This is a genomic window from Candidatus Omnitrophota bacterium (genome assembly GCA_028716565.1).
Classification (GTDB): Bacteria; Omnitrophota; Gorgyraeia; order Pluralincolimonadales; family Pluralincolimonadaceae; genus Pluralincolimonas.
The window spans coordinates 1-57,671 of sequence record JAQUPL010000004.1 but is presented as its reverse complement, the minus strand read 5'-3'; the positions used below and the strand labels follow the sequence as shown (position 1 = coordinate 57,671).

The window sequence follows — 57,671 nt, the reverse complement described above, 5'->3', positions numbered from 1 at the left end:
TCGCTTTGATAAGCGCCGTTATCTGGGGGATCGTGATGGGCATACACGAGACGATAATGAAATCCGCCATCGCCGACCTTACTCCGATGAAGAGGAGGGGGACAGGATACGGCCTATTTAATACGGTTTACGGCCTTGCGATGTTTATCGGCAGCGCGGCCATGGGCGTCCTATATGACCATTCTATAATCGCGGTGATAGCGGTAACTGTCTGCTTGCAGGTACTTGCCGTACCCTTATTCTTTTTGATGAAGAAGGAAGCTTTTGCGGTATAATAGTCAACTAAAGACGGAGAAATATGGGACCGGATAAAACGATAGGAAAGAAGTTAAAGAATATAGTGATAGGCGGCGCGCATGACCCGCACGATAAGAAGATCTTCCATAAGATCTCGCTTATAGCTTTCTTCGCCTGGATCGGCATAGGCGCCGACGGCCTCTCTTCGTCATGCTACGGCCCCCAGGAAGCGTTCCTGGCGTTGCAGGGGCATATGTACCTGGGCATATTCGTCGCCCTGCTTACCGCCGCGACCGTCATTATCATAAGTACGAGCTATTCGCAGATAGTCGAGGTATTCCCGTCAGGTGGCGGAGGCTATCTCGTCGCCAGTAAACTGCTCTCTCCGAAGACCGGCATGGTTTCCGGCTGCGCCCTGCTGATAGACTACATACTTACGATAACCGTTTCTGTCGCGGCCGGCGCCGACGCGGTTTTCAGTTTCCTTCCCGAGAGCTGGCATCCTTATAGGCTTTTATTTGCCTGTCTTGTATTGTTCGGTCTTATACTGCTTAACCTGAGGGGCGTGAAGGAGTCGGTCATGACCCTTATGCCGATCTTCGTTATATTTATGATAACCCACGTATTACTGATCTTATATGCCCTCTCGATGCACGCCTCGAATTTCCCGCAGGTGGTCTCACAGACGAGGCTCGACGCGAGCAGTACCGCGGCTCAACTGGGTTTTTTCGGGATGATATTCCTCGTCCTGAAGGCATACAGCATGGGCGCCGGTACTTATACCGGTATAGAGGCTGTAAGCAATTCGCTTCCCGTCCTGAGGGAGCCAAAGGTAGAGACCGCGAAACGCACGATGCTCTATATGTCGCTATCGCTTGCTTTTATGGTCTTGGGTCTGATGCTCGCTTACGTCCTTTTTAAGGTGCATTTTCAGGGAGGGAAGACATTAAATGCCGTGTTGCTGGAGCAGGTGACCGGCTCATGGAGCAAGAGCTGGGGAGTACCGTTCATCCTGATAACGCTCGTCTCTGAGGCGGTGCTGCTTTTTGTGGCGGCGCAAACCGGTTTTATCGGCGGGCCGATGCTCCTATCTTATATGGCGCTTGATAAATGGGTGCCGACAAGGTTCGCGACGTTAAGCGACCGTTTTGTCACGCTGAACGGTGTTTTGATAATGGGCGCCGCGGCATTAATACTGATGATAGTCACCCGGGGTTCGGTCGCGTTCATGGTCGTCCTTTATAGTATCAACGTTTTTATAACCTTTACACTCTCGCAGGCCGGGATGGTCCGCCACTGGTGGATAGAGCGTAATAAATTATCATCATGGCGCAGGAAGTTCGCGATCAACAGTATAGGGTTGGTCTTGACCGCTTTTATCCTCGTATCCATCATCGTAGTCAAATTTACCGAGGGAGGATGGATAACGCTGATCGTGACCGGGACGCTGATCCTGGCCGTGGTCTTAATAAGGAAGCACTATGACAATACGGCGAAATTATTAAAGAGGCTCGACGCCCTGGTCATGGCTGCCGGTTATTCCAGTTCCGAGGAGATCCCGGGCATAACGAAGAAAGAGATGGGGGAATTCGATCGCGAGGCTAAGACAGCCGTCCTGCTTGTCAACGGGTTTAACGGGATGGGGCTCCATACGCTCTTTAATGTCTTCCGGCTCTTCGGGGATTCGTTCAAGAATTTCGTCTTTGTCCAGATCGGCGTAATAGACGCGGGGAATTTCAAGGGTGCGGCCGAATTGGAACATCTGCAGGCCCAGTCGAAGAGCGAGATCGACCGTTACGTCAACTTCGTCGAACAGCACGGTTACCATGCCGAAGGAATGTTCTCTCTCGGCACTGATGTTGTCGAGGAGGCGTCGAAACTTGCCCCGCAGATAACCGAAAAATACCCGCAGGCCGTCTTCTTCGGAGGCCAGATAGTCTTCCCGAAAGAGACCTTCCTTACCAGGCTGCTTCACAACTATACGGTATTCTCGATGCAGAGGAAATTCTACCACGAAGGCATCCCTGTCGTCATCTTACCGATAAGAGTTTAATAAAAATGGTGACAGTATACTTATCTCCCAATAATTAAGTATACTGTCACCAAATTTTTTATGGTGCCGGGGGAGGGAGTTGAACCCTCATGCCCTTACGGACATCAGTTTTTGAGACTGACTTGTATGCCAGTTCCAACACCCCGGCACGACAGAGGCGGGCCGATCCCGGTTAAAGGATTATTTCATCGCTTCCTTGGTGTTCTTGACGAACGGCTCAAGGAGGTTCATAAATTCCATCGGGAATATATATTTTGTCGCCGGGCTCTGGCCCAGAGCCTTTAACGTCTCAAGATACTGGAGCGAAAGCGTCTTCGAGTCGACGTTCTTGGCGACCGAGAATATCTTATCCAGCGCCAAAGAAAAACCTTCCGCCCTCAATATTGCCGCCTGCCTGTCACCCTCGGCCTTAAGTATCTCCGACTGTTTCTGGCCTTCGGCAACGGTTATAGCCGCTGACTTTGTACCTTCAGCCTCCGTGACTACAGCACGGCGCGTTCTTTCCGCCGACATCTGCCTGATCATGGCGTCGGAAACATCCTTGGGCGGCATGATCTCGCGTATCTCGACGGTGGTGACTTTTACGCCCCAGCGCTCGGTGACTTCATCGAGCTTCTGGCGCAGGACTTGGTTTATCTGCTCGCGCTTGGACAAAACTTCGTCGAGGCCGAGGTCGCCTACCACAGCCCTTAAGGTCGTGGTCGCGATGCCCTGTGACGCGGCGGCGAAATTGCCGACCTGCACGACGGTGCGCTCCGGATCGACGACCTTCCAGTAGATAAGGAAGTCGATAGATATCGGCGCATTATCCTTGGTGATACATGTCTGCTGTGGAATCTCGAGGAAGAGCTCTCTTAGGTCCACATTCGTGGCCTGGTCGAGGATCGGGATAAGAAATATTATACCCGGGCCCTTCTGGCCGATCGAACGTCCGAGCCGGAACACCACAAGGCGCTTGTATTCCCTGACTATCTTTATCGAATTCGAAAGTATTATAAAACCGACAATCAGTAAAAAGAAAATGATCATTCCGCCGGTAGCCATCTTTTACCTCGCTTTCTCAACTTTAACGATTAACCCTTCGACAAACTTCACTTTGACCTTTTCGCCGCTTTTTATAGTCCCTTCCAGGGATTCCGCGTACCAATCCTCGCCTTTTATGTGCACTATCCCTTTAGGGACGAGGTCCGTCTTCGCTTCGCCTATGTTATCCGCGAGGCTCTCGGTGCCCGAGGAGGCCTTGCGTTTTTGAGCTTTAAGGATCAACGGCAGCACGAATGCCATAAGCCCGGTCGTGCTTATGACCATTGCCGCTATAAGCGCTTTCGATAGTTTCGCGAACTGCGGGTCGGTCTTAAAAAGTATGAGCGAACCGAAAGTCAGCGCCAGTATGCCGGCGACGGTCAATATACCGTGCGTCGGCGCCTTGACGTCGAGCACGAACAGCACAAAGCTGAGCAGCATAAGGATCAGGCCGGTATAATTTACCGGGAGCCCGCCCATCCCCATAAAAGCGAGGGCAAGGCCTGTGACGCCTATGACGCCCCCAACCGAAACGCCGGGCGTCGCTATCTCGAAAATTATCCCGTAGAACCCTATGATAAGGAGGAGGTAGACAATATTTGGGTCTTTTAGCCCGTCCAAAAGCCCTTTAAGGGTACTTGCGCCTTCTGCCTGTGCGAAAAGCGGGGCTGCCGCCAGCGCAAAAGACAAAAAGAGCGCGGCTGAAAGCAATTTCCTTTTCATTTCCGCCTCCACGGTTAGGTATGTAGGAATATACCATCACGGCAGGGTAATGTCAATCCTTCGATTAGCTCAGGACAAGCCTTAAAGAAGGGTTGACGGCGGGGCGCTTAAGTGATATTATTTTAACCCTATCCAAGAGGGAATCTATGCGTGGGGCTGTAGCTCACCCGGGAGAGCGCCTGCATGGCATGCAGGAGGTAAGGGGTTCGATCCCCCTCAGCTCCACCATTTTTTTTGAAATAACCTAAGGGTAAAATGACCAAGATCTGCTCCGAGTGCAAAAGGGAATTCGGCGCGTTCGAGAGTTTCCGGCTCTCTTTCGACGTCTGTCCTGACTGCGGGGGCGCGGTCGTGCCGAAAGAGGCCGATATATGGGATTCGAAATATGTGACCATATTCGTCGCCGACGGAAGGGGCGAAGCCGAAGAGGTAAGGCGCAGGCTGGACATAAACAAGATACCGTATGTCACCCGCGGCGACTGGGAATCGCAGAAAATTTATATAGATTTTCTTGTGAAGGAAGACGAGGCAGAAGAAGCAACAGCCCTTCTTAAAGATATAATAGATGCCGAGGCCGTTCCATCGGCGCCAAAGGCGATCTTCTACCAAAGCCAGACTGACGACGAAAGGCCGAACAAAGTAACGCTCCTGATACTCGCTTTTGCCGTATTTGCCTTACTGGTGATATTGTTGAATTACCTGGTGAAAAAATGAAACTCGGCGTCCACGTATCCATAGCAGGGCATATCTATGAGGCGGTCGACAGGGCAGCCTCGCTCGGCTGCAACACGTTCCAGATGTTCAGCCGCAACCCGCGCGGCTGGGAAGCGCTCGCCCTTGTGCCTGCCGACGTAGAGGAATTCAAGAAGCGCCGCAAGGAAAAGAAGATATCCCCGGTCGTAGTCCACATCCCTTACCTTATAAATCTCTGCTCGGGCGATGACGCGCTCTGGAGAAGATCGGTCGACGCTTATATAGAGGATATAAAACGCGCCGATACGCTCGGGGCGGATTATTTCGTCACGCATCTCGGGAGCCCGAAGGAGAAAGGCCGGGATTACGGCGTAGACCGGTTCTCGAAAGGGATAACCGAGGCGGTAACAAAAGCGAAGCCCAGGCTCATGATACTCCTGGAGAATACGGCCGGCGGCGGCGATTCGATCGGCTCGAAGTTCGAAGATATCTCCGAGATATTGAAAAACGTCAAGGCCGGGACCGGGGTCGATGCAGGGATGTGCCTCGATACCGCGCATACGTTCGAGGCGGGTTTCGACGACAGCACGAAGGAAGGGCTCGAGGCGACCTTAAAAAAGATTGATTCCACCGTAGGACTTGGTAAGATAAAGGTCGTACACTTTAACGATTCCCTTAGCGAAATGGGTTCGCACAACGACAGGCACTGGCATATCGGCAAGGGAAAGATCGGCGCCGACGGCATGAGGCGCATAATAAACCATCCGAAGCTGAAGGATTGCGCCTTTATACTCGAGACGCCGAAAGAGACCGAGGACGCGGACAAGAAGAACCTCGCGGCCGCCAGGAAGATGAGAAAGGATTAGATGTACGATTTCAAGGCAATAGAAGAGAAATGGCAAAAAGAGTGGGAGAAGAGCGGCGCTTTCAAAGTAAAGGCCGATCCCGCCAGGAAAAAATATTACCTCCTCGAGATGTTCCCGTACCCGTCGGGCCGCATCCACATGGGCCATGTCCGCAATTACACGATAGGCGACGTAGCCGCCCGCGTCAAGATAATGCAGGGATATAACGTCCTGCACCCCATGGGCTACGACGCGTTCGGCCAGCCGGCAGAGAACGCCGCGATAAAAAACAAAAGCCATCCCGAGACCTGGACGTTGAGTTGTATAGACAATATGAGGAAGCAACTCAAGAGGATGGGCCTCTCATACGACTGGGACAGGGAAGTCTCGACGTGCCTTCCGGATTATTACCGCTGGAACCAGTGGATATTCCTGAAGATGTTCGAGAAAGGCCTGGCCTACAAGAAGGCCGCCGTCGTCAACTGGTGCCCGGATTGCGAGACGACGCTCGCCAACGAGGAGGTCATAGACGGGAAATGCTGGCGGTGCAAGAAAGAAGTAAAGCAGGAAGACCTCGAGCAGTGGTTCATCAAGATCACCGCTTATAAGGAGAGGCTGCTCGGCGACCTCGAGGGATTGAAGTCCTGGCCCGAACGCGTAATCACGATGCAGAAGAACTGGATCGGGAAGAGCGAGGGGGTCGAGATATTCTTCAAAGAAAAAGGGACCGGCGAAGTGATACCCGTATTTACGACCCGCCAGGATACCATATTCGGATGCACCTATGTCGTGCTCGCGCCTGAACATCCGCTCGTCAAAAAGCTCATAAAAGGCAAGCCGCAGGAGAAACAGGTACTGCAATTTATAGATAAGGTCTCGAAGGAAAGCAAAGTCGTCCGCGTGGCCGCGGACGTCAAGAAAGAGGGTATTTTTACAGGCGCGTATGCCGTTAACCCGGTCAATAATGAACCGGTCCAGATATGGGTCGCCGATTACGTCCTGATGGAATACGGGACCGGCGCGATCATGGCCGTCCCGACACACGACCAGCGCGATTTCCTCTTCGCGAAAGAGCACGAACTTCCGATGCGCGTCGTCATCCAACCTAAAGATGAGGCCCTTTCGGTAGATAAGATGGCCGAGGCGTATGAGAATGACGGCGTGCAGGTGAACTCGGCGCAGTTCGACGGGCTTCCCAATAATGAGGCGAAGAAAAAGATCGCCGAATGGATGGAGAAGACGAGTATCGGCAAGCGCACGGTCAACTGGCGGCTCCGCGATTGGCTTATCTCGCGCCAGCGTTATTGGGGGACGCCGATACCGGTCGTATATTGCGAGAAATGCGGGGTAGTCCCAGTGCCCGAAAAAGACCTTCCGGTAGTCCTTCCGAAAAAAGTCGAGTTCACAGGCAAAGGCGGGAGCCCGCTGGCCTCGGTCAAAGAATTTACCGACGCGAAATGCCCGAAGTGCGGAGGCAAAGTGCGCCGCGAGACCGACACGATGGCGACATTCATCGATTCGTCGTGGTACTTCTTGAGATTTTGCTCCCCGAAGTACGATAAAGGGCCGTTCGATAAGGAAGACGTTAATTACTGGATGCCGGTCGACCAGTATATCGGCGGGATAGAACACGCGGTATTGCATCTTTTATATTCGAGGTTCTTCACGAAGTTTCTCCAGGATCTCGGCCTCCTTGGTTTCGGCGAACCTTTCCAAAAGCTGCTGACGCAGGGCATGGTCTTAAAGGACGGCGAGGTGATGTCGAAGTCGCGCGGAAATATCGTCGATCCCGATGAGATAATCGCGAAATATGGCGCGGATACAATGCGGTTATTCATACTTTTTGCCGCACCACCCGATACGGAACTCGAATGGGAAGAGCGCGGCACCGAAGGCGCGTTCAGGTTCCTGAACCGGGTCTGGCGCATCAATGAGAACCTGAAAGATAAGGCCGGCCCGGAACTCATAAAGCTGACCCACAAGACGATAAAGAAGGTCACCGAAGATATAAACGAATTCAAATTCAACACGGCGATTGCCGGCATGATGGAGCTGGTGAACGCGATTTACCAGTCCGGCGCCGATAAAGAAGTCTTCTCGGCGCTCGTGCTGATGCTTTCGCCGATAGCCCCGCATTTCTGTGAGGAGTTATGGCAGGTCCTCGGCAATAAAGGAAGCATTTTAAAAGCCGGCTGGCCTAAGTTCGACCCGAAGATGCTCGTTGAAGAGAATATCACGATAGTCATACAGGTAAACGGCAAGGTCCGCTCCAAGATCGAGGTGCCCGCTGATATTGCCGACGAGAAACTCAAAGAACTTGTCCTTGCCGACGAAAAAGTAAAACCGTGGCTCGGGGACAAGCCCGCGAAGAACATCGTCATCGTCCCAAAGAGGCTGGTAAGCATCGTTGTTTGACCTCACCGTGCAGGAGAAGAAGGTAATAATAGCCCTTAGCGCGTTCGCCGTCCTGGGGCTCGCGGTCCTGGCTTATAGGACCTATTTCGCGGGGCCAAAATTGCATGTTATCCATTCCTCGGATTATAAAAAGACCATAGAAAGCCAGAGCGCGGTAAATATCAATACCGCCGATGTCTCAGGGCTAGAGACGCTGCCCGGCATCGGGCCGAAACTCGCGAAGGAGATAGTGGAATACCGGACAGGACACGGCCTTTTCTTCCTGAAAGAAGACCTTAGGAAGGTCAAAGGGATCGGACAGGATAAATTTGACAGGATCAGGGATTTGATAGTGCTTGAATAAGCCGGTTTGGTGTGATATATTATGGCCTTATTCTGCGGACCCCACCGAAAAAAATAATAGAAAGGAGTAGCACGATGTTAAAATTAAGGATAGTTGCTGTATCGGCGGCTGTCTTCACCGCCATAGCGCTTGCGGGCTGCAATGCGGCGAAGAAGCCCGAGGTAGGAGGGACCGCGGCTTCCAAGGCCGAGGCCCAGGCGCCGGCTCCCTCGGCCGCTAAAAGCGGGAAGGTCGTAGCCGAGATAGGCAACGAGAAGATAACCCTCGACGACGTGAACGATATGATGAAGACCGTCCCCGAGCAGTACCAGGCCGTGGCGCAGGCGCATAAGGATATGCTGCTGGACAGCATGGTAAACCAGAGATTGCTCTATTCCGAAGCCTCAAAACTGGGTTTCGACAAAGATCCGTCCGTCAAAAAACAGCTGGATGACCTCAAGAAAGAGTTGGTGATAAAGGCCTACCTGAAAAAAGAGATAGAGGACAAGGTCACGGTCACGGACGAAGACGCGAAGAAATACTACGAAGCGAATAAGGATAAATTCAAGGAACCCGAGAAGATAGCGGTGTCCCATATATTGGTGGACAACGAGGCCGAGGCCAAGGATATCCTGGCTAAGCTCAAGGGAGGCGCCGATTTCGCGGCCCTCGCGAAAGAGAAATCGAAGGACCCGAGCAAAGATAGGGGCGGGGAACTCGGTTTATTGAGCAAAGGCATGACCGTCCCCGAATTCGAGCAGGCCGCGTTCGCGCTCCAACCCGGGCAGTTAAGCGGTGTAGTAAAGACCCAATTCGGTTACCACATCATAAAAGTGACCGAGAAACAGCCTGAGAAGTTGATGGCTTATGATGATATAAAGGACCAGCTGAAGCAGATGCTGCTCTCCGATAAGCAGAAGGAGCGCTTCGAGGCCCTACTGAATGACCTGAAGGACAAGAATAAGGTCACGATCTATAAAGATGTCTTGATACCTCCCCAGCCAAAGGCGGCACAACCTCAGGCAGGGACACCCGCGGCCCCGGCAGCACCGGCAACACCTGCATCGACGATGCCGGCAGCGCCTGCGCCGGCACAGCAGGGGAAGTAACAGGCTCTTTACAAATAAGCAATAGATGAGATCACCCTTAGCCTGGGCGGCATTTTTCTTATCTCTGGGGATCTGGATAAGCAATATTATCCGGGTCCCCTTTTTATTTATGTTTGCCGCCGTGGTATTTTTTCTTATAGCCTCTTCAGTGACGATAAGAAAAAATACCACTTCGCTCGTATGTTTATCGGCCGCGTTGCTGTTTACCGGCTGCATTCTTTTCCAGGCGAGGCAGGCGCTTCCGGTAAATCATATCAAGAATTTCACGGCGCCGGAACCAAGGGAAGTTTGCGCGGAAGGGATAGTCGCAGACGATCCTGTTTCCGGAGAGACCTTCTACGGCGGAAAGAAGGTGACCCTTACCCTGGAAGCGGAGCGTTTGGAGGACCAGGGGATAAAATATGAAGTCGCCGGCAGGATAAAGGTCTACCTGACCGGGGAACCGCGCCGGCCGGAAACGAATACGCCGTCATACGGCGACAGGATCCTTGTCAAGGGAAGGCTCTCAAGGCCAGCCGGACCGGGGAATCCCGGGGATTTTGATTACGCAGCCTTTCTCGCGCGCAACCGCGTATTCTCGATATTAAGCGCGAGAGCGCAGGATGCCTCCATCCGCGAAAAAGGGAAAGGCAACCCGGTCGTAAGCCTCGCGTATATGGCGAGGGGAAAAATAGAAGGCCTCATCTCCGGGAACCTTCCCGGAGAGAGCGCGAATTTCCTGAATGCCATACTCTTAGGCCTGAGGCAGGGCATGGGCAGCGGATTAAATGACGCGTTCATGCGGACCGGCACCGTCCATCTTATAGCGATAAGCGGCCTCAATGTGGGGCTAATCGTTTTTCTCGTCCTTCTCGTTTTGAGCGTCATCAGGATCCCGAAAAAGGCCGGTATTATCCTCACGATAGCCTTCCTCGTTTTTTATGCCGTTCTCACTAACGGCACGCCTTCGGTGGTGAGGGCGACGGTAATGTCCATAGCGCTTTTGTTCGGCCTGCTGCTGGAAAGGGAGAATTCCCTTTCGAATTCCCTGGGGTTGGCGGCATTGGTCATACTTTCCTGCGATCCCGGCGTGCTTTTTGACATAGGGTTCCAGCTTTCGTTCGCGTCGGTCATCTCGCTTCTTTATCTGACCCCGAAGATCGAGAAGTTTTTCAATTTCGAGCGGAAGATAGCCGCGCGATTCCTGGCAAAATGGAAAAGATATACGCTCGAGGCTTTCTTCGTCTCGCTCGCCGCGTGGATAGGCGTTATGCCGCTCACCCTGTATTATTTCAATATAATCACGCCGGTATCACTCGCCGCGAACCTGGTCGCCGTGCCGCTCTCATTCTTGATAACCATGGCCAGCGCCCCTTTCCTCGTCTTCGGCCTTATCTTTCCGCCCGCGGCGAAGGTCTTCGCGGCATCGGTATGGTTTTTCTGCGGGACTCTTTTTGCCGCTAACGGTTTCTTCTCAAAGCTCCCGTTCGCGTATATCTACCTTCCCAGGCCCCCGCTGTTCTTGATAGCATTGTATTATCTTTTTGTAGTCGCGTTCGCGGAACGGGAACGGCTTAAGCTCTCCCCGCTGAAACTCTCGGCCGCGGCGCTGGCAGTCCTTAACGTAATTATATGGGCCGGGGCTTTACGGCCGAATGACGGGAAGTTCAGGGTTACTTTCCTGGATGTGGGCCACGGAGATTCAATCTTCGTGGAGTTTCCCTACGGCGGCAATATGTTGATAGACGGCGGCACCGGGAGCGGGGAGGACCGGGATTCCGGCAGGGGAACGGTTTTGCCTTTCCTCAGGCAGAAAGGGGTGCAGGTTCTGGACGCGGTAGTCCTTACCCATCCCGACATCGACCATGTCGGAGGCCTCGCCTCGGTCCTGGAAGGGATGAAGGTGAGGTATCTATTCGACAACGGGGCGGGATCCGATACTTATGCTTACAGGCGTTTCAGGCGGGCGGAGAAGAACCTGCCGGGGTTAAGACGTTTTATCTTGGAACGTTATGATTCGATAGAAGGGATGAAAGGCGTCAGCATCCTGTGTTTCAGCCCTCCGGTTGTGTGGGTAAAGGATGCCAAAGTCGCGGCAAACGATGCCTCCCTTGCCCTGAGGATGGGATTCGGGGATTCGGTCATGCTGTTTTGCGGCGACATGGGGGTAAAGGCCGTATCCGAGGCCATGTTCACCTCGCCCCGGCTCCTTAAGGCAGACTTATTGATGCTGCCCCACCATGGCGAGAAGATGGACGCCGTGAAAGAGGCTTTTGTCGAATGGGTCAAGCCGTCTTACGCCGTGATCTCCCAGGGGAGAGCTGCCGGGGAGGTTGCCCGTTCTAAAGAGCTCTCCGATCTCCTTTCCGCCAAGGGGATAGAGGTCTTCAGGACCGGAAAGGGAGGGGCGGTCTTCGCCGTCACCGACGGTAAAGACCTTTCCGTCGGTAATTTCGAAAGTAAGTATACAATTTCACGTTGACAAATAGCACTTTGAAGTATAAAATTGATTCTACGAAGGGGGAATAGATGTATTGGAATGATGATTTCCCTGAGAGAAGGCAGCAGCAGAGAGTCAATATGACTATGTCTGTGCAGTACAGAGGGATAAGGCAGGCAAATAACTCTGTTGTAAACGCCATATCGAGGGATATTTCCAGCGGCGGCGCCCGCCTTTTGGTGAACGAATTCATCTCGGTATTTACGCGCCTTGTCCTGGAGATATCTGTTCCTTCCGCGCCTAAGCCGGTCAGGGCGGTCTCGAAGATCACCTGGGTGCGCAAGAGGCCGTATGGCGAACAATATGAAGTCGGAGCCCAGTTCATGGAGATGTCGGAAGAAGACAGAAGGGGCGTAGCCGACTTCATAGAAAAGTCGGTCCCCAGGACATAGGCCCGTCTTTATACCGAAGGTAAAACACGAGATAAACGATGAGAAAATATATCTTTGCGGTCACTGCAGCGGCCCTGTTCCTTTCGACGGCGCCGTCGCTGCACGCCTACTGGATCTGGACGCCTCAGACCGGGACATGGATCAATCCCAAATGGGCGGTTAAGGATACGCCCCAGGAGCAGTTTGACTGGGCGATGAAATTCTTTAAGGCGAAAGATTACAAAAAGGCGGTGGAGGAATTCCTGAGGCTCGTCCGTTTTTATCCGCAGGCCGAACTCGCCGCCGAGTCGCAGTATTACGCCGGGCAGGCTTACGAGGCGTTGGAGGAATACGAGCAGGCGTTCTACGCCTACCAGAAGGGGATCGAGACGTATCCGTTCTCTAAGCGCCTGGATGAGATGACCGAACGCGAATATCAGATAGCCGGAAAATTCTATGCCGGGGAGAAGGTCAGGCTCTGGGGCATACCGACGTTCCCGTCGGTATATAAGGCTATCGAGATGTACCAGAAAGTTGTGGATAACGCTCCGTACGGGAAATACGCCGATCAGTCCCTATTCAAGATAGGGGAATGCTACAAGAAGGCGCGCGATTACCAGCAGGCGAGGCTCGCGTTCCAAAAACTGGTCGATGAACATCCTGAGAGCAAGCTTTCCGAGGAAGCCAATTTCCAGGTCGGGCTCTGCGCTTCCCAGGCGTCCCTGAAACCGAGCTACGACCAGTCTGTCACCGACGAGGCGCTCAGATCGATAGAGGATTTCGCGAAACGCCATCCTGAGTCGAAGCTTACCGGCGAAGCGGATAAGATGCACCAGTCGCTGCGCGAGAAGAAGGCGGAGAGCGACTACACTATCGCGGAATTTTACTGGAAACAGAAATGGTATGACTCGGCCGGGGAATACTACAAGAACATAGTGACTAATTTCCCTGAAACGGAGACGGCCAAGAAGGCAGAGGAAAGGTTAAAGATAATAGAGAGGAAGCAGAAAAAATGAAAAAGCGGCTCATATTCCTATTGGCGATCTTCTGCGCCGCCTCGCTCGCGGGATGCGGTTACGCTACCCATACCACCGCCTATAAGAAAGCCACCAGGATATTCATAAGACCTTTTGAGAACAAGGTCGACCTGAACATCGAAAGGGAATATTCGGACCGCAACCCTTACAGGTTATACCGCGCCGGGATGGAGACGAAGGTGACCGACGCGATAATAGACAGGTTCCTCGTGGACGGGTACCTGAAGGTCGTCTCGAGAGAGGACGATGCCGACTTGGTCTTGAGCGGCGCGCTCATCAATTTCGACAAACAGCCGTTGAGATACGACCAGAAAAGCGAGAATGTCGCCGAGTACAGGGCCAATATCATAGTCGATATGTCGCTTGAGAACGTGTCCCAGGGGAAGAAAACCTGGAGCGAAAAGGGATTTGTGGGTTTCTTCGAATACAACCAGTCCGGGCCGAATTCCGTATCCGAAGACGCCGCTATTAACAACGCGATCGCGGACCTGGCAAAAAGGATCGTCGAAAGGACCGTCGAGGATTGGTAGGTATTTTCCTCTTTTTAGGAACAGAGAACGCCCTTAAGGAAGAGACCCTCCGCGAACTGAAAGAAAAGACCCTCTCCGGAGGGAATCCCGACCTCAATTACAATATATTCTATCCGGACCAGTTTGACCCCCACACTTTTCAGGACGCCGTAAATACGAACCCGTTCCTCAGCCCCGCCCGTTTCGTCGTGATAAGGGACATAGATAAACTGCCGCAGGAAGGAAAAGATTCGGTGATGAGTTATGCCGGGAACCCGTCCGGGACCACTATCCTGGTAATGACGGCCGGCCTGTCGCCCAGGGATGCGGCCGGCGACCCTTTCCTTTCCGGATTATCAAAATTAGCCGAAGTCCGGGACTTCGAGAACTTAAGCGGGGAAAGTCTCAGGCGTTATATCCTCGGGAAGGCCGCCTTTTACAAGAAAGATATGGGCCGCGACGCCGTCGAGTTGATCATTTCGAAGATCGGGAGCGACCTGCAAAAGTTGCGCATGGCGGTGGATAAACTGGCGAATTATACAGGTGACCGCAAGGCTATCGAAAAGAAGGATGTGGAGGCGCTCGTAGGAAGGTCGCTCGACGAGACGGTTTTTGACATGACCGGGGCGATGATGGACGGACAGGCGTCGCGCTCCCTTTCGATATTATCCGGACTTTTAAGGGAATCGGTGCGCCCGGAGAACGTCATAGGGGCGATGGCGGCCGCTGTAAAGCGCGCCGCGAGGTCGAAAGGCTCTCCGGACAGGGCCAAAAAATGGCTTAAAAAGGCTCTCTCTTACCTGGCCGAGGCGGACCGCGACTGCAAAAACAGGGACCTCGATAAAAGGGTTATCCTGGAATCTCTTGTGGTGAGATTATCTGAGCTTGGCGAGCTTGCTTAAGATGCGGGCTCTCTTGCGAGATACCGTATTTCTGTGTAACATGCCCTTGGAGCGCGCCTTGTCAAGTTTGGAGACGAGGGAAGCGCCGAATTTTCTGGCTTCGTCGTTCTTTTTCGCGGCCAGAGCCATCACGAACTTCTTGGCTAAGGACTTGATCTCGGTAGCGACCTTCTGGTTCCTCGCGCGTCTCTTCTTGTCCTGGCGTATAGCTTTAGATGCGGATTTTATATTAGGCAATCCTGTTTCTCCTTTCGAATTACGATTGTGTAAAAATACCATATAAGGCGGGAAATGTCAATACATAAATCTCTGGCTAGATCGGCGGGGGTGATAGGGCTGGGGATATCCGCTAGCCGCATCCTGGGCTTCATAAGGGATATCATCATAGCCGCCATGTTCGGGACCACGCTGTACGCGGACGCCTTTTTCACCGCCTTCAGGATACCTAACCTCTGGCGCGACCTGGTCGGTGAAGGGGCCGCGAACGCGGCTTTCGTGCCGGTCCTCAGCGGGTATGCCGCCAACAAGAGCAAAGAGGAATTCTGGGAGCTGGCGCGCATAATCCTCAACGTCATGGTGATCGTCCTGGCCGTGATAACGCTCCTCGGCATCATCTTCGCCCCGCTTATAGTCTCGGCCATCGCGTGGGGGTTCCTCGGCAATCCCGAAAAATTCAAACTTACCGTTACTCTTACGCGAATGATGTTCCCCTATATCTTCCTGATAGGCCTGACCGCGTATGCGACCGGCGTGCTCAATTCCCGGAAACTGTTCGGCGCGACATCTTTCAGCCAGCCGCTGTGGAACTTAGTCTTTATATTGAGCGCGATTTTCATTTGCCCTCTGATGAAGGAGCCGGTCACCGGACTGGCTATAGGCGTCCTCCTGGGCGGGATAGTGCAATTGGCCGTCCAGTTGCCTCCTTTAATGAAGATGGGCATGGGCTGGCCGCGTTTTGACAGGTTCAAGCATCCGGCCTCGAACGAAATAGGCAGGCTTCTTTTGCCCAGGGTATTCGGCTCGAGCGTATACCAGCTTAACGTATTCTTGGATACCGCGCTCGCCTCGCTTTCGGATATAGTCGGGAAGGGCGCCATATCCGCCATCAATTACGCGAACAGGCTCTGGCTCCTGCCCCTGGCCATATTCAGCACCGCGTTCTCCCAGGCGATGCTTCCGACGCTCTCCGAGCACGCCGCGCGCAACGAGATGGAAAAATTCAAGCAGGCGCTTTCATTCTCGCTCCGGGCGGTCTTTTTTATAACCATACCCGCGGCCGTGGGGCTTATGGCGTTGTCAGAGCCGATAGTGCGGGCGCTCTTCCAAAGGGGCTCTTTCGACGCCTATTCGACGAGCATAACCGCGCCGGTGCTTTTTTATTTTTCGATTGGCCTGTGCGCTTACGCCGGGGTAAAGCCGCTCGTCTCGGCGTTCTATTCGCTTAAGGACACGCGGACGCCTGTAAAGAACGCGGTGATGGTCTTCCTCCTGAACGCCGCGCTCAACTTCATATTGATGTTCCCGATGAAGGTAAACGGGCTGGCGCTCGCTACGTCGCTCGCCAGCATCTTCAATTTCTTTTCTTTGTATTTTCTCCTGAGGAAGAAGATAGGCCCGCTCGGCGGCCGCGAGATATTCGTCTCGTTCGTGCGCGCCGCTATTCCGGGCGCCATAATGGCCGTCGTCCTTATCCTGCTCAACGTTAACCTGCAGCTCAGGCCGGTGCCGAAATTGGCCGTTATCATCCCGGCCGGGGCAGCCTCGTTCTTTATTGCCTGCCTCGTATTTGACGTGAAAGAGTTCAAGGGATTCGTGAAATGGATATTAAGGAGAAGCTGAGGGCGCCGGTCCTGATGAAATTCACCGAATTTCTCAGGGATATACCCGACCAGCCCGGCGTTTACATATTCAAGGGCGTCAGCGGGGAAATATTATACGTCGGCAAGGCGTCGTCGCTACGTGACAGGGTGCGCTCGTATTTCCAGAGGTCGAAAGACCACGGCCCGAGGATAGGCGCCCTCGTGAAAAATATCAGCGGCATCGATTGGGTCCCGACCGCGACAGAAGCCGAGGCGCTGCTCTATGAATCCAACCTCATAAAAGAACACCAGCCGAAATACAACGTCGACCTCCGCGACAGCAAGACTTACCCGCTTATAAAGATAACCATGGCCGAGGAATTCCCCCGCGTAATGACCGCCCGCGGGAGGAAGAGCGACGGGTCTCTCTATTTCGGGCCGTACACCGACGCGGCGCTATTGCGCGCGGCGATAAAATCCATCCGGAAAGTGTTCCCGTTCTGCACGTGTCCCTCTCTTCCATGGAAGAGAGGGGCGTGCAGGCCGGTTCCAAAAAAGGCGTGCATCTATCACGATATGGGGTTATGCCCGGCGCCTTCCGAGGGGAAGATATCGAAGGAAGATTATCTTGAAAATATTAAAGGGATAATCCTTTTTATTGAGGGAAAGAAAAATGAATTGGTAAAGAGTCTCTCCGGGAAGATGGAACAGCTGGCCGCCGAAAAGAAGTTCGAGGAGGCGGGGAAGGTCCGCGACCGGATCGAGGCGTTAAGCGAGATGATAGCGAAACGGCCGAGGCACGATTCGGCGGTCCAGTTGGGCGAGCTCAGGTCGGTCCTCGGCCTTAAAGAGGAGCCGAAATATATAGAGGCGTTCGATATATCCAATATCAAGGGAGAGGAGGCCTGCGGCTCGATGGTCACGTTCAGTGGCGGCAGGCCCGAGAAATCGAAATACAGGATGTTCAAGATACGCGAGGTCGAGGGCCAGGACGATTACGCGATGATGCGCGAGGTGGTAAGGCGCAGGTATACGGGCTCCTTGAAAGATAAATTACCTAAGCCCGACCTGATAATCATAGACGGGGGAAGGGGCCACCTCTCGGCAGCGGCGCAGGAGATGAAGGCGGCCGGCCTAAAGGGCGTCCCAATTATCGGTATTGCAAAAACCTTCGAGCACATATATACTTTAGACAAGGATATACCGGTCGCGCTTCCGCCGTCATCGAAGGCGCTGCAGTTGATACAGCGGATACGCGACGAGTCGCATAGGTTCGCGATAAGGTACCATCATATTTTGAGGCGAAAGGCGCTGGTCGGTGAAAAAAGAACGAAGAGGCTCCAAAGGCGCGTGTCCCGTTAGAAAAAATTTTTCTAACGGGGTAAAAAAGTCCGAGCTGTTTGACGGATGCACGGAGTTTGAGGTCTGCGTCTATAAGTGCATCATGAAGATACCCTCCGGCGAGACGCGCACCTACGCGTGGGTCGCCGAAAAGATCGGCAAGCCTAAAGCCACACGCGCCGTCGCGCAGGCGCTCCACCGCAACCCTTGGCCGTTGTTCATCCCCTGCCACCGCGTAATAGAATCGAACGGAAAGATCGGCGGCTATGCCTACGGCATAGAACTTAAGCGGCTTTTCCTGTCAATGGAAAAGAAGGGCGCCTCTTTTTACGTCGGCTCCGACCTCCTGCCTAAAAATAAGTAATTAAGTATACTGTCACCAAAATCATATATATTATATGGAAGGAATAATCTGGGGATGAAACAGCTTAAAGCAATATTACCACCGCTAGGAATTTATTTTATTACCGTACTTATTATAGCCTCCATTTGGGGTTTTAATGCAGAGGCAGCAAAAGTCTTAATATTTTTTACTTTTGTACCTATTATCGTAGGGCTGCCTTTATATATAGTCATAAAAACTTTCACTAAAACTTACATTTTAACTATCCTTATCCCTGTATTACTTATAGTAACTATTAGTTTGATTCAAGGTATGATTAAAAATGAACTGGCGAGATGCTTAACATGGTTACCTTTAGCCGTTTTTTTTATGTTTATAGGCTTTCCTATTATATCGCTGCCACTACTAATGTTAATTAGAAATGTCCTCACTTTATTACATTTTAGAAATCAACAATATAGATAGTTGCACAAAATTATTAACTAATACAATTTGTAAAAGAACCATATAACATTTCACTCCAGCGGACGGCGCTGGCATCCTGTTTTAATGCCGCCGCAGCTGAGTTCAAACGTTAATAAATAACGATGCCATCCCCCAATGGGACACCATAGGTAGTTCGTAGCCGATAGCTCATGGCGTATATAATTTGGGTCGCTTTCAAATAGAAGACGGCCCTATTTTTTTGAAAGAAAATCCCTTCTTTCATCGTCTATTATAGTAAAAGGAGGGATTTATTATGTCCGAAATAGTTGCACGGGAGTTAATTGAGCAGAAGATATTCTGGATAAGGGGAAGGAAGGTGATGCTGGATAAGGATTTGGCGGAGCTTTATGGTGTTCCCACTAAAAGGCTTAAAGAACAAGTAAACAGGAATATGGCAAGGTTCCCGGAAGATTTTTTGTTCCAGCTTACTTGGCAAGAGGCGGAAATTTCAAGGTCGCAAATTGCGACCTTGAAGCAAGGCAGGAACATAAAGTATCTTCCATACGCTTTTACAGAGCAAGGCGTCGCTATGCTATCCAGCGTCCTTAACAGTGAAAGAGCCATAGAGGTAAATATCACCATTATGCGCACTTTCGTCAAAATGCGCCGGCTCCTTGAAACCCATAAAGGACTATTGCGCAAGATCGAAGAAATGGAGAAGAAGTACGATTACCAGTTTAAAGTGGTATTTGAGATCATCAAGAATTTCATCAAAGAGGAAGAAAAACCCAAGCGCAAGATAGGGTTTCGTATAGGTTAGATTTCAGGGTGTTCCCTTGTAGGATGGCACCGGTTATGGTATAATTTTAATCCTGTAAATACCTTACGGAGGAGTACTATGCTTGAGGAGCTTAAGAAAAAAATAAAGCAGGCGCAAGAGACATTAGCCAACCTGCGGAGGTATCTTTGACCTCGATGCCGCAGGGAAGAATATAGCGGAATTTGAAGGGAAGATGGCCGCCCCGGGCTTCTGGGACGACCAGCAGAAGGCCAACAAGATAATCGCCGAAATGAAGTCGCTCAAGGGCCGCCTTGATCCCTGGCAGGCGTGCAGCAAGGAGATCGAGGAGCTTTCAGGGCTCGCCGAGATAACCGAACCTTCAGACGAAGCCTCGATATCCCAGCTTTCAAAAGACCTGGACGCCTTAGCGAACAAGATAAGCCGCATCGAATTTACCGCTTTATTCTCGGGAGAACACGATAAATCCGGCGCGATACTTTCCATCAACGCCGGCGCCGGCGGCACCGAGTCGTGCGACTGGGCGGCGATGCTCTTCAGGATGTACACCCGCTACGCGCAGAACAAGGGTTATAAGATAGAGGTCCTCGACTACCTGGCCGGCGAGGAAGCAGGCGTCAAGAACGTCACGATGCTGGTTAAGGGCGATTATGCCTTCGGCTACCTGAAATCAGAGCGCGGCGTCCACCGTCTTGTAAGAATATCACCGTTCGATTCTAACAAGAGGCGGCACACGTCGTTCGCCTCTGTCGACGTCATCCCCGAGGTCGAGGAGGAAGCGGATATCCAGGTCGATGAGAAGGACCTGCGCATAGATGTCTACCGCGCATCCGGTCCCGGCGGGCAGGGCGTCAACACGACAGACTCGGCGGTGCGCATTACCCATATCCCGACCGGGCTCGTTGTCCAGTGCCAGAACGAGCGCTCGCAGTTGAAGAACAAGCATTCGGCGATGAAAGTGCTGAAGGCGCGGCTCTTCGAAAAGAAACAACAGGAGCAGGAAGAGAAACTAAAGACGATGTATTCGGAGAAACAGAAGATAGAGTGGGGAAGCCAGATACGCTCTTATGTGCTGCACCCGTACATGATGGTAAAGGACCACAGGACGGAACACGAGACCGGAAAAGCGAACCAGGTGCTCGACGGCGAACTTGACGAATTGATAGAGGCGTATGTTAAATTTTCAGCAGGTAAAGTCCCGCCGCAGCGGGAAAAAAATAGGAATATAGAATGATAGGAAAGATACTTTCAGCGGTTGTGGGTACCCATAACGACAGGGAGCTTAAGCGGCTTAAGCCCAAGATGGAGCTTATTACTTCACTTGAGCCGAGGATCTCCAAGCTCTCCGATGCCGAACTGCGCGCGAAGACCGCCGATTTCAAGGCGAAGATCAAAGAACGGCTCAAGGATATCGATCTCAAGGGTCTCGAGAAGGCCGAGCGTCGCAAGACAGAGACTGAGGTCCTTGAGGAGGTATTGCCCGAGGCCTTCGCGGTCGTGCGCGAGACCAGTAAGAGGGTTACCGGGATGCGCCATTTCGACGTCCAGCTTGTCGGCGGCATCGTCCTGCACGAAGGAAAGATAGCGGAGATGGCTACCGGCGAAGGAAAGACGCTCGTCGCCACATTGCCGGCATATTTGAACGCCCTGACCGGGCTCGGCGTCCATATCGTCACAGTGAACGATTACCTCGCGAAACGCGACAGGTACTGGATGGGGCCGATATTCGAGTTCCTCGGGCTGACAGTCGGGATGATCCAGCACGACATGAACGACAGGGACCGCCAGGCCGCGTATAATAGCGATATAACCTACGGCACGAATAACGAATTCGGTTTCGATTACCTGCGCGACAATATGAAGTACCGTCTCGAGGACATGGTCCAGCGGCCGCTGCATTACGGCATCGTCGACGAGGTCGACTCGATACTTGTCGACGAGGCGAGGACGCCCCTCATAATATCCGGCCCTGCCGAAGAGTCGACCGACAAATATTATAAAGCCGCGAACATCGTAAGGGGCCTCGAGAAGGGCGAGAAGGACCAGGAGACGAAGGAAGAGTCCGGCGATTACATAGTCGACGAGAAAGGCCACAGCGTCTGGATGACCGAGCAGGGCGAGACGAAGGTTGTCAAGGCCTGGGGGCTCAAGGATATGCATTCGATGGAATCTGTCGAGGAGCGGCATTGCGTCGAGAAGGCGCTCCTTGCCAAAGAGCTCTATAAGCGCGACGTGCAGTACCTCATCAAGGACGGCGAGGTCATAATCGTCGACGAGTTCACCGGCCGCATGATGCCGGGCAGGAGATGGTCGGACGGGCTGCACCAGGCGGTCGAGGCGAAAGAGGGAGTGAAGATCGAGAGGGAGAACCAGACCCTCGCTACGATAACGTTCCAGAATTATTTCAGGATGTTCGACAAGCTCGCCGGCATGACCGGCACGGCCGCGACCGAGGCGAACGAATTCAGCCAGATATATAAACTCGACGTAGTCGTGATACCGACTAACCGGCCGCTTATAAGGACGAACCATCCGGACAGCATTTATAAATCCGAAAAAGAGAAATTCAACGCCGCTGCAGACGAGATCGCGCAGTTATACGAGAAGGGCCAGCCGGTGCTGGTCGGAACGATCTCGATAGATAAATCCGAACGTTTGAGCAATATGCTGCAGCGCCGAGGCATACCACACCAGGTATTGAACGCGAAGTATCACGAGTCGGAGGCGCACATAGTCGCGCAGGCCGGGCGGTATAAGGCGATCACCATCGCGACGAACATGGCAGGCCGCGGCACCGATATTTTGCTCGGCGGCAACGCGGAATACATGGTCTATGATTATTTCAAGCAGAAAGGGATCGAGCCCGAGGCGATCGACCCGAAAGAAAAAGCCGAGATGATGGCGAAGTTCAAGTCGAAAGTCGAAGACGAGCATAACAAGGTCATCGCGGTAGGAGGCCTGCATGTCCTCGGCACCGAACGCCACGAGGCGCGGCGCATCGATAACCAGCTCCGCGGCAGGTGCGGACGCCAGGGCGACCCGGGTTCATCGAGGTTCTACCTCTCGCTAGAGGACGACCTGATGAGGATATTCGGCTCGGACAGGATAAAGTACATAATGGAAAAATTGGGGATGGAAGAGGGCCAGCCGATAGAACATCCCATCGTCTCTAAATCGATAGAGACCGCGCAGAAACGCGTCGAGGCGCATAACTTTGAGATAAGGAAGCAATTGCTCGAATACGATAACGTCATGAATAAACAGAGGGAAGTCATCTACTCCGAGAGGCGCGCGATACTCGAAGGCAAGGACATCAAGGAATATATTGCCGCGATGATAGAGAACGGCCTAGATTCGGCGATGGATATTTACCTGAACGAGAAGACGCACCCTGAGGAGTGGGATGCCAAGGGATTTTTCGAGTGGTTCCGCGGCAAGTTCGGGTTCGGCCTCCCGGCGGACCAAGGCGGGTTGTTTGCCGGCCCGCGCCACGACATAAGGGCCAGGCTCCTCGATATAATAAATAAGTTTTACGAGAAGAGGGAGTTCGTCCTCGGCGCGGACGTGGCCAGGCATATCGAGAAGACGATACTGCTCGACATGATCGATTCGAAATGGAAGGACCATCTTTATACGATGGACCTGCTAAAGGAAGGCATAGGCCTGCGCGCGTACGGACAGGTCGACCCGCTCGTCGAATACAAGAACGAGGGCTTCGCGATGTTCGAGGAGATGATGAACAGGATACAGGATGACGCCCTCGAATTTATCTTTAAGGTGCAGGTGGCGACCCAGGAGAAGCCGAGGGGCGTCTTCGAATCCGTCCCCCAGCAGATGATACACAGGGAGATGGGTTCGCTTGCCTCGAGGATACCTCAATCGCAGGGCGGAGAACCGGTCGAGGCGAGGCCGCCGGACGCGAAACAGGCGCCCCTCGAAAGGGAAGCTCCGAAAGTGGGCAGGAACGACCCGTGCCCGTGCGGGAGCGGAAAGAAATATAAAAAATGCTGCGGCGCTTAGTTTTTTTACCGTTACTCTCTGCATTATTGCTGACGTTGTCGTATCCGGCGTTCGATTTCTCATTTTTGGCGTGGTTCGCTCTGATACCGATGCTTATCGCGATCCGCGGCGAGAAACCGTGGCAGGCATTCTTTACCGGCTGCATAACCGGGTTGTTATTTTTCGGTGCCACGCTATACTGGGTCGGCTACGTCGCGATAATAGGTATAGTCGTCCTGGCGGTATACCTGGCTTTCTTCTTCGGGATATTTGCCGTCGGCGTCGACATACTCGCGATACAGTTCGAAAAACCGCGCTTAAGGTTCGCGTTGCTCGTGAGCTGCCTCTGGGTGGCGGTTGAGTTCCTTAGGAGCCACCTCTTTACCGGCTTCGGGTGGGCGCTGCTCGGGCATACGCAGTGGGAGACGCTGCCGATAATCCAGATAGCCGATGTGACCGGAGCGTACGGCGTCTCGTTTTTGGTAGTCTTTACCAATGTCCTCATATCATCGAAGATAAAGAAGAAGATGAAGGGCCATAAGCCGGAGCCGAGATACCTGGCTCTGCTGGTGATAGCGCTTATCATCGTCGCGGTATACGGATATTACAGGGTCGACCGGAAGTTCGAAGGCGAGACAGTCAAGATATCGGTAATACAGGGGAACATCCCGCAGTCGGAAAAATGGGACGAAAGATATGCCGACGCGATATTGAATAAATATATAAACCTTACAAAAGAGGCGGCAAAGGACAAGCCGGACCTGATAATCTGGCCCGAGACGTCTGTCCCGGGATTCCTCGAGACCGACCAGGCCCTGCGCGACAAGGTCACCGCCCTCGCGAAAGAGGTCAATACATACCTGTTGGTCGGGACGCAGACCGAGAAAGTGCCGCAGAAAGTGCGTTATTTCAACAGCGCCGTCCTGGTATCGGACAAGGGCGAGATAGTCCGGCGCTACGATAAAATACACCTAGTGCCGTTCGGCGAATATGTGCCGCTGGGCAACAGCTTCCTCTCTTTCATAAAGAAGCGCTACGATATGGGCGAGGATTATACGGCGGGGAAGGATTACACGATATTCGAGATACCGGCGCATAAAGGCGAAGTCCTGGGCGAAGCACAGGGCGGGACCGTCAGGTTCGGCGTCCTGATATGTTTTGAGGATGTCTTCCCGGAGATATCGAGGAATTTTGTGCGGCTGGGCGCGGACTTCCTGGTCGTGATAACCAACGACGCGTGGTATATGAAGACCGCGGCGCCGTTCCAGCACGCGCAACCCTCGGTCTTCCGCGCGGTCGAGAATAGGGTCAACGTGGTAAGGTGCGCGAATACCGGCTATTCATGTTTTATAAACCAGGCCGGGAAGATCACGCAGGAGGTGAAGGATCTTAAAGGGGATAAGATATTCGTGACGGGTTTTGCGGCCGCGCATATAACCCCCGGAAAGGCCCGGACCCTGTATTTGAAATACGGGGATGCCTTCGCCTGGCTATGCACCGGGGTTTTTTTGTTTGACTTAACCCTTTATTTTATTTATAATTATGTCAAGTCTGCGCGACAAAGGCGGAAAAATTGGAAGAAATAAACGACCTCATAAAACAGAGATTGATCAAGCTCGAGAACCTGCGGGCGAAGGGCATAAACCCTTACGGCGGGAAATTCTCTAAGTCGGCCAATATCAACGAGTTATTGGCGGATTTCGAAGATGCGGCCGCCCAATCCAGGGAAGTCACGGTCGCAGGCCGGGTAATGGCCGTGCGTTCGCACGGAAAGTCCTGCTTTATCGACGTCAAGGATTCGACGGCGAAGATCCAGAATTACATAAAGGCCGCCGAGCTTTCAGAGGCCGGCAGGACAGCCTTCGAGAACCTCGATATCGGCGACATCGTCGGGATAAAGGGCAAGGCCTTCAAGACGAGGACCGGCGAACCGACGCTGCATGTCGAAGAGTTCACGATGCTGTCGAAATCGATAAGGCCGCTCCCGGAGAAATGGCACGGGCTAAAGGATATAGAGACGCGTTACCGCCAGAGATATGTCGACCTGATCGTCAACGAAGAGGTCAAAAAGGTCTTTGAGCTGCGCATTAAGATGATCGCGCGTATAAGGGCTTTCCTCGACGGCAAGGGTTTCCTCGAGGTCGAAACGCCGATGATGCAGCCGATGCCGGGCGGCGCGACCGCTAAACCTTTCAAGACGCACCATGAGGCGCTCGGTATAGACCTCTATATGAGGATCGCGCCCGAGCTTTATTTAAAAAGGCTTTTGGTCGGCGGCTTCGAGAGGGTCTACGAGATAAACAGGAATTTCAGGAACGAGGGGATATCGCCGCGGCATAACCCCGAGTTCACGATGATAGAAGTCTACCAGGCCTACGCCGACTGCGGGGACATGATAGACCTGACCGAGGAGCTGATACTCGACGCCGCGCAGCACCTCTTCGGGAAGTATAAAATAGCGCACGGAGACGGGGAACTTGATTTATCGCCGCCTTGGGACAGGATACCTTTCCGCGAGGCGATATTGAAGTATACCGGGATAGATTACAAGAAGGAGAAAGACCTGAGGAAAGTCGCGAAGGAGATGGGGCTCGATATAAGGGACGCGAAGTTCGACGAGGAAGTCGCGAACAAGATATTCGAGAAGACGGTCGAGCCGAAGCTCGCGAAACCCACGTTCATAATAGATTACCCGGCGATACTGTGCCCGCTCTCGAAGAAGAAACCCGGCGAGCCGGACCTGACAGAAAGGTTCGAGTTGTTCATATCGGCGCAGGAACTGGCGAACGCGTATTCCGAGCTTAACGACCCGATAGAGCAGAAGTCGAGGTTCGAGGACCAGGCGAAAGGTCCGGAGGCGGAGATGAAGACTGTCGACGAGGACTTTGTCCGCGCGCTCGAATACGGCATGCCGCCGGCCGGCGGGCTCGGCATCGGGATAGACAGGCTAGCGATGCTTTTCGCCAATCGCGACTCTATAAAGGACGTGATACTCTTCCCACAGCTGAAACCGGAACAGCAGTAACCAAATAAATTTTTAGATATGCGTTACGAATTGTTGGTGGCCTCTAGATACCTCCTTGCTAAACGCAGGGAGAAGTTCATATCGATAATCAGCCTGATCTCCGTGCTGGGCGTCGCGGTCGGGGTCTGCGCCCTCATAGTCGTCATCGGGGTGATGACCGGTTTCGACAACGAGTTGCGCGATAAGATAATCGGCGCGAATTCGCATGTCATCGTCGAACAGGAAGGCGGGATCGAGGATTCCGCCGCGCTTATCAAAAAGATAAAGACCGAGCCCCACGTTGTTTCCGCTTCACCTTTCCTCGACGGACAGGCATTCATCAGGGCGAAGGATACGATGCAGGGCGTCTCGATAAGGGGCATCGTCTCCGCCGATGAAGCCGGGGTCTCGAAGCTCGGCTCATATGTAAAGTCCGGCTCCATGTCTGCGCTCAAGGCCGGCGGCATGCTGATAGGCACCGAGATGGCGCGGAGGTTCAGCCTCAGGCTCGGCGACACGGTCTCTGTCCTCTCGCCTCTAGACGGCTCGTCGAAAGATTTCAAGGTAGCGGGGACGTTCAATTCGGGTTATTACGAATATGATTCTTCACTCGCTTTCATAGACCTGAGGGACGCGCAGGAGCTTTTCGGCGCCGAGGGCAAGGTGGGGGGGATCGGGATAAGGATAGACGACGAATTACTCGCGCCGCAGGTCAGGGTCAGGTTACAAAAAGAATTGGGTTTTCCTTTTTACGTAAAGACATGGATCGACCTGAACAGAAGCCTCTTCTCGGCGCTTAAGCTCGAGAAGCTGGCGATGTTCTGGATACTTGCGCTGATAGTCACGGTCGCGTGCTTTAATATTGCGGCGACGATGATAATGGTCGTGATGGAGAAGACGAAAGATATCGGCATACTAAAGGCGATAGGTGCTGCCAATAATTCCATAAGGCTGATATTCACCCTCCAGGGATTCATAGTCGGCGCGATAGGGACCGCGCTCGGCGTGGCCGGGGGGCTCGGCCTCGGGTATCTCCTCGAGAAGTACCAGTTCATAAAGCTCCCGAGGGACATCTATTACATAGACAGGTTCCCCGTGGATATACAATACACGGATGTGGCCGCGATAGTCGTCGCGGCTCTGGCGATAAGTTTGCTGGCTTGCCTCTATCCAGCGTGGCAGGCGTCCCGGCTCAACCCGGTCGACGCGCTGAGGTACGAATGAGATGATAGAGGCCAGGGCACTGCGGAAGGTCTATAAGAACGGAGCGAAAGAGCTCGAGGTGCTTAAAGGCGTAGACCTCAAAGTCAAAAGGAGCGAGGTCCTTGCGGTGCTCGGGCCGTCCGGAGCCGGCAAATCGACCCTGCTCCATCTTTTAGGCGGCCTCGATTCGCCGACTGCCGGCGAGGTCCTGATAGGCGGCACCGATATATACTCGCTCGGCGACAACGAGCGCGCGAAAATAAGGAACAGGAAGATAGGTTTCGTTTTCCAGTTCTATCACCTGCTCCCGGAGTTCGACGCGCTGGAGAATGTGATATTGCCGCTGATGATAAAAGGCGGCGGAAGGGACCTGAGGGAGAGGGGAGCCGGATTGCTTAAGGCCGTAGGGCTCGAGGACCGGATGAACCACAGGCCGGGGCAGTTATCCGGCGGGGAACAGCAGCGCGTGGCGATAGCCAGGGCGTTGATAAACGAGCCGGAACTCCTCCTTTGCGACGAGCCGACCGGCAACCTCGATTCCGAGTCGGGAGAAAATATAATTGAATTGTTGTGGGAACTCAACAAAAGTCGTAAAATGACATTAATGATAGTGACCCATGACGCGCAGATAGCCAAGGCCGCGCAGAGGGTCCTGCACATAAGGGACGGAAAAATAATCCAATGACAAGGAGAACAAAATGGCACTGAAAATCTATATCGACGGTAAATTCCACCAGAGCGAGGACGCGAAGATCTCGGTCTTCGACCACGGACTGCTCTACGGCGACGGTGTCTTCGAGGGCATCCGCACCTACGACGGGCTTATTTTCAAGATGAAGGAGCATATCGACAGGCTCTACCAGTCGGCGCACGCCATCATGCTTGAGATCCCGATGTCCAAGGAAGAGATGACCGAGGCGGTCAAGAAGACCCTGCGAGAAAACCAGCTGAAGGATTCTTATATCAGGCTTATCGTCACGCGCGGCATCGGCGACCTTGGGCTCGACCCGAGGAAATGCCCGAAACCGACCGTCGTCATCATAACCGACAAGATCAAGCTCTACCATCAGGAATTATACGAGAAGGGCCTTGAGATCGTGACCATCTCGACGCAGAGGAATATCCACGAGTCTGTCAACCCGCAGATCAAGTCGCTAAATTACCTTAACAATATCCTCGCCAAGGTCGAGGCGATCAACGCGGGCGTCGAGGAGGCGGTCATGCTCAATTCCGAGGGTTATGTCGCGGAATGCACCGGAGATAATATCTTTACCGTCAAGGACGGCTCGCTCTATACCCCGCCTATCCACAGCGGCGTCTTGCGCGGTATCACTCGCGGCGCGGTCATCGATATCGCGCACCTGAAAGAGATCCCCATCCGCGAGGAGGTCCTGACCAGGTACGACCTCTTCAACGCGGATGAGATGTTCCTTACCGGGACCGCGGCCGAGATCATTCCTGTCGTCAAGATGGACAGGCGCAAGATCGGCGACGGCAAACCCGGGAAGATGACGGCGAAACTCATAACGGAATTCCATAAGCTGACAAAGGTCGACGGCGTGAGGTTTTGATGATCTGCCAGGTCTGCGGCAAGAACGAGGCCACGGTCGAGTTCACTGAGATAATTGATGACGAGGTGAAACAGCTCCACCTTTGCGCCGGGTGTGCGAAGGAGAAGGGCATCGAGATGGAGCAGAACTTCAGCATCTCCGACCTTCTTGCCGGGATAAGCGGCCTCGGAGAGAAGCCGTCCGGCGGAGAGCCTCTGTTAAAATGCGGCAAATGCGGCATGACATACACGGACTTCCAGAAGATAGGCCGGCTCGGCTGCGGCGAATGCTACAGTGCGTTCAGGACGAACCTCCTGCCGCTTTTGAAACGCATCCACGGCTCGACCAGGCATATCGGGAAATCACCCAAAGAGATCGACGAGACAGACGGGAAGAAGAAGATATCCGAGGCGCAGGAATTGCGGCAGAAGCTCCAGCGCGCCATCGATATGGAGGAGTTCGAGGAGGCCGCCAGGCTCCGCGACAGGATAAGGGCGCTCGAAAAGAAGGCGAAAGACAAACCATGACGCTCGGCGAGCTCTGGGGCCAGACAGGTGAATGGCTTAGAGGCACCGGCCCGGACACGGATATAATAATGTCCTCCCGGATAAGGCTGGCCAGGAACCTGGCCAAGTACCCTTTCCCGCACTGGGCTTCGGCAGAACAACTAGAGGGTGTCATCTCGGATTTCGAGGGCGCCTATAAGAAGGCGGATTATTTTAAAGGAGCCTTATTTTTAAGGATCGATGAGCTCGACAGCATAGAAAAGCAGATGCTTATCGAGAGGCATCTTATAAGCAGGGAGCAAATAGCCAATCCCGAGCATAAGGCGGTCCTCATAAGCGAACGCGAGGTAATAAGCATCATGGTAAATGAGGAGGACCATCTCCGCATACAGGTCCTCCAGTCGGGCTTCAACCTGCACGACACGTGGAAGCTCGCGGACAAGATAGACGAGGAATTGGAGCAGAACCTCGAATTCGCCGTCTCATCTGACCTGGGTTACCTGACATGCTGCCCGACCAACGTAGGGACCGGATTGAGGGCGTCATGCATGGCGCACCTCCCGGCGCTGGTAATGACGAAACAGGCCGGCAGGATCATTCAGGCGATAAGCAAACTCGGGATGACGGCGCGCGGCCTCTTCGGGGAGGGGACCGAGGCATACGGGAATTTTTTCCAGATATCGAACCAGGTCACTCTCGGGCATTCGGAGGAAGAGACGGTCGACAGCCTCGAGAGGATAATGAAACAGATAATAGAGCAGGAGAACACAGCCAGGAATTCCGTCTTCGCGAACCAGAAACTGCTTTTGGAGGACCGGATATCGAGGTCGCTGGCCGGACTGAAGAGCGCCAAGCTCATAAGCAGCGAAGAGGCGCTGAACCTGCTTTCGATAATAAGGCTCGGCGCGGATCTAGGGATGATAAAGGGGCCGGACCGCAACATGCTAAACGATCTTTTTATACAGATACAACCCGCCCACCTCCAGAAGAAGGAAGGCAAGCGCCTTTCGGCCGAGGAGAGGGACGCGGTGCGCGCGGAATTTATCTCGAGGAAATTCAATATCTAGCCGGTATTTTCAGGAGGATGGTCGATGAACATGTTTTCAAGATTTACCGAAAGGGCGAGGAAGGTCATAATCCTCGCGAAGGAAGAAGCCAAGAGGTTTAATCATGATTACATCGGGACAGAACATATACTGCTGGGGCTGATAAAAGAAGGCGAGGGCGTGGCCGCCGCCGTATTGCAGAATCTCGGCCTTAGTTTAGAGGCCATACGCCTCGAGGTCGAGAAGATAGTCCAGCCCGGCCCGCCGACCGTCGTCTCCGGAGATATCCCTTTTACCCCGAAAGCGAAGAAGGTCATCGAACTCGCGACAGACGAAGCCAGGAACCTCGGGCATAACTATATCGGCACGGAACATTTGCTCCTCGGCCTCATACGAGAAGGTGAGGGAGTGGCGAGCCAGGTCCTCACAAACCTCGGCCTCGACCTCAACAGGGTCAGGCAGGAGGTTATGTCTCTTCTCGGCTCCGCTTCCCCTGGTTTTACGCAGCAACAGGCCCAGGCGAAGACCAAGACCCCGTCACTGGACGCGTTCGGCAGGGACCTGACGACGCTTGCCCGCGACGGGAAGCTCGACCCGGTAATCGGCCGTAAAGACGAAATAGAACGCGTCATCCAGATACTCTCGCGCAGGACGAAGAATAACCCTGTCCTCCTCGGCGAGGCAGGCGTCGGCAAGACCGCGATAGTCGAGGGGCTGGCCCAGAAGATCATAAAGGGCGATATCCCGGAGGTCCTCCGCGACAAGAGGGTGATAATACTCGACCTCGCGATGATGGTGGCCGGCACGAAATACAGGGGCCAGTTCGAGGAGCGCATAAAGGCCGTGATGGACGAGATAAAGCGGTCGGAGAATATAATCATATTTATCGACGAGCTGCATACGCTGGTAGGGGCCGGAGGCGCGGAAGGCGCGATAGACGCGTCAAATATCCTTAAGCCGGCGCTCTCGCGCGGCGAGATACAATGCATCGGCGCGACGACCCTCGACGAATACAGGAAGCACATAGAGAAAGACGCTGCGCTGGAGCGCAGGTTCCAGACTATCATGGTCGAGCCGCCCAGCGTCGACGAGACGATAGAGATATTGAAGGGCTTGAGGGATAAATACGAGGCGCACCACAAGGTGAAATTTACCGATGAGGCGCTAGTGGCTGCGGCCAAGCTTTCCGACCAGTATATATCCGGGCGCTACCTCCCGGATAAGGCGATAGACCTGATAGACGAAGCCGGTTCCCGCGCGCGGTTGAACGTGATGACCACCCCGCCCGACATCAAGGAAGTCGAGAAGGAGATGGACCAGATACGGAAAGAGAAAGAGGCTGCGGTAAAAGGACAGGACTTCGAGAAGGCGGCGGGGCTGCGCGATACGGAACGCGAATTGAAGGCCCGGCTCGAGAAGGTCCGGAAGGAATGGTCGAAATCGAAGGCCGAGGCGTATCCGCAGGTCAGCGAGGAAGATATCGCCGAGATAGTAGCGAAATGGACAGGCATCCCTATAGTGAAGCTCGAGGAGAAAGAGAGCGTAAAACTCCTCAAGATGGAAGAGGACCTACACGGGCGCGTCATCGGGCAGGATGAGGCGATAAACGCGATAGCAAACGCGGTCAGGCGTTCGCGCGCCGGCCTCAAAGATCCGAAACGACCCATAGGCTCGTTCGTCTTCCTCGGGCCGACCGGCGTCGGAAAGACCCTTCTCGCGAAGGCGCTCGCCGGGTTCATGTTCGGCGATGAGGACGCTATAATCCAGGTCGACATGTCCGAATATATGGAAAAGTTCAACGTCTCGAGGTTGGTCGGAGCCCCTCCAGGGTATGTCGGATATGAGGAAGGGGGACAGCTTACCGAGAAGGTGAGGCGCCGCCCGTATTCGGTCGTCCTGCTAGATGAGATCGAGAAGGCACATCCCGACGTATTCAATATACTTTTGCAGGTCCTGGAGGAAGGCAGGCTCACCGATTCTTTCGGGAGGCGGGTGGATTTCAAGAATACGATAGTTATCATGACCTCGAACCTCGGCGCCGAGATGTTCAAGAAGCAGGGCTCGCTCGGGTTCAAGTCCGAGAAGGAAGAGTTGACCTACCAGACGATGAAGACGAAACTCCTCGACGAGGTCAAGAGGACTTTCAAGCCCGAGTTCCTCAACAGGGTCGACGATATAATAGTATTCAAGCCGCTCACCAAGGACGACCTCTATAAGATCGTGGAGCTGGAAGTCGCCGAGGTGAAGAACAGGCTCAAGGAGCAGCACGGCATAATCATCGATCTCAATAAAGGGGCCATCGATTTCATGATCGAAAAGGGGTTCGATCCCGTATACGGCGCGAGGCCGATAAAGAGGACTATACAGAGGTTCCTCGAGGACCCTCTTGCCGAAGAGATAATCTCCGGCAGGTTGCAGAAGGGAAGGACCGTTAAGGTAGGCGCGAAAGCAGGCCATCTGACTTTTGAGTAAACCGAAAGCGGTGTCGATTTGAGACACAGACCAAGGCCGGCGCTGGTCATCCTGGGATTGGCGGCGCTGGCCGTGCTCGTATTCATAGATCTGCAGGGCAGCTATTTTTTCAGGGAATTCAGGGCCAGGTCCCTCGCCATGATGAGGGAGAAGATCGGGCTCGAAGGCGAGATAGCCGGCCTCGAGGGAGGGATATTCAGAGGTATCATCCTCAAGGACGTCAGGCTCTACGGCGCGCCTCCCTCGCAGGCTAAACGGGTCTTCTTCTCTTCGGAAGCGATCGAGCTTAATTACCGGTTATGGGACATAGCCCTCGGGAAATACGGCAAGCTGGAGAAGATAACTTTCGTATCGCCTAAGATATATTTTTTCGGGGCGGAGAATAAGCTGCCTCCGGTCCCGAAGGTTTTCGAGCCGGCGTGGAAAAAGATGGCCGTGTCGATAAAGGACGGCTCTTTTTATAATGCACAGGAAGTCCCGGTCGTAACGGAGGTGAACGGCGATTTCAGGTTGAGCGAGCGCGGCATAGAATCGCAGAACATGGCCGCCAATATCCTGGGGCAGAGGTTAACGGGAAAAGGCAGTGTCGGCTTCCCGGTAGAGAGGTCGGCGGTAAAGATGGAGGGCCTGATAAAGGGCCAGGGTTACACGCTGAAGCTCCAGCTCGACGGCGTCCTCGACAAAGTGTTCGCGCGCGGCTCTTTTGATATATTCGATAAGCTGAACCTGGATTTCTCGGGCAGTATCGCCAAGACCGACGGGGCGCTGGCCTTCAATGATTTCAAGTTCGGACCGGAAGCGATAGTAAGCGGCGTCCTCCAGATGGAGGAGAAGGGTTTTCGCATAAACTTGTATCCGGAGGACGTAAGCGGCAACGCTACGGCGATGGGGGAGGTCAGCAGGTTCTGCATATCGGGGGACTTCGCGAAATTTCCCTATTTTACCCTGACGGTGAACGCCAATCATCTCAAGGCGATGGGATTCGATATCCTGTCGAATTGTTACATTACCGGCAGGCTTAATTATGACGCGAACAATAAACTCGGGTCGGTGACCGGCGATTTCAGCACTTCCGGTTCGGTGATAAATTACGATCCGGTAAGGGAGGTAAAGGGTGCGTATGAATTCAAGGACGGCGTAGTAAAACTGACCGGCGTCAATTACGGAGATGTCGTTTACGCGAACGGCACCGTCGGCGCAGGAGAGAAGGGCGGCCTCGACCTCCATTTTAAATTCAAGGGGGCGCAGCTCGAAGGCCTTACCGACCTCGCGATGGAGAAGGGGGCGGTATCCGGGCTCGTTTTCGGCGATATGAACATCAGTGGCGGCGTCGGCAAGGAGACGAGTATTGACGGCCAGCTCGAGTTCCTTAACGGTAACATAAGCACGGTGCTATACAATTCCGCGAAGATCACTATAAGGGGAAAGAGTTCTGCTATTGAATTTATCGATTCAAAAGTCTATACTGGTGATCAGGTCCTTTTATTCGAAGGAAAGGTGGACCTGCGGGATGTCGGGACGCCGCGCCTCTTCCGCAACGTCCTTATAAAGGCCGACCCGAACACGATCGTGTGGGCGGGTGAGAGTACGATGAAATCGCCGGCCGGCGGGGAATACGCGGCCGGGGCGGACGCGAACGAACAGTTCAAGGTCAACCTGAAGACTTACGAGTCCCAACAGGGCAACCAGGTGCCGCGGCAGGGGACGATGGACGCGGAGACTAAACTCGCGAACCAGGCGAATACGAAATTGAAGATGAAGGAGAACGAGGATTTCTTCGGGGTCGAACACAAGGTGAGGTTCTGATAGTATGAACGGTTGGATAACGACGTTGGGTGAAAGGTTCCTGAATTTTATCCGTTACGCCGGCGGGATATCCGTCCTCTTCGTGCGGACGGTGTTCTGGGTATTCGTGCCGCCGTTCAAGCGCAGGCAGATCCTGGACCAGATGGTCAAGATCGGGGTAGACAGCCTGCCGATAGTCTTCCTCACAAGCCTTTTTACCGGCATGGTCCTGGCCTTACAGAGCGCTTACCAGATGCAGAAGATGGAGGCGAAACTTTATATAGCGAGCCTCGTAGCGCTCTCGATCACGAGGGAATTGGGGCCGGTCCTGACCGCGCTTGTGGTCGCGGGGCGCATCGGCGCTTCGATAGCCGCCGAACTCGGCACTATGAAAGTGACCGAGCAGATAGACGCGCTCGAGACGCTGGCGACGAACCCGATAAAATATCTCGTGGTGCCCAGGTTCATCGCGCTCTTTTTCATGCTGCCGCTGTTGACTATATACGCCGACATCGTAGGCATATTCGGCGGGTATATGATCGGTGTCTGGAGGCTGAACATACTCCATAACCTTTACTGGGACATGACCTGGAACCCGCTTCACATCAAAGATATCGTCACCGGCATCATCAAGGCCTTTGCTTTCGGCGTCATAATATGCATAGTCGCCTGTTACGAGGGCATGAGGGTCGAAGGAGGCGCCGAGGGGGTCGGGGCGGCGACGACTAAGGCGGTCGTCATCTCGTTCATACTCATAATTGCTGCCGACTGCCTCTTTACCGCGTTGTTCTATTTTGGGTTTGCATTTTAAATGATGGCTTGGGTTATGGAGCGAAGCGAGATAAACCCAATGCCAGAATTTAATCCCCGAGGGGATTAACATATGATAGAATTGATAAATGTAAGCAAATCGTTCGAGGACCATGTGGTCCTCGACAATATGAACCTGACGATACAGGACGGCGAGACGATCGTGATCATAGGCCGTTCAGGCATAGGGAAGAGCGTTACCCTGAAACATATAATCGGCTTGATGAAGCCCGATTCCGGGCAGGTCATCGTCGACGGACAGGATATAACCAGGCTCGACGCGAAGGGCCTGAATCAATTGAGGCTGAAATTCGGCATGCTGTTCCAGGGCGCGGCTCTCTTCGATTCCCTGAACGTGCGCGATAACGTGGCATTCAATCTTATAGAGCATAGCAAGATGGACGATAAGGCCATAGACAAGAGGGTGGCCGAATGCCTGGAACTCGTAGGCCTGCGGGGCATAGAACACCTGAGCCCGGCGGAGCTTTCCGGCGGTATGAGGAAGCGCGTCGGCCTCGCCCGCGCGATATGCATGAACCCGAAGATAATCCTTTATGATGAGCCGACGACCGGCGTCGATCCGATAATGGCGGACGCGGTGAACGACCTCATCAAGGACCTTCAGGCGAAGCTGAAGACCACCGCGGTCGCTGTCACGCACGATATGACCTCGGCCTATAAGATAGCCGACAGGATCGCGATGCTCTACAAGGGAAAGATCGTCGAGAGCGGCACGCCGGACGAGATAAAGAACACCAAGAACCCGGTTGTAAAACAGTTCATAACCGGCGCGGCCACAGGGCCGATAACAGAGGACTCATGATGATCATTTTTTCGAGGAGGCTCAGATGAGAAAGATGGACTTGGAATTCAAAGTCGGTATCTTTGTGGCGATAGGCATCGCTATACTGATGTCCATGATCTTTTCGCTGAAGGAGCTCAAGTATGCCCAGCAGAAATATACGATAAAGGTGCGTTTCGGTTTTGCCAACGGCATCGAGGTCGCCGCGCCGGTAAGGGTCGCGGGCGTCCAGGTCGGCGAGGTAAAGAATATCGAGATCGTGGAGAACAAGGAAGCCAACAAGATGGCCGTCGACCTGTATGTCTGGCTCGATAAGAAGATAAAGGTCGAGAAGGACGCAGAGGCGTTCATAAACACGCTCGGGCTCATCGGGGAAAAGTATGTGGAGATCCTTCCGGGCACCCCCGGAAGCGAGGCGTTAAAACCGGGCGAGAGACTTGTGGGCAGGGAGTCGGTGCCGATAGAGAAACTGACCGAGAAGGGCTACGAGATAGCGACCGGTTTGGGCGATACGATAAAACATTTCAATAAGCTTATCGGCGACCCGGAGACGCAGGCTGCGTTCAAGGCGACGATGCTCGACCTCAGGAAATTCATGGCGTCGGCGAACACGGTCATGGACAAGGTCAAGACCGGGGAAGGGACCGTCGGGAAACTATTTATGGACGAGGGCCTGTATAACGAATTGGATGCTTTCGTCAAGGATATTAAGGCTCACCCCTGGAAATTGCTTTCGAAGCCCAGGGGAGAGAAGTAATAAAATAACAAGGGAAGGGAGGTGAAATAAAAATGACATTTACGATCGTGCGCGCTTTTTTTGTGCTTCTTTGCGGCCTGATGGGTTTCGGGATGGGCGATATCTTCAAGACCACGTTCGGCGATCTCTCGCCGGTAATCGGGATATGCCTCGGCGTATTGCTCGGCCTTCTTATAATAGTGCTCGAATTTACATCGAAGAGGGTCTCGGTAAAAGGCCTCTCGGCCGCGGTATTCGGGATAGTTTTCGGTATATTATTCGCCCGGCTTATAATCGAGGTCTTCAAGCTTATGAGCATGCCGGAAGACGTCAACGGCGTTCTTATAGTCATTTTCGCTTATCTGGGTATGGTCATGGCGTTAAGGGGAAAGGACGAGTTCAACATAATAATCCCTTACGTCAAACTTAGGAGGGAGGACCAGCGCGAGGAGATCATAGTCCTCGATACATCCGTAATCATAGACGGCAGGATCGCCGACATATGCCATACGAAGTTCATAGAGGGGAAATTGGTCATCCCGAGGTTCGTGCTTAAGGAGTTGCAGCAGATAGCCGATTCGGCGGACCCGATCAAGAGGAACCGCGGCAGGCGCGGCCTCGATATGCTTAACAAGATCCGCAAGTCCGGGCATATGGAAGTAAAGATACATGAGGAGGACCTTCCGGAGATCCACGACGTCGACGCGAAACTCATAAAACTCGCGAAGATGCTCAACGCCAAGGTCTTCACTAACGACTATAACCTCAACAAGATTGCCGAGCTCCAGGGCGTGTCGGTCCTCAACATAAATGAGCTCGCCAACGCGCTGAAACCCGTGGTCATACCGGGCGAGTTGATGGAGGCGAAGATAGTAAAGGAAGGCAAAGAGTATAACCAGGCGGTCGCGTATCTCGATGACGGGACTATGGTGGTCATCGACAACGCCAGGCACCTGATAGGGCAGACGGTGAAGGTCATAGTCACGTCGGTCCTTCAGACGGCGGCGGGAAGGATGATATTCGCGAAGCTGGAATCACAGCGATAGGAGGCCGAAGATGAAAGTGGCTGCGATAGTGGCAGCGGCAGGAAAAGGCGAACGGCTTAAGTCGAAAGTCCATAAGCCTTTTGTGGCGCTCGGGAAGGACCCGATATTGCTGCACGCGTTGAGGGTCCTGGATAATTCGAACCTGGTCGGCGAGATAATCGTCGTCGCGCACCAGGCCGACCTCCCGAAGGCGCGGCTGCTTCTCAAAAAGGCCAAACTGAAGAAATTCAAGGAACTTGTCGCGGGCGGGAAGCGCCGTATGGATTCGGTCAAGAACGGGCTTTCCGCCGTCAGCGAAGACGTCGATTATGTCATCATACACGACGGCTGCAGGCCGTTCATAGACAACAAGATGATATCTTCGGTGCTCGGCGCGGCCGAGACGTTCGGCGCGGCTATCGCCGCCATGCCGGTCAAACCGACCATAAAAGAGGTGGAGAAGGGGAATTTTGTCGCGGCGACGCTCAAGAGGGAGACGTTGGTCGACGTCCAGACTCCACAGGCCTTCAGGAGGGACCTCCTTTTAAGGGCATACGATAAGGCTTTCGCCGAAGGCGCAGAGGGCGCGGAAGCGACCGACGACTCGGCGCTGGTCGAGAGGATGGGTATAAAAGTGAAGGTCGTGGACGGCTCATATAAGAACATTAAGATAACGACGCAGGAAGACCTTAGATACGCCAAAATGCTAATGGGTGAAAAATGAGAATAGGGCTCGGTTATGATATCCACAGGCTTATCGAAGGGCGAAAGCTGTTCTTGGGAGGCGTTGAGATCCCTTATGTGAAGGGCCTCGACGGCTATTCGGATGCCGACGTCCTTTTGCACGCGATATGCGACGCGATATTGGGCGCCATGGGAAAGGACGATATCGGCATACATTTTCCGAATAACGACCCGCAGTTCAAAGGCATAAGCAGCCTCGAATTACTGCATAAGGTAGCGGTGCTGGCCGAGAAGTCCGGTTATAAAATAATAAACGTCGATTCTACCCTCATCCTGGAAGAGCCGAAGATCCTGCCTTTCAAGGCGAGGATGAAGAAGACCCTTGCCTCGGTATTGGGGATAGACGGGGACCGGATAAACATAAAGGCCACCACCCAGGAAGGCGTGGGCGCGATCGGCCGCGGAGAGGCGATAGCCGCTTACGCAGTAGCTTCTGTTGAGGAGATAAAATAGATGCAAGTCTTATTGATAGTGGTATTGGCGCTCATCGTGATAGCCGCGATCAAGTTCCGGCTTATCTCGATGATATTCAAGGGGGAGATCAAGGCGGTCTTCGAGCGCGACCCGGCCGCTAAGAGTACGTTTGAGGTGATACTGCTTTATTCCGGCCTCCACGCGATCATATATTACAGGATGTCGCACGCGCTGTACCGCGCGGGCGTGCCTTTGCTCCCGCGGATGATATCGCAATACGCAAGGTTCCTGACCGGAATAGAAATACATCCGGGCGCCGAGATCGGGAAAGGGCTTTTCATAGACCACGGCATGGGAGTCGTCATCGGCGAGACGGCTATAATAGGCGATAACGTCACCCTGTACCAGGGCGTGACCCTCGGCGGCACCGGCAAGGAGAAGGGCAAGCGCCATCCGACGCTGGGCAATAATGTCGTAGTCGGCACAGGCGCGAAGGTGCTTGGAAATATAAAGATAGGCAACGACGTCCTGATAGGCGCCAATGCCGTCGTCGTCAAAGATGTGCCGGATGATTCGACTGTCGTCGGCGTCCCCGGAAGGATCGTCAAGCAGGAAGGCAAGATAGTCCACGGCATAAGGCTCGACCATACGAACCTGCCTGATCCGTTAGTGCAGGCATTGCAGCACCTCCAGGACGAGATAGACCGGATAAACGGACACATAAAGAAGCAACATTAGGACCTTAAATAGATTTCATGCCCATCCTCATACATAACACCCTGACACGCAAGCTCGAAGAGTTCAAACCCATCAGGGCCGGGGAAGCCCGCATGTACGTCTGCGGCGTCACGGTCTATGATGAATGCCACCTCGGCCACGCCAGGAGCGCCTTCATATTCGATTTCATCAGGAATTACCTCGGATACCGCGGATATAAAGTAACGTTCATAAAAAATATCACCGACGTAGACGACAAGATAATAAACAGGGCGCGCTCCGAGATCGAAGATAAAAATTCCCCGCTCTTCGGCAAGGACCTGAACAGCGCAGTAAAAGATATCGCCCAACGGTACACGGAGAGTTTTTACGGGGATATGGCGTCCCTGGGCATCGCCAAGGCCGACAAGGAACCGAAGGCGACCGAGCACATAAAAGATATAATAAAAATGATAGCCGTCATTATAGACAAAGGTTATGCGTATACCGCGGGCGGAGATGTTTATTTTGACGTGAGGAAGTCAGGCGGTTACGGGAAGCTATCGAACCAGGATAAGGACCAGATGCTGGAAGGCACGAGGGCTGAGACGACCGAAAAGAAAAAGGACGCCCTCGATTTCGCGCTGTGGAAATCCGCGAAGGCTAACGAGCCGGAGTGGGATTCACCGTGGGGCAAGGGCAGGCCGGGCTGGCATATAGAGTGTTCGGCGATGTCGACGAAGTACCTGGGCGACAACTTCGATATCCACGGCGGCGGGCGCGACCTGATATTCCCGCACCATGAGAACGAAATCGCTCAGTCGGAATGTGCAACAGGAAAGTCCTTCGCGAATTACTGGATACATAACGGGCTTTTGACGATAAACGGCGATAAGATGTCCAAATCGCTCGGCAATTATGTTTCGATCAAGGATGTCCTCGCGCGTTATCCCTCGGACGTCCTGAAGATATTCTTTCTCGGCGCGCATTATTCGCACCCGGTAGATTTCACGTGGGAGAAGATGGAAGCGGCGAAGAGCGCCTACGAAAGATTCCTTGTCCTGTTTGACAAAATAGAGAGGCGCTTCGCCGGGAAGAAGGCTGCCGCGGCGAAAAATAACGGCGAGATAGACGGATTAAAAGCCGCGTTCGAGTCCGGCATGGACGATAATTTCAATACGCCTGCCGCCTTGGGGGCGCTCTTCGATCTGGTCAGCGCCGGGAACAAAATACTTGATAGAAATGAAGACGCTTCTGTGATAAAATATCTTGAAAATACCGTTCGGGAACTGGGCGGTATCCTGGGCTTAAGCTTCAAGGCAGCATCAAAGGGTATGTCGGATAATGAGATACAGAAACTGGTCGACGCCCGCATAGAGGCGAAGAAGAAGAAGGATTTCAAGGAATCCGACAGGATAAGGGAAGAGCTGTCCGGGAAGGGCATCATCTTGGAAGACGACAAAGAAAAGACTTACTGGAGGCGCAAGGTATAGATGGCACTTAAGGCACGCGGAAAAGAGACGCTCGCGGCGTATTTATTCCTTTCACCGAACCTCATCGGGTTCATGATCTTTACTTTCCTGCCGGTCTTCGTCTCTCTATTTTTGAGTTTCTATAAATGGGACATCTTTAATCCGCCCGAATTTGTCGGCATACGTAATTTCATCAATCTGCTTGGTTTCCATTCCGAAAACGGAAGGTTCATGGCCAACGACCAGAGGTTTTGGCAATGTCTTTGGAATACGGTCTTCCTGATGTTTTCGATTCCTCTTTGCATGATGGCGTCCCTCGGCCTGGCGATCGCGCTCAACCGCAAGATCAAAGGCGAGTCGGTCTTCAGGACGCTCTTCTTCCTGCCTTCGATATGCCCGGGAGTGGCCGTGGCCATACTCTGGCTGTGGATATTCAATCCCGATTTCGGGATGCTCAACAATATAATATACTGGATCGGGAAGTTCCTCGGCTTCGTTATACCCGGGCCGTTATGGCTCAATTCCCCGGGATGGGCGAAACCCTCTTTAATGTTAATGAATTTTTGGTTATCCATCGGCGGTTTTAACATGATACTTTATTTAGCCGCTCTACAGGGTATTCCGAAAGACTTCTACGAAGCCGCGGAAATCGACGGAGCGAACGGCTGGCAGAAGTTCTGGGCGATAACCTGGCCACAGATAAGCCCGACAACGTTCTTCATATTCATAATGAGCATAATTAACGGGTTCCAGGGCGGTTTCATGCAGGCGTATGTAATGACCGGCGGCGGTCCCGGCCTGGCAACCACCACAATCGAGTATTATGTATTTAATAACCTTTTTACATGGCAGAACGTCGGTTATGCGGCGTCGATCGCGTGGTTCCTCTTCATCGTGATATTTGCCGTCTCGCTCGTCAATTGGAGATACGGCGGGAAGCTTGTCCATTACTAAGGGACGGACCATATGGCAGAAAAGAAAATAAAGCGCAGGAGCGCGGCGGGTTCCAAGGAAAAGAGACTGCAGCTTTTCGCTTATGCGGTCCTGGTCATCGGCGCCATTTCGATGATAATGCCTTTCCTGTGGATGACGACGACTTCACTGAAGACGCTGAACGCAATATTTGTCCAGCCCAAGAACTGGATACAGATGTTCGTTCCCACAATGTTCAGATGGGAGAACTATGCCGAGGCCTTCAGGGTGGTGCCGTTCGCGAAATTTTATATGAACTCTATAATAGTAGGCCTCGCCGTCACGTTCGGACAGGTCTTAACAAGTTCCTTGGCGGCTTACGCGTTCTCGCGCCTTACTTTCCCCGGCAGAGACAAACTCTTTTTCGCCTACCTGGCGACTATGATGATCCCAGGATCGGTCACGATCATACCCGTCTATGTGCTAATGAGGATCTTTGGGTGGGTGGATACATATAAAGCCCTGATTATACCTACGATATTCTCCGCTTACGGGACGTTCATGCTCAGGCAGTTCTTCATGACATTGCCGAAGGACCTTGAAGATGCGGCGAAGATAGACGGATGCAGCTTTTTCCGCATATTCTGGACGATAATATTGCCTCTCTCGAAACCGGCCCTGGCGACGCTGACTGTCTTTACCTTCATGGGTAATTGGGGAAGTTTTATGTGGCCTCTCCTGGTTACTAACACCGACGCCATGAAGACGCTGCCGATAGGGCTGGAATCGTTCAAGACACAGTACTCGACCGACTGGCATCTCCTGATGGCGGGTTCGGTCATGGCTATGCTGCCCATCGTCATAATCTTCATCTTCACCCAGCGCTACTTCGTCGAGTCGATAAAGCTCACCGGCGTAAAAGGATAACGGATGCGGCGCGGAAAATTCATCACTATCGAAGGCCCGGAAGGGTCCGGGAAATCTACGCATTCGCGCCTGCTTTGCGCCCGCCTGAAGAAAGGCGGCCTCAGGGTGCTGCATACGCGCGAGCCCGGCGGCACTAAGATCGGCGAAGCGGTCCGCAAGTTGCTCCTCGACAAGAAGAACAAAAAGATGTCGGCCGCCTGCGAACTCTTCCTGTTTCTCGCGGCGCGCGCGCAGATAGTCGAGGAGATAATAAGGCCCGCGCTGGCCAAGGGATATATCGTGGTCTGCGACAGGTTTCATGACGCGACGGTTGCCTACCAGGGTTACGGCGCAGGCCTCGGCCTGAAATTGATCGATTCGGCGGGCAGGCTCGCGACAGGCGGGCTTAAACCCGACCTGACGATATTGCTCGACGTGGAGACAAAAACCGGGCTGAAACGCGCCGGGGTAAAAGACAGGATGGAGATAAAACCCGTCCGGTTCCATAAGAAGGTCAGGGACGGTTACCTGAAGATAGCGAAAAGGGAACCGCGCAGGATAAAAGTGATCCGGACGACCGACGCGCCGGTCACCGCGGTCCAGGATAAAATAAGAAGAGCCGTATTGCATGTCATTTAACAAGGTCATCGGACAGGAACTCGCCGCAGGCCTTTTGAAGAAAGCCATAGAAGAAAGACGCCTCGCGCACGCGTACCTTTTTATAGGCCCGGAAGGCGTGGGCAAGTCGCTTTTGGCGAAGGTCTTTGCCGCGGCGCTCAATTGCGAAAGGGGAGGCGCCGAGCCTTGCGGTGAGTGCGTCCCCTGCAAAAAGATAGAAGCCGGGATACATCCCGACGCCGTCGTCCTCTCCCCGGAAGGGAAATCATCGCAGATAGGCATCGACGCGATCCGCAAGATAGAGGGCGCGTTGTCGCTTAAGCCTTACGAGGGGCGGACGAAAGTCTTCACCATCGACGGCGCCGACAAGATGACCGAGGAGGCTGCGAACTCGCTGTTGAAGACCCTCGAGGAACCGCCGAAAGACACGATCCTCGTGCTGCTCGCCTCGAACATGTTCAAGCTGCAGCCGACGATAGTATCGCGGTGCCAGAAGGTCCTCTTCCATCCGTTGGGCGAGCGCGCGATAATGAAAGAACTCATAGAAAGATATGGGCTCGACGAGAAGAAGGCGGCCTGCGTCTCCAGGTTCTCCGAAGGCCGTCTCGGCAGGGCGATAGAGGTACTCGAAGGCGAGGCGCTGGCCAAGAGGAACAAAGTAGTAGACGAATTTTTGACGCCGAAGCAGTTCGGCTATGAGGATACGTGGCTGTACGGCGAGCCGCGCGATAAGATAAACGAGACGCTGAACGCGCTAGCCGTATATTTCAGGGACCTTTTGGTATTCAGCCTCTCGAAGGACCAGGGCCTGCTCGTTAACCTTGACAGGGCCGCGGATATAGCGCGCGACGCCGCGAGATATCCGGCAGAGAGGCTCGAGAGGATAATCGAGATAATCGCCGACACGCAGGAGCAGATAAAGAGGAACGCCAACATAAAGATCGCGCTCTCCTGCATGCGGCTTAACATAACTTAGGGGAATAAAATGTTCGAAGTGGTCCAGATAAGGTTAAGGGAAGGCGGCAAGACGTCGTATTTCGAACTCGGGAACACGAAGCCGAAGATCGGCGACTCCGTTATCGTCGAGGCCGACAGGGGCGTAGATTACGGCGAGGCGATATCCGGCGCGGAATCCGTCTCCCAGGTCTCCGGCGAAGAGCCGCTTCGTAAGATACTGAGGATCGCCACGGCCGGCGACCTCGACCAGATAAAGAAGAACCGCGAGAAGACGAAAGAGGCCTTTACCACCTGCCAGAAGAAGATAATCGAGCACGGGCTTAAGATGAAGCTCATCGACGCCGAATATACCTTCGACAGGTCGAAGCTCCTTTTCTATTTCACGGCCGAAGGGCGCGTAGATTTCAGGGAGCTGGTGAAAGACCTGGCGCGCATATTCAAGGCGCGCATAGAACTCAAGCAAATAGGCGTCCGCGACGAGGCGCGGCTTTTGGGCGGGTTCGGGCCGTGCGGCAAATGCCTCTGCTGCGCGACCTTCCTCAAGGATTTCGAACCGGTCACGATAAAGATGGCCAAGGAGCAGAACCTCCCGCTAAACCCCGCGAAGATCTCGGGCGTGTGCGGCAGGCTGATGTGCTGCCTCGGATACGAGCATAAATTATACGTCGAATTATTGAAGGGCCTTCCCAAGGAGGGCGAGAAGGTCAACCTCGAGGGATGCGCGGGCAAGGTCATCTCGGTGAACGCGCTCAAACGCTCGATAACGGTTGACTGCGGGGAGGGGAAGTTCGTCGAGCTCGCCTGCAAATGCCCAAAGGGCTGTGAAATGCACCGCAACCAGAGAAGATGAAAAAATTCTATATTACGACACCCATATATTATGTTAACGCGAGCCCGCATATAGGTCATTCGTATACAAGCATCGCGGCCGATACGCTCGCGCGTTACCACAGGCAGGGCCTGGGTAAGGATAACGTATGGTTTTTGACCGGGACGGATGAGCACGGCCAGAAGATACGGAAAGCCGCGGATGAGGCGAAGATAACGCCGCAGGAGTTCGTCGACAAAGTATCTGTCCAGTTCCGGGAGCTCTGGAAGGCGCTCGATATATCTTATGACGATTTCATAAGGACCACGGAGAAGAGGCATATTTCTTTTGTCCAACGTGCGCTGGATATCGTAAACAAAAAAGGAGATATTTACGAATCGAAATACGAAGGGTTATACTGCACTCCCTGCGAGACCTTCTGGACCGAACTGCAGGCGGTCGGAGGCATCTGTCCTGACTGCAAGAGGCCCGTAGAAAAAATCTCCGAAACGAATTATTTCTTCAGGTTGTCCAAATACCAGGATTGGCTTATTTCTTATATTAATGAGCATCCCGAATTCATAAAACCAGACAGCCGTCGCGAGGAAGTCCTGAGTTTTTTGCGGCTTAACAAACTTACAGACTTGTGCATTTCGCGGCCGAAAGAACGCCTGAATTGGGGTATACCGCTTCCTTTTGCGCCTGACCACGTGACTTATGTCTGGTTCGACGCCCTGATAAATTACATAAGCGCTGTCGGTTCGTTTAATGATGACGGAAAATATGTTTCTAAATGGTGGGACGAAGAAACGGATGTTATACATCTGATCGGAAAGGATATCTTAAGACAGCACGCGGTCTACTGGCCGATAATGCTCCACGCCCTCGGCATAAGGCAGCCCACGACCGTCTTCGCGCACGGATGGTGGATGATAGACCAGGCCAAAATGTCCAAATCGCGCGGGAATGCCGTAAATCCGGTAGATATGGTCAACCAATTCGGGCTCGATACATACCGCTATTTCCTTTTGCGCGACGTGCCGTTCGGGCTCGACGGTAATTTCTCGGAAGAGGCGATAATAAAAAGATTCAATGATGACCTTGCAAACGACCTAGGTAACCTTGTTTATCGCACCCTGACAATGATCGAAAAATACTATCAGGGGAAAATTCCCGAAATAGATGATAAAAGCGTAAGATTTGACGGAATTGCAGAAAGCATAAATAAAATATTGAATTGGTATTTGTGTTCAGATACACCCCATTTATCTGATATTCCTAATAATCCCTCTCCTGGCTTATCTATTGATAGGGCTATGCGGTACGAGATACAAGAATTTAATTTCAGTGGGGCATTGGCAGGCCTTTGGGAAGTCATCAATATGGCAAATAAGTATGTCGAAGAAGCAAAGCCCTGGAATTTGTCAAAAGAAGGGAAAGCAGAAGAGCTTAAGGTGTTTATTCGCACATTGGTGAAAGTTATAAGGAATGTCGGTGAAGCGATCTCACCTTTTATGCCGCATACTTCAATCTCCATTAAAGAACAGCTGGGCGGAGATGTCATAAAGAAAGGCGCCCCGCTCTTCCCCCGCATCGACACAAAGGCGAAATGATGAGGCTCGTCGATACCCACTGCCATCTCGATTTCCCGGAGTTCGATCCGGACAGGGAAGAAGTGATAAAGAGGGCCAGGGCAGCCGGGATAGAATACATAATAAATGTAGCGAGCAGCCTCGAGGGCTCGAAGAGGTCGGTCGAGCTCGCGAATAAATATGACAGCGTATACGCCTCGGTCGGTATCCATCCCCATGACGCGAAGGAACTGAACGCGTCCTCATTTTCCGAGATAAAGGGCCTGGCCAAAGATAAAAAAGTCGTCGCCATAGGCGAAGTCGGCCTCGATTACTACAGGAACCTCTCGCCTGCCGGATTACAGCAGACGGCATTCATGAAATTCCTCCGCCTCGCGAAAGAGACGGGCCTGCCCCTCATAATCCACTGCCGCGACGCGCGCGAGGACCTGCTGAAGATACTGAAAAAAGAAATGGCGGCGCCGGTAAAAGGCGTTATCCATTGCTTCCCGGCCGATGAAGAACTGCTAAACACCGTCCTCGACCTCGGGATGTATGTCTCATTCACCTGCAACATCACTTTCAAGAACGCCTCCAAGCTGCGCGAGCTGGTAAAAAGCCTCGTCCCGATGGACAGGATATTGGCCGAGACCGACGCGCCTTACCTGGCGCCGGAAGGGATGCGCGGGAAAAGGAACGAGCCGTCATATATGCTGAAAGCCGTCGAAGAGATAGCGAAGCTGAAAGGCCTTACCGCCCAGGACGTCGCTAGGGTAACGACGCTTAACTGCGCGCGGCTCTTCGGGGTCGGGGCCGCGCCGGGATCATCCATCACATATAAAATAAGGGACTCCCTTTATATAAATCTAACCAACAGGTGCACCAGCGACTGCGAGTTCTGCGTCACCAAGACGACCGATTTTGTGATGGGGCACAACCTGCGCCTTAAAGGGGAACCGTCGGCAAAAGAGATCATCGAGGCGGTCGGCGACCCGAAGAGATATGATGAGATAGTATTCTGCGGATACGGCGAACCCACTTTGCGCCTCGACTGCATGATCGAGGTGGCCAAAGCATTGAAAAAGAAGGGAGCCAGGTTCCGCCTTACGACTAACGGCCACGGGAACCTAATAAATAAAAGGAGCATCGCCGGCGACCTCGCCGGGCTTATAGACCGCGTGAGCGTAAGCCTGAACGCCCCGGATAAGGATGCCTATAATAAGATCTGCAGGCCGGCCTTCGGGCCGGAGACATTCGGCGAGGTAAAGAAATTCATCGTTGAATGCAGGGAGAAGCTGCCCGAGGTCGAGGTGACCTGCGTCGACCAGGAAGGCGTGGATATGAGGGAATGCGAGAGAGTCGCGACCGAAGAATTAAAGGTCAAGTTCAGGCCGAGGAGACTAAATGTCGTGGGATAAGCTAAGGAGATTCGCGGGCGGGAACCGGATCTACCTTTTGATGCTTTCTTTTATAATAGCGACCGAGATATTCCTGGCGGTGTCGCCCTCGCCCGATAGGAAAGAGAGGCTTGCCGAGAAGAAGAAAACGCATAAGATACTTACGCCTAAGGAGGTCCTCGCGCAGGAAGAGAGGATAAGGGAGCTGCTCGCGGGCGACAAGCTCCTCGGTTTCGCGGTCACGGCCAGCACATTCTTGAGCGCGGCCGCCCTTTTGGCAGGCCTTGTCCTCGGGATAAGAGGCATCGCGCGCAAGCTTAACGGCCGCGACCTCATGGTTGCCTACGGCTCACCGCCGGATGTGCCCTGGCAGTTAACGGATATCCTAAGGGTAATAATCACGTTCTATTTTTTCTCCTATGCGCTCCAATGGGTAGAGGCCAATATGTTCGACCTGATGAAAGTAGATAACCCCAACGAGGTGTTCTTCGGCGTTCTTAACGCGACCCTGATAGATATCATCGGCCTGGCCATAGTAGCGCATTTCGCGGTAAATAAATTCAAAAGCGGTTTCGCCGGGCTGGGGCTCGTTTTTAAGAACATAAAGAGGAACATGAGGGTCGCCATCGGCGGCTATCTTGTAATCGTACCGGTCCTGGCTGTCATAATGATCATAGTCTTCATCGGCCTCAGGATATTCAGTTATGAACCGCCTGAGACGAAGGCGCTCGAGATACTCTATGAGGCGAAGGGGACGAAGCTCCTCCTTGTCCTTACGGCGCTCGTTACCGTCATCGGGCCGATCGCCGAGGAGCTCTTCTTCAGGGGATTCGCGTATCCGGTGTTCAGGAAGAAGATAGGGGTGAGGAACGCGATACTTCTCATCTCATTCGTCTTCGCGATGCTTCATATGAACATAGTCTCGTTCTTCCCGATATTCGCGCTCGGCATCCTCCTGGCGTACCTTTACGAGAAGACCGGTTCTGTCGTTCCGTCGATAGCGGTGCATATAATCCATAATTCGGCCGTTATATTTTTCGTGTTCCTGTATAAATTAATAGCGATCCCTAATTAGCCATGGGCCCGAAAGTCTCGATAGTAAGAGCGGATTCGTACGATACAGGCAAGGTCTGCTCCGCCGTAAAAGAGGCGGTGGACCTGGTCGGCGGCATCTCCGCCTTCGTCAAAAAAGGCGAGAAGATACTGCTTAAGCCGAACGTCCTCTCCTCAAGGCCGCCCGAGTCCGGCGTAAATACGCATCCCGAGGTCCTGCGGGCCGTCATACGCCTCGTTAAGGGCGCGGGCGCCGAGATCATCGTCGGGGATTCGCCCGGCGGGATGGGGCAGAGGGACGCCGGTTCGACATACGGGGAATCCGGGATAAAAAAAGTCTGCGAGGAAGAGGGCGTAAGGCTTGTAGACTTCGACAAGGCGCAGAACATAAAGGGGATGCCGATATCGGTCTGGGCGAAAGAGGCCGATGGCGTCATCTCCGTCCCGAAGATGAAGACGCACGACCTGATGACGCTCACCGGCGCGCTGAAGAATTCATACGGGCTCGCGATCGGGCAGTTCAAATCAGACTGCCACCTTAAGGCGCCGAGGCCTGATGAGTTCGCGAAACTCGCGATAGATGTGTTTGAGACTGCGATACCCAGGCTCGTCGTCATGGACGGCATAGTTGCGATGGAAGGCAACGGGCCCGCGGCAGGGGAACTCCGCAGAGCGAACCTTGTGATGGCGAGCAACGACTGCGTGGCCTGCGACGCGGTATACGCCGGGCTCGTCGGCATTGAACCGCTCCGGCTCCCCATAACCGCCGAGGCGTACAAACGGAAATTAGGCGAGGCCGACCTTTCAAAAATAGAGGTCCTCGGCGAAACTATCGAAGGCGCGCGGATACGCGGTTTCAAGCTGCCGGCTACCTCGATAATGATGAAAGTCCCGAAGCCTGTCTTTAAATGGCTCTCGAAAGCTATCAGGTTTTTCCCCGTAATTAATGATAAAATATGCAAGAAGTGCCTGATATGCGAGAAGAGCTGCCCGGCGAAGTGCATCACGATAAAAGAGGAAGGCTCGAGGATAGATTACAGGCGCTGCATCAAGTGTTTCTGCTGCCACGAGCTCTGTCCCCATGCCGCCATCTCGGTGGGGCGCAGCTTCCTGGCGAAAATGTTCGGGAAAATGGTGTAAAATAATGGCTATCCATACGATAAGATGGGACGCACAAAAGTCGGGCGGGGCAATAAAAATAATAGACCAGACCCTGCTGCCGAACAAGCTCGTATACCTGAGTTTCCGCGACGTAAAGAAATTTTGGCACGCGATAAAGAAATTGCAGGTGCGCGGAGCTCCGGCATTGGGCGTTGCCGCCGCATACGGGACTTACCTGGGAATCCGGAATTCGCGTGCCAAAAATTATAATGAGTTTGTCCGCGAATTGGACCGCGTCATAAAGTTCATCGGTTCGGCCAGGCCGACCGCGGTAAACCTCTTCTGGGGCCTCGACAGGATGCGTGCCTCCGCGGTAAAAAATAAGAAAAAACCGGTCCCGGAGATAAAGAAGGCTCTGCTCGCCGAGGCGCATAAAGTATATGAGGAGGACAGGGCGATATGCAGGAAGATGGCCGTATACGGCGCGCGGCTCATCAAGGACGGAGATGTCATATTGACTCACTGCAATGCCGGGGCGCTCGCGACTGCCGATTATGGCACCGCGCTCGGCGTAATTTATATGGCGAAGGAACAGGGCAAGCGCGTAAAGGTATATGCCGATGAGACGCGGCCGCTATTGCAGGGCGCGCGCCTTACCGCGTGGGAACTGATGCGCGAGGGAATAGATGTCACGCTCATCTGCGATAACATGGCCGCGCATGTGATGAGCTTGGGCAAGGTCACGAAGGTCATCGTCGGCGCTGACAGGATAACGCGTAACGGCGACGCGGCGAACAAGATCGGCACTTACGGGGTGGCGGTCCTGGCGAAATACCACAAGGTACCTTTTTATGTCGTAGCGCCGGTCTCAACGATAGATTTCAACCTGCCATACGGCAGGTTGATCCCGATAGAAGAAAGACGCGGCGAGGAGATCACGACGATCCGCGGGAATTTGCTCGCGCCGAAAGGGGTAAAGACATATAGCCCGGCGTTCGACGTCACGCCTGCGGCGCTCATCACTGCGATAGTCACGGAAAAAGGAGTTTTTAAGCCGGATGAAATTAAAAAGATTAGGTGAGACAGGGCTCATAGAGCGGCTCGCGAAGAATTTTAAGGCAGGCAGGGATATCGTCCGGGGGATAGGCGATGACTGCGCCGTGATACGCGTATCGAAGAAGAAATACCTGCTCGTCACCATCGATATGCTGCTCGAGGACGTCGATTTTAAGTTAAAGGACGCTGCGGCTTTCCAGATAGGTTGGAAGTCGCTTGCCTGCGGGTTAAGCGATATCGCCTCGATGGGCGGCGCAGCGAAATACGCGGTCGTCTCTTTGGGCCTCCCGAAAAAACTGAGGGTTGAGTTCATAGACGAGATATACTGCGGGATAAAGGCGCTCGCCAAAAGGTTTGATGTCGAGATAGTCGGCGGCGACACGAATTCTTCCGGGAAACTCGTCATAGACGTGGCGGTCCTCGGGTTCGCTGAGCCGGATAAGATCGCGTTCAGGAGCGGCGCCAGGCCCGGCGATATAATATGCGTGACAGGCGCGCTCGGCGGGTCGTACAAGAGCAAGAGGCATCTTACCTTCATGCCGCGCCTAAAAGAAGCGCGGTACCTGGTGAATAATTTCAAGATAACCTCGATGATAGATATCTCGGACGGGCTTTCGACCGATTTAAACCATATAGCGAAGGCGAGCGGGGTAGGCGCCTGCATATATAAGGAACTGGTGCCGGTCTCAAAGGGCGCCAGGGGCGTAAACGCGGCGCTAAACGAAGGCGAGGATTTCGAGTTGTTGTTCACTATGCCGCTGGCCGAGGCGCGGAGGCTGGCCCGCAAGAATCTCGAATTGAACGGCGTGAGGATATCGCAGATAGGGGAGATACTCGATAGAAAGATCGGGGTGAAGATCATAGCCCCGGACGGGACGACAAAAGAATTGAAGCCAAAAGGGTTTTCCCATTTTTAGATGAATTTCACGACAGCGAACGCGGAAGAAACTATAAAATTAGGTGAGAAGATAGCCAAGCGTCTCAAACCGGGCGATTTGGTCGCGCTCTCAGGCGAACTGGGCGCGGGCAAGACCACCCTGGTCAAGGGGATAGCCAAGGGCCTTGGCGTAAAGGATTACAGGTACGTCAACAGCCCGTCGTTCGTCCTTGTGAAAGAATATAAAGGAAAGATCCCGCTCTTCCATTTCGATATCTACCGGCTCAATAATTTGAAGGATATCGAAGATATCGGCTATGAGGATTACCTCGCGCGCAAAGGCGTCATCGTCATAGAATGGTCGGGCAAGATGGCGCGCATATTGCCAAAAAGGCGTTTAGATGTCGCGTTGAAGATAAAGAATCCCAACGAACGGACGATCAGTATAAAGGAAGCATGAAGATCCTTGCGGTAGACACTACATCCAAATATCTCTCCCTCGCCATAACAGACGGGAAAAAAGTCATCGCGGGTTTCCACAGGGCGATGGACCAGCGGCAGTGCGAACAGCTTTTGCCGCAGATAGACAAGCTGCTGAAGAAGGCGAAGTTTAAACTGAAGTATATCAACTGCATAGCGTTCTCGAAAGGCCCGGGCTCGCTGACTGCCCTGCGCATCGGCGCTGCAACCGTGAAAGGGTTCGCGCTCGGTTCAAAGATAAAGGTCGTCGGCATCCCGACTCTCGACGCGCTCGCGTATAATATAAAAGAGGAAGGCAATCTGATCGTCCCGATCATTGACGCGCGCCGCGGCAACGTTTACGCGTCGGCATATTCCTTCAAGAACGGTAAATTGCGCCGGCATCTGAAATATTCGGTCGGCCCTGTCGCCGAATTGCTGAAATCTATCAAGGGCGACGCGGTATTTTTGGGCGACGGGCTGGCCGCTTACAGGAAGACGATCGAGGATAATTTTAAGCACAAGACCGGGTTTGCCCCTGAGAAGCTTTGGTATCCCAGGGCTGAGACGGTCGCCCTCCTCGGCTATGAACTGGCAAAAAAGAAAAAATTCGAAGAGACGGGCAAATTTGTTCCTCTATATCTGTATCCGAAAGACGTTCAGGTAAGGGACCTTAAAAGATGAGCCCCGCACATACGCGCAGGATAGAATCTAGCCCTGTCCTTCCATGGAAGGGCAGGACAAGCCCTGCGAAAAGCAGGACAAGCCGTCCGACATGGACCGAGATCGACCTCGACGCGATAGCGCATAATTACCACGCGCTAAAAGCGCGCCTCTCTAAAGACACTAATATACTCGCCGTCGTGAAGGCGAACGCGTATGGCTACGGGATGGTAGAGGTCGCGCGCCGGCTGCAAAAAGAGAAGGTCCCGTACCTGGGCGTCGCGTGCGTCGACGAGGGGATCGCTCTCCGCCGTGCAGGGATAAGGACGCCGGTGCTCGTCCTTTCATCGGTCCTCCCGAAAGAAGCGGAGTACGCGCTGTATTATGACCTGACGCTTACCGTATGTGATAAGATCCTCGCCTCGGCCGTGGACAAGGCGGCGCGCAAATTAAAGAAACAGGCGCTCGTCCACGTGAAGGTCGATACCGGCATGGGCAGGCTGGGGGTATGGCATGATGAGGCCGGCCGCCTTATAAAGGACCTGTTAAGTTTCAGGAATATAGTGATCGAGGGGATATTCACGCACTTCGCGAGCGCGGACGAGGAAGATGTCCGTTATACCTCCGGCCAGATAGAGAATTTCAAGCGCCTTGCCACCGAGATGGAGATAAGCGGCATTGAGATCCAGTACGTGCACGCGGCGAACTCTGCCGGCGCCATGCTGTATAAAGATTCCCACTTCAATATGGTGCGGCCCGGGCTTATGCTTTACGGCCTATACCCGAACCAGAACCTGATGCGCACGGTGAAATTAAAACCGGCGCTTTCACTCAAGACGAGGATAATATACCTCAAGAAGACGCCGCCGGGCAGGTATATCAGTTACGGCAGGACTCATATGACGGACAGGGAGACGGTGATCGCCACGCTCCCGGTCGGGTATGCCGACGGGCTCAACCGGCACCTCTCGAACAAGGGGGAGGTGCTCGTGCGCGGATGGCGCGCGCCGGTAGTCGGCCGTATCTGCATGGACCATACGATGGTAGATGTCGGCGGAATAAAAGGCGCGAAGGTGGGCGACGAGGCGGTCATTATCGGTTCCCAGAAAGGCGAATCGATAACCGTCGAGGATATCGCAGAACTTCTCGACACCATCCCGTATGAGGTCGTCTGCTGGATCTCCGCCCGCGTGCCGCGCATATACGTTTAATGGATAATCTGCGTAAATATGGTGATCCGCCGTTTAGGATAGCCGTCATCCACGGCGGGCCGGGCGGGGCAGGAGAGGTCGCGCCGGTCGCTCGCGAACTCTCATCGAAATACGGCGTTCTCGAACCGCTCCAGACCGCAATGTCAGTCGACGGGCAGGTCGAAGAATTAAAATCCCTCCTTGAAAATAACGCGTCCCTTCCCGTGATATTAATAGGCTATTCGTGGGGAGCGTGGCTGAGCCTTATCCTCGCCGCAAAACATCCCGCTTTGGTAAAAAAACTTATCCTCGTCGGAAGCGGGCCTTTTGAAGAGAAGTACGCCGCCCAGATATCAAAGGCCAGACTTGACCGCATGGATAAGGAGATAGTGCCCGATGCCTATGACCCGATCGAGGGCCTGTCCGAGGAAGTAGATTTCCGCGTTGATATCTTTGAGAGCGTATGGAAAGAGGCCTCGGAATTAAGGAGGAGCGGCAAGCTCCTCGAGTTCGTGAAAGATATAAGGTGCCCGGTCGTCGCTATCCACGGAGACTACGATCCCCATCCCGCCGAAGGCGTCCAAAAGCCGCTATCGGCTATACTTAACAACTTCCGGTTTATCCTCCTTGATCACTGCGGCCATAAGCCGTGGATAGAAAAGGATGCGAGGGAGAAATTTTTCGAGCTCCTCAAAAATGAATTGAATTAATATTTTTGAAAGAAAATCCCTCCGATCATCGTCTATTAAGATAAAGATCGCCGTCGAGCGCATCGCCGCCGATCCGGCGATAGGGAAATGCCTTACCGGCGACCTCAAGGGGCTGTTATCTTACCGCTCAGGAGACTACAGGATAATTTACCGGATATACCACAAAGAGATAACGGTCATAATACTGACCGTCGCCCACAGGAAGGATGTTTATAGGTAGAGGCTATCGTTTATCGGTAGTCGCGTAAAGCTTGTCCAGCGGGCTCTGCGGCGCGTTAGAGATATCACGTATAACGTGGGTGTATATCATCGTAGTTTCGACGTGGCTATGTCCCAAGAGCTCCTGGACTTCCCGTATATTCACTCCGTTAAGCAACAGGTGGGTGGCGAAACTGTGCCTTAATGTGTGCACGGTGGCATGCTTGGCTATTCCCGCCTTCTTTACCGCCTCAGACATCGCGTCCTGTATGGTCTTCGGGCTCATATAGAAACGTCTGACCTTTCCGGTATCGCGGTCAGGGGAGAGCTTTGCCGAGGGGAAGACAAACTGCCATCCGAAATCCCTGACGGCCTTCGGGTACTTGCGTTCAAGCGCATCCGGCAGCCAGACCTCTCCGTGTCCGGATGCAAGATCCTTCTCGTGTATCTTTTTGACCTCTTTGATATGCGCCCATAATTCCGTTTTAAGGTATTCCGGCAATACGGTGCTTCTGTCTTTGTCGCCTTTGCCGCTTCTTATGAATATCATTCCCGACTCAAAATCGATATCCTTTACCCGCAAGCACGTCAGTTCGGAAATGCGCATGCCAGTGCCGTATAATAGCTGCAGGATAAGCTTGTCCTTTCCTGTTACACTGTCAAATATCTCGCGGACCTCACTCTCGGTAAGAACGACGGGAAGTTTCGGGCCGCGTTTCGCGCGGACCGCGCCTGCGATATCATCAAGCCCGATCATGAGCACATCCCTGAATAAGAACAAGAGGGCGTTAAAGGCCTGGTTTTGGGAAGAGGAGGAAACTTTCTTTTTAATTGCAAGAAAGCTCAGGTAATCACGTACATCCTCGCTTGAAAGACCCAATTTTTGGATATCCCTCTTACGGACACCGACTAGATACTCAAAAAAACCTTTTGCCCAGTTGACATAAGTGCGCTCAGTCTTGTATGAATAATGTTTAACCCTGATGGCCTTGCCCATCGCGATTATAATAGAAGCAGGATCTGACCTGTCGTTTATCTGGGATAGGGTTGAATTCGGACCGAGTTTCGCGGCACTCTTGTCAAACTGCTCAAAATAGAGCTTCAGGGCGGTTTCCGCCTGGTTCATCTGCCAGTTCGCGATCCCTGGGGAATCGGAGAGCTGCTCAAGGAATTTTCGTCTTTTTTCCTGAAAATCCGCGCCCTCCTCCTCATTAGAAAAGGCGACGAATTTGCTTACCCAGCGAGCGTAGAAGGGGGCATGTTTTTCATCGGCAAAGCCTCTTGAAACCAGGAATTTCTGGAAATCTGGCAGCATCTCTACGAACATTTTTTCTCCCCAAAAGTACAAAAACCCATAAATTACGAATTCGTATTTCCTGCTATTATAGGCCAAAGGCGAAATCTGTCAACAAAAATTGTGTTGTAAAGTCAGGCGAAAATGGTATACTTCCGTTTAGGCAGTACGAAGACCCATAAACTACGAATTCGTATATTATATGTTAGGC

At 53.3% G+C, this 57,671-nt stretch carries 55 protein-coding genes and 2 tRNA genes (1 of these 57 running past the window's edge); 52 read left to right on the top strand and 5 right to left on the bottom strand.

The window, feature by feature from the left end:
- Window positions 1-275, top strand: partial view of an MFS transporter gene (locus PHO67_05490; protein MDD5546588.1) — the 3' end only. It extends 952 nt beyond the left edge of the window; 275 of the gene's 1,227 nt are visible here — the last part of the coding sequence; its start codon lies off the left edge, out of view; the stop codon is at window positions 273-275.
- A gap of 23 nt (window positions 276-298) precedes the next feature.
- Window positions 299-2,290, top strand: coding sequence for an APC family permease (locus PHO67_05485; protein ID MDD5546587.1), 1,992 nt, complete (start codon window positions 299-301; stop codon window positions 2,288-2,290).
- Between the two features lie 61 nt (window positions 2,291-2,351).
- On the opposite strand, the gene PHO67_05480 is transcribed toward PHO67_05485, so the two are convergent.
- From PHO67_05480 to PHO67_05470, 3 genes are all read right to left on the bottom strand, one after another.
- Window positions 2,352-2,438: transfer RNA gene (locus PHO67_05480), tRNA-Leu, on the bottom strand.
- Window positions 2,439-2,470: 32 nt separating this feature from the next.
- The gene (locus PHO67_05475; protein MDD5546586.1) at window positions 2,471-3,334 is read right to left on the bottom strand and encodes an SPFH/Band 7/PHB domain protein; all 864 of its coding nucleotides are present in this window, start codon (window positions 3,332-3,334) and stop codon (window positions 2,471-2,473) included.
- Between the two features lie 3 nt (window positions 3,335-3,337).
- On the bottom strand, window positions 3,338-4,036 hold the full coding sequence (locus PHO67_05470; protein ID MDD5546585.1) for an NfeD family protein: 699 nt from the start codon (window positions 4,034-4,036) through the stop codon (window positions 3,338-3,340).
- Between the two features lie 152 nt (window positions 4,037-4,188).
- On the opposite strand from PHO67_05470, the gene PHO67_05465 reads away from it, so the two are divergent.
- The 11 genes from PHO67_05465 to holA all read left to right on the top strand — a co-directional run bounded on the left by PHO67_05465 (window position 4,189) and on the right by holA (window position 14,718).
- A tRNA-Ala gene (locus tag PHO67_05465) sits at window positions 4,189-4,264 on the top strand.
- 27 nt (window positions 4,265-4,291) lie between these two features.
- A complete protein-coding gene (locus tag PHO67_05460) occupies window positions 4,292-4,750 on the top strand; it encodes a hypothetical protein (protein MDD5546584.1) in 459 nt (152 codons plus the stop codon).
- On the top strand, window positions 4,747-5,595 hold the full coding sequence (locus PHO67_05455) for a deoxyribonuclease IV (GenBank protein MDD5546583.1): 849 nt from the start codon (window positions 4,747-4,749) through the stop codon (window positions 5,593-5,595). Before PHO67_05460 ends, PHO67_05455 begins: the two co-directional genes overlap by 4 nt.
- Window positions 5,596-7,989, top strand: a complete 2,394-nt coding sequence (gene leuS / locus PHO67_05450) for a leucine--tRNA ligase (protein MDD5546582.1) — start codon at window positions 5,596-5,598, stop codon at window positions 7,987-7,989.
- Window positions 7,982-8,332 (top strand): ComEA family DNA-binding protein, encoded by a 351-nt coding sequence (locus tag PHO67_05445; protein ID MDD5546581.1) that lies wholly within the window; start codon window positions 7,982-7,984, stop codon window positions 8,330-8,332. Before leuS ends, PHO67_05445 begins: the two co-directional genes overlap by 8 nt.
- A gap of 74 nt (window positions 8,333-8,406) precedes the next feature.
- A complete protein-coding gene (locus tag PHO67_05440) occupies window positions 8,407-9,420 on the top strand; it encodes a peptidylprolyl isomerase (protein MDD5546580.1) in 1,014 nt (337 codons plus the stop codon).
- A gap of 109 nt (window positions 9,421-9,529) precedes the next feature.
- On the top strand, window positions 9,530-11,881 hold the full coding sequence (locus tag PHO67_05435) for a DNA internalization-related competence protein ComEC/Rec2 (GenBank protein MDD5546579.1): 2,352 nt from the start codon (window positions 9,530-9,532) through the stop codon (window positions 11,879-11,881).
- A 47-nt stretch (window positions 11,882-11,928) separates the two neighbouring features.
- The gene (locus tag PHO67_05430) at window positions 11,929-12,291 is read left to right on the top strand and encodes a PilZ domain-containing protein (GenBank protein MDD5546578.1); all 363 of its coding nucleotides are present in this window, start codon (window positions 11,929-11,931) and stop codon (window positions 12,289-12,291) included.
- 38 nt (window positions 12,292-12,329) lie between these two features.
- Window positions 12,330-13,286 (top strand): outer membrane protein assembly factor BamD, encoded by a 957-nt coding sequence (gene bamD / locus PHO67_05425; protein MDD5546577.1) that lies wholly within the window; start codon window positions 12,330-12,332, stop codon window positions 13,284-13,286.
- Window positions 13,283-13,837: an LPS assembly lipoprotein LptE gene (gene lptE / locus PHO67_05420; GenBank protein ID MDD5546576.1), complete on the top strand. Its 555-nt coding sequence runs from the start codon at window positions 13,283-13,285 to the stop codon at window positions 13,835-13,837. Before bamD ends, lptE begins: the two co-directional genes overlap by 4 nt.
- Window positions 13,831-14,718, top strand: a complete 888-nt coding sequence (holA, locus tag PHO67_05415; protein ID MDD5546575.1) for a DNA polymerase III subunit delta — start codon at window positions 13,831-13,833, stop codon at window positions 14,716-14,718. Before lptE ends, holA begins: the two co-directional genes overlap by 7 nt.
- Here holA and rpsT read toward each other — a convergent pair.
- A complete protein-coding gene (gene rpsT / locus PHO67_05410) occupies window positions 14,692-14,955 on the bottom strand; it encodes a 30S ribosomal protein S20 (protein MDD5546574.1) in 264 nt (87 codons plus the stop codon). The two genes, holA and rpsT, sit on opposite strands and share 27 nt — an antisense overlap.
- 54 nt (window positions 14,956-15,009) lie before the next feature.
- Between rpsT and murJ the strand changes: the two genes are divergently transcribed.
- The 39 genes from murJ (at window position 15,010) to PHO67_05215 (ending at window position 55,968) form a co-directional block, all read left to right on the top strand.
- Window positions 15,010-16,557, top strand: a complete 1,548-nt coding sequence (gene murJ / locus PHO67_05405) for a murein biosynthesis integral membrane protein MurJ (protein MDD5546573.1) — start codon at window positions 15,010-15,012, stop codon at window positions 16,555-16,557.
- A complete protein-coding gene (locus tag PHO67_05400) occupies window positions 16,536-17,879 on the top strand; it encodes an excinuclease ABC subunit UvrC (protein ID MDD5546572.1) in 1,344 nt (447 codons plus the stop codon). Before murJ ends, PHO67_05400 begins: the two co-directional genes overlap by 22 nt.
- Window positions 17,836-18,222 (top strand): MGMT family protein, encoded by a 387-nt coding sequence (locus PHO67_05395; GenBank protein MDD5546571.1) that lies wholly within the window; start codon window positions 17,836-17,838, stop codon window positions 18,220-18,222. Before PHO67_05400 ends, PHO67_05395 begins: the two co-directional genes overlap by 44 nt.
- 54 nt (window positions 18,223-18,276) lie before the next feature.
- Window positions 18,277-18,666 (top strand): hypothetical protein, encoded by a 390-nt coding sequence (locus PHO67_05390; protein ID MDD5546570.1) that lies wholly within the window; start codon window positions 18,277-18,279, stop codon window positions 18,664-18,666.
- A gap of 274 nt (window positions 18,667-18,940) precedes the next feature.
- On the top strand, window positions 18,941-19,447 hold the full coding sequence (locus tag PHO67_05385) for an ORF6N domain-containing protein (GenBank protein ID MDD5546569.1): 507 nt from the start codon (window positions 18,941-18,943) through the stop codon (window positions 19,445-19,447).
- Window positions 19,448-19,525: 78 nt separating this feature from the next.
- Window positions 19,526-20,660 (top strand): peptide chain release factor 2 gene (gene prfB / locus PHO67_05380; protein ID MDD5546568.1). Its coding sequence is split into 2 segments (ribosomal slippage): window positions 19,526-19,585 and window positions 19,587-20,660, totalling 1,134 coding nucleotides; the frame shifts between segments, so codons are not numbered across the junction.
- Window positions 20,657-23,446: a preprotein translocase subunit SecA gene (gene secA, locus PHO67_05375; protein MDD5546567.1), complete on the top strand. Its 2,790-nt coding sequence runs from the start codon at window positions 20,657-20,659 to the stop codon at window positions 23,444-23,446. The genes prfB and secA overlap by 4 nt, the downstream gene beginning before the upstream one ends.
- Window positions 23,431-25,011, top strand: a complete 1,581-nt coding sequence (lnt, locus tag PHO67_05370) for an apolipoprotein N-acyltransferase (GenBank protein MDD5546566.1) — start codon at window positions 23,431-23,433, stop codon at window positions 25,009-25,011. Before secA ends, lnt begins: the two co-directional genes overlap by 16 nt.
- Window positions 24,999-26,450 carry a lysine--tRNA ligase gene (lysS, locus tag PHO67_05365; protein MDD5546565.1) on the top strand — a complete coding sequence of 484 codons (1,452 nt, stop codon included), beginning with the start codon at window positions 24,999-25,001 and terminating at the stop codon, window positions 26,448-26,450. Before lnt ends, lysS begins: the two co-directional genes overlap by 13 nt.
- A gap of 18 nt (window positions 26,451-26,468) precedes the next feature.
- Window positions 26,469-27,653, top strand: coding sequence for an ABC transporter permease (locus PHO67_05360; GenBank protein ID MDD5546564.1), 1,185 nt, complete (start codon window positions 26,469-26,471; stop codon window positions 27,651-27,653).
- Window position 27,654: 1 nt separating this feature from the next.
- Entirely contained in the window at window positions 27,655-28,317 is a 663-nt protein-coding gene (locus PHO67_05355; protein ID MDD5546563.1) for an ABC transporter ATP-binding protein, read from the top strand.
- A gap of 13 nt (window positions 28,318-28,330) precedes the next feature.
- Window positions 28,331-29,203 (top strand): branched-chain-amino-acid transaminase, encoded by an 873-nt coding sequence (ilvE, locus tag PHO67_05350; protein ID MDD5546562.1) that lies wholly within the window; start codon window positions 28,331-28,333, stop codon window positions 29,201-29,203.
- Window positions 29,203-29,709, top strand: a complete 507-nt coding sequence (locus tag PHO67_05345; protein MDD5546561.1) for a UvrB/UvrC motif-containing protein — start codon at window positions 29,203-29,205, stop codon at window positions 29,707-29,709. The genes ilvE and PHO67_05345 overlap by 1 nt, the downstream gene beginning before the upstream one ends.
- Window positions 29,706-30,755, top strand: coding sequence for a protein arginine kinase (locus tag PHO67_05340; GenBank protein ID MDD5546560.1), 1,050 nt, complete (start codon window positions 29,706-29,708; stop codon window positions 30,753-30,755). The genes PHO67_05345 and PHO67_05340 overlap by 4 nt, the downstream gene beginning before the upstream one ends.
- A 30-nt stretch (window positions 30,756-30,785) precedes the next feature.
- Window positions 30,786-33,206 (top strand): ATP-dependent Clp protease ATP-binding subunit, encoded by a 2,421-nt coding sequence (locus PHO67_05335; GenBank protein MDD5546559.1) that lies wholly within the window; start codon window positions 30,786-30,788, stop codon window positions 33,204-33,206.
- Window positions 33,207-33,224: 18 nt separating this feature from the next.
- Window positions 33,225-35,012 (top strand): hypothetical protein, encoded by a 1,788-nt coding sequence (locus PHO67_05330; protein ID MDD5546558.1) that lies wholly within the window; start codon window positions 33,225-33,227, stop codon window positions 35,010-35,012.
- Window positions 35,013-35,016: 4 nt separating this feature from the next.
- Window positions 35,017-35,802 (top strand): ABC transporter permease, encoded by a 786-nt coding sequence (locus tag PHO67_05325; protein ID MDD5546557.1) that lies wholly within the window; start codon window positions 35,017-35,019, stop codon window positions 35,800-35,802.
- Between the two features lie 72 nt (window positions 35,803-35,874).
- Complete coding sequence (locus PHO67_05320; protein MDD5546556.1) at window positions 35,875-36,624, top strand: ABC transporter ATP-binding protein; 750 nt, start codon at window positions 35,875-35,877, stop codon at window positions 36,622-36,624.
- A 25-nt stretch (window positions 36,625-36,649) separates the two neighbouring features.
- A complete protein-coding gene (locus PHO67_05315) occupies window positions 36,650-37,360 on the top strand; it encodes an MlaD family protein (GenBank protein MDD5546555.1) in 711 nt (236 codons plus the stop codon).
- Between the two features lie 32 nt (window positions 37,361-37,392).
- A complete protein-coding gene (locus tag PHO67_05310; protein MDD5546554.1) occupies window positions 37,393-38,385 on the top strand; it encodes a PIN domain-containing protein in 993 nt (330 codons plus the stop codon).
- A gap of 10 nt (window positions 38,386-38,395) precedes the next feature.
- Window positions 38,396-39,088, top strand: coding sequence for a 2-C-methyl-D-erythritol 4-phosphate cytidylyltransferase (ispD, locus tag PHO67_05305; protein MDD5546553.1), 693 nt, complete (start codon window positions 38,396-38,398; stop codon window positions 39,086-39,088).
- Entirely contained in the window at window positions 39,085-39,561 is a 477-nt protein-coding gene (gene ispF / locus PHO67_05300; GenBank protein ID MDD5546552.1) for a 2-C-methyl-D-erythritol 2,4-cyclodiphosphate synthase, read from the top strand. The genes ispD and ispF overlap by 4 nt, the downstream gene beginning before the upstream one ends.
- A gap of 69 nt (window positions 39,562-39,630) precedes the next feature.
- Window positions 39,631-40,260, top strand: a complete 630-nt coding sequence (cysE, locus tag PHO67_05295; GenBank protein ID MDD5546551.1) for a serine O-acetyltransferase — start codon at window positions 39,631-39,633, stop codon at window positions 40,258-40,260.
- 17 nt (window positions 40,261-40,277) lie between these two features.
- A complete protein-coding gene (gene cysS, locus PHO67_05290) occupies window positions 40,278-41,711 on the top strand; it encodes a cysteine--tRNA ligase (GenBank protein MDD5546550.1) in 1,434 nt (477 codons plus the stop codon).
- A complete protein-coding gene (locus tag PHO67_05285; protein ID MDD5546549.1) occupies window positions 41,712-42,644 on the top strand; it encodes a sugar ABC transporter permease in 933 nt (310 codons plus the stop codon).
- A 12-nt stretch (window positions 42,645-42,656) separates the two neighbouring features.
- A complete protein-coding gene (locus PHO67_05280) occupies window positions 42,657-43,529 on the top strand; it encodes a carbohydrate ABC transporter permease (protein MDD5546548.1) in 873 nt (290 codons plus the stop codon).
- Window positions 43,530-43,532: 3 nt separating this feature from the next.
- Complete coding sequence (gene tmk, locus PHO67_05275; protein ID MDD5546547.1) at window positions 43,533-44,147, top strand: dTMP kinase; 615 nt, start codon at window positions 43,533-43,535, stop codon at window positions 44,145-44,147.
- On the top strand, window positions 44,137-45,102 hold the full coding sequence (gene holB, locus PHO67_05270; GenBank protein MDD5546546.1) for a DNA polymerase III subunit delta': 966 nt from the start codon (window positions 44,137-44,139) through the stop codon (window positions 45,100-45,102). The genes tmk and holB overlap by 11 nt, the downstream gene beginning before the upstream one ends.
- Window positions 45,103-45,111: 9 nt before the next feature.
- Window positions 45,112-45,933: a stage 0 sporulation family protein gene (locus tag PHO67_05265; protein MDD5546545.1), complete on the top strand. Its 822-nt coding sequence runs from the start codon at window positions 45,112-45,114 to the stop codon at window positions 45,931-45,933.
- Window positions 45,930-47,504 (top strand): methionine--tRNA ligase, encoded by a 1,575-nt coding sequence (metG, locus tag PHO67_05260; protein ID MDD5546544.1) that lies wholly within the window; start codon window positions 45,930-45,932, stop codon window positions 47,502-47,504. The genes PHO67_05265 and metG overlap by 4 nt, the downstream gene beginning before the upstream one ends.
- Window positions 47,504-48,880 carry a YchF/TatD family DNA exonuclease gene (locus tag PHO67_05255; protein MDD5546543.1) on the top strand — a complete coding sequence of 459 codons (1,377 nt, stop codon included), beginning with the start codon at window positions 47,504-47,506 and terminating at the stop codon, window positions 48,878-48,880. The genes metG and PHO67_05255 overlap by 1 nt, the downstream gene beginning before the upstream one ends.
- The gene (locus tag PHO67_05250) at window positions 48,867-49,934 is read left to right on the top strand and encodes a type II CAAX endopeptidase family protein (GenBank protein ID MDD5546542.1); all 1,068 of its coding nucleotides are present in this window, start codon (window positions 48,867-48,869) and stop codon (window positions 49,932-49,934) included. Before PHO67_05255 ends, PHO67_05250 begins: the two co-directional genes overlap by 14 nt.
- A 2-nt stretch (window positions 49,935-49,936) precedes the next feature.
- Window positions 49,937-51,052, top strand: a complete 1,116-nt coding sequence (locus PHO67_05245; GenBank protein MDD5546541.1) for a DUF362 domain-containing protein — start codon at window positions 49,937-49,939, stop codon at window positions 51,050-51,052.
- A gap of 4 nt (window positions 51,053-51,056) precedes the next feature.
- Window positions 51,057-52,094, top strand: coding sequence for an S-methyl-5-thioribose-1-phosphate isomerase (mtnA, locus tag PHO67_05240; GenBank protein MDD5546540.1), 1,038 nt, complete (start codon window positions 51,057-51,059; stop codon window positions 52,092-52,094).
- A complete protein-coding gene (locus PHO67_05235) occupies window positions 52,072-52,986 on the top strand; it encodes a thiamine-phosphate kinase (GenBank protein MDD5546539.1) in 915 nt (304 codons plus the stop codon). Before mtnA ends, PHO67_05235 begins: the two co-directional genes overlap by 23 nt.
- Entirely contained in the window at window positions 52,987-53,406 is a 420-nt protein-coding gene (gene tsaE / locus PHO67_05230; GenBank protein MDD5546538.1) for a tRNA (adenosine(37)-N6)-threonylcarbamoyltransferase complex ATPase subunit type 1 TsaE, read from the top strand.
- Window positions 53,403-54,089, top strand: coding sequence for a tRNA (adenosine(37)-N6)-threonylcarbamoyltransferase complex dimerization subunit type 1 TsaB (gene tsaB, locus PHO67_05225; GenBank protein MDD5546537.1), 687 nt, complete (start codon window positions 53,403-53,405; stop codon window positions 54,087-54,089). Before tsaE ends, tsaB begins: the two co-directional genes overlap by 4 nt.
- Window positions 54,086-55,279, top strand: coding sequence for an alanine racemase (alr, locus tag PHO67_05220; protein MDD5546536.1), 1,194 nt, complete (start codon window positions 54,086-54,088; stop codon window positions 55,277-55,279). The genes tsaB and alr overlap by 4 nt, the downstream gene beginning before the upstream one ends.
- The gene (locus tag PHO67_05215) at window positions 55,279-55,968 is read left to right on the top strand and encodes an alpha/beta hydrolase (GenBank protein MDD5546535.1); all 690 of its coding nucleotides are present in this window, start codon (window positions 55,279-55,281) and stop codon (window positions 55,966-55,968) included. Before alr ends, PHO67_05215 begins: the two co-directional genes overlap by 1 nt.
- 223 nt (window positions 55,969-56,191) lie before the next feature.
- On the opposite strand, the gene PHO67_05210 is transcribed toward PHO67_05215, so the two are convergent.
- Window positions 56,192-57,493: an integron integrase gene (locus tag PHO67_05210; GenBank protein ID MDD5546534.1), complete on the bottom strand. Its 1,302-nt coding sequence runs from the start codon at window positions 57,491-57,493 to the stop codon at window positions 56,192-56,194.
- Between the last annotated feature and the right edge of the window lie 178 nt (window positions 57,494-57,671).

Coding starts and splice junctions, on each gene's coding strand:
- PHO67_05485 (MDD5546587.1), top strand. CDS start 299: ATGGGACCGGATAAAACGATAGGAAAGAAGTTAAAGAATATAGTGATA.
- PHO67_05475 (MDD5546586.1), bottom strand. CDS start 3,334: ATGGCTACCGGCGGAATGATCATTTTCTTTTTACTGATTGTCGGTTTT.
- PHO67_05470 (MDD5546585.1), bottom strand. CDS start 4,036: ATGAAAAGGAAATTGCTTTCAGCCGCGCTCTTTTTGTCTTTTGCGCTG.
- PHO67_05460 (MDD5546584.1), top strand. CDS start 4,292: ATGACCAAGATCTGCTCCGAGTGCAAAAGGGAATTCGGCGCGTTCGAG.
- PHO67_05455 (MDD5546583.1), top strand. CDS start 4,747: ATGAAACTCGGCGTCCACGTATCCATAGCAGGGCATATCTATGAGGCG.
- leuS (MDD5546582.1), top strand. CDS start 5,596: ATGTACGATTTCAAGGCAATAGAAGAGAAATGGCAAAAAGAGTGGGAG.
- PHO67_05440 (MDD5546580.1), top strand. CDS start 8,407: ATGTTAAAATTAAGGATAGTTGCTGTATCGGCGGCTGTCTTCACCGCC.
- PHO67_05435 (MDD5546579.1), top strand. CDS start 9,530: ATGTTTGCCGCCGTGGTATTTTTTCTTATAGCCTCTTCAGTGACGATA.
- PHO67_05430 (MDD5546578.1), top strand. CDS start 11,929: ATGTATTGGAATGATGATTTCCCTGAGAGAAGGCAGCAGCAGAGAGTC.
- bamD (MDD5546577.1), top strand. CDS start 12,330: ATGAGAAAATATATCTTTGCGGTCACTGCAGCGGCCCTGTTCCTTTCG.
- lptE (MDD5546576.1), top strand. CDS start 13,283: ATGAAAAAGCGGCTCATATTCCTATTGGCGATCTTCTGCGCCGCCTCG.
- murJ (MDD5546573.1), top strand. CDS start 15,010: ATGTCAATACATAAATCTCTGGCTAGATCGGCGGGGGTGATAGGGCTG.
- PHO67_05400 (MDD5546572.1), top strand. CDS start 16,536: ATGGATATTAAGGAGAAGCTGAGGGCGCCGGTCCTGATGAAATTCACC.
- PHO67_05390 (MDD5546570.1), top strand. CDS start 18,277: ATGAAACAGCTTAAAGCAATATTACCACCGCTAGGAATTTATTTTATT.
- PHO67_05385 (MDD5546569.1), top strand. CDS start 18,941: ATGTCCGAAATAGTTGCACGGGAGTTAATTGAGCAGAAGATATTCTGG.
- secA (MDD5546567.1), top strand. CDS start 20,657: ATGATAGGAAAGATACTTTCAGCGGTTGTGGGTACCCATAACGACAGG.
- lnt (MDD5546566.1), top strand. CDS start 23,431: ATGCTGCGGCGCTTAGTTTTTTTACCGTTACTCTCTGCATTATTGCTG.
- PHO67_05360 (MDD5546564.1), top strand. CDS start 26,469: ATGCGTTACGAATTGTTGGTGGCCTCTAGATACCTCCTTGCTAAACGC.
- PHO67_05355 (MDD5546563.1), top strand. CDS start 27,655: ATGATAGAGGCCAGGGCACTGCGGAAGGTCTATAAGAACGGAGCGAAA.
- ilvE (MDD5546562.1), top strand. CDS start 28,331: ATGGCACTGAAAATCTATATCGACGGTAAATTCCACCAGAGCGAGGAC.
- PHO67_05345 (MDD5546561.1), top strand. CDS start 29,203: ATGATCTGCCAGGTCTGCGGCAAGAACGAGGCCACGGTCGAGTTCACT.
- PHO67_05340 (MDD5546560.1), top strand. CDS start 29,706: ATGACGCTCGGCGAGCTCTGGGGCCAGACAGGTGAATGGCTTAGAGGC.
- PHO67_05335 (MDD5546559.1), top strand. CDS start 30,786: ATGTTTTCAAGATTTACCGAAAGGGCGAGGAAGGTCATAATCCTCGCG.
- PHO67_05325 (MDD5546557.1), top strand. CDS start 35,017: ATGAACGGTTGGATAACGACGTTGGGTGAAAGGTTCCTGAATTTTATC.
- PHO67_05320 (MDD5546556.1), top strand. CDS start 35,875: ATGATAGAATTGATAAATGTAAGCAAATCGTTCGAGGACCATGTGGTC.
- PHO67_05315 (MDD5546555.1), top strand. CDS start 36,650: ATGAGAAAGATGGACTTGGAATTCAAAGTCGGTATCTTTGTGGCGATA.
- PHO67_05310 (MDD5546554.1), top strand. CDS start 37,393: ATGACATTTACGATCGTGCGCGCTTTTTTTGTGCTTCTTTGCGGCCTG.
- ispD (MDD5546553.1), top strand. CDS start 38,396: ATGAAAGTGGCTGCGATAGTGGCAGCGGCAGGAAAAGGCGAACGGCTT.
- ispF (MDD5546552.1), top strand. CDS start 39,085: ATGAGAATAGGGCTCGGTTATGATATCCACAGGCTTATCGAAGGGCGA.
- cysE (MDD5546551.1), top strand. CDS start 39,631: ATGATATTCAAGGGGGAGATCAAGGCGGTCTTCGAGCGCGACCCGGCC.
- cysS (MDD5546550.1), top strand. CDS start 40,278: ATGCCCATCCTCATACATAACACCCTGACACGCAAGCTCGAAGAGTTC.
- PHO67_05285 (MDD5546549.1), top strand. CDS start 41,712: ATGGCACTTAAGGCACGCGGAAAAGAGACGCTCGCGGCGTATTTATTC.
- PHO67_05280 (MDD5546548.1), top strand. CDS start 42,657: ATGGCAGAAAAGAAAATAAAGCGCAGGAGCGCGGCGGGTTCCAAGGAA.
- tmk (MDD5546547.1), top strand. CDS start 43,533: ATGCGGCGCGGAAAATTCATCACTATCGAAGGCCCGGAAGGGTCCGGG.
- holB (MDD5546546.1), top strand. CDS start 44,137: ATGTCATTTAACAAGGTCATCGGACAGGAACTCGCCGCAGGCCTTTTG.
- PHO67_05265 (MDD5546545.1), top strand. CDS start 45,112: ATGTTCGAAGTGGTCCAGATAAGGTTAAGGGAAGGCGGCAAGACGTCG.
- metG (MDD5546544.1), top strand. CDS start 45,930: ATGAAAAAATTCTATATTACGACACCCATATATTATGTTAACGCGAGC.
- PHO67_05255 (MDD5546543.1), top strand. CDS start 47,504: ATGAGGCTCGTCGATACCCACTGCCATCTCGATTTCCCGGAGTTCGAT.
- PHO67_05250 (MDD5546542.1), top strand. CDS start 48,867: ATGTCGTGGGATAAGCTAAGGAGATTCGCGGGCGGGAACCGGATCTAC.
- PHO67_05245 (MDD5546541.1), top strand. CDS start 49,937: ATGGGCCCGAAAGTCTCGATAGTAAGAGCGGATTCGTACGATACAGGC.
- mtnA (MDD5546540.1), top strand. CDS start 51,057: ATGGCTATCCATACGATAAGATGGGACGCACAAAAGTCGGGCGGGGCA.
- PHO67_05235 (MDD5546539.1), top strand. CDS start 52,072: ATGAAATTAAAAAGATTAGGTGAGACAGGGCTCATAGAGCGGCTCGCG.
- tsaE (MDD5546538.1), top strand. CDS start 52,987: ATGAATTTCACGACAGCGAACGCGGAAGAAACTATAAAATTAGGTGAG.
- tsaB (MDD5546537.1), top strand. CDS start 53,403: ATGAAGATCCTTGCGGTAGACACTACATCCAAATATCTCTCCCTCGCC.
- alr (MDD5546536.1), top strand. CDS start 54,086: ATGAGCCCCGCACATACGCGCAGGATAGAATCTAGCCCTGTCCTTCCA.
- PHO67_05215 (MDD5546535.1), top strand. CDS start 55,279: ATGGATAATCTGCGTAAATATGGTGATCCGCCGTTTAGGATAGCCGTC.
- PHO67_05210 (MDD5546534.1), bottom strand. CDS start 57,493: ATGTTCGTAGAGATGCTGCCAGATTTCCAGAAATTCCTGGTTTCAAGA.